Origin of the sequence: Okeania sp. SIO3B5 (assembly GCF_010692555.1) — a bacterium.
In the GTDB taxonomy this organism is placed as follows: Bacteria; Cyanobacteriota; Cyanobacteriia; order Cyanobacteriales; family Microcoleaceae; genus Okeania.
On record NZ_JAAHHG010000039.1, the window covers coordinates 1 to 44033 of the forward strand.

The 44033-nt window shown below is 32.8% G+C and carries 29 protein-coding genes; 11 read left to right on the forward strand and 18 right to left on the reverse strand.

The window, feature by feature from the left end; genetic code table 11:
• Positions 1-568 precede the first annotated feature (568 nt).
• Together F6K54_RS08275 and F6K54_RS08280 are read right to left on the reverse strand one after the other, a co-directional pair.
• Positions 569-1450 (reverse strand): Rpn family recombination-promoting nuclease/putative transposase, encoded by an 882-nt coding sequence (locus F6K54_RS08275; protein WP_293076385.1) that lies wholly within the window; start codon positions 1448-1450, stop codon positions 569-571.
• 705 nt (positions 1451-2155) lie between these two features.
• Positions 2156-2653 (reverse strand): 2TM domain-containing protein, encoded by a 498-nt coding sequence (locus F6K54_RS08280; RefSeq protein ID WP_293076387.1) that lies wholly within the window; start codon positions 2651-2653, stop codon positions 2156-2158.
• 765 nt (positions 2654-3418) lie between these two features.
• On the opposite strand from F6K54_RS08280, the gene F6K54_RS08285 reads away from it, so the two are divergent.
• Positions 3419-4537 (forward strand): DUF262 domain-containing protein, encoded by a 1119-nt coding sequence (locus F6K54_RS08285; protein WP_293076389.1) that lies wholly within the window; start codon positions 3419-3421, stop codon positions 4535-4537.
• Positions 4537-5259 carry an MAE_28990/MAE_18760 family HEPN-like nuclease gene (locus F6K54_RS08290; protein WP_293076391.1) on the forward strand — a complete coding sequence of 241 codons (723 nt, stop codon included), beginning with the start codon at positions 4537-4539 and terminating at the stop codon, positions 5257-5259. Before F6K54_RS08285 ends, F6K54_RS08290 begins: the two co-directional genes overlap by 1 nt.
• A gap of 155 nt (positions 5260-5414) precedes the next feature.
• Here F6K54_RS08290 and F6K54_RS08295 read toward each other — a convergent pair whose 3' ends face one another.
• The gene (locus F6K54_RS08295; protein WP_293076393.1) at positions 5415-7070 is read right to left on the reverse strand and encodes an AarF/ABC1/UbiB kinase family protein; all 1656 of its coding nucleotides are present in this window, start codon (positions 7068-7070) and stop codon (positions 5415-5417) included.
• Between the two features lie 382 nt (positions 7071-7452).
• On the opposite strand from F6K54_RS08295, the gene F6K54_RS08300 reads away from it, so the two are divergent.
• The 6 genes from F6K54_RS08300 (at position 7453) to F6K54_RS08325 (ending at position 15081) form a co-directional block, all read left to right on the forward strand.
• Positions 7453-7575 carry a hypothetical protein gene (locus F6K54_RS08300; protein ID WP_293076395.1) on the forward strand — a complete coding sequence of 41 codons (123 nt, stop codon included), beginning with the start codon at positions 7453-7455 and terminating at the stop codon, positions 7573-7575.
• Positions 7576-9064: 1489 nt separating this feature from the next.
• Entirely contained in the window at positions 9065-9331 is a 267-nt protein-coding gene (locus F6K54_RS08305; RefSeq protein ID WP_287275123.1) for a hypothetical protein, read from the forward strand.
• A gap of 859 nt (positions 9332-10190) precedes the next feature.
• Positions 10191-11276: a restriction endonuclease gene (locus F6K54_RS08310; protein ID WP_293076400.1), complete on the forward strand. Its 1086-nt coding sequence runs from the start codon at positions 10191-10193 to the stop codon at positions 11274-11276.
• A 913-nt stretch (positions 11277-12189) separates the two neighbouring features.
• Positions 12190-12315 (forward strand): hypothetical protein, encoded by a 126-nt coding sequence (locus F6K54_RS08315; RefSeq protein ID WP_293076402.1) that lies wholly within the window; start codon positions 12190-12192, stop codon positions 12313-12315.
• Between the two features lie 268 nt (positions 12316-12583).
• Positions 12584-12802, forward strand: coding sequence for a hypothetical protein (locus F6K54_RS08320; protein WP_293076404.1), 219 nt, complete (start codon positions 12584-12586; stop codon positions 12800-12802).
• A 428-nt stretch (positions 12803-13230) separates the two neighbouring features.
• Positions 13231-15081 (forward strand): hypothetical protein, encoded by a 1851-nt coding sequence (locus F6K54_RS08325; RefSeq protein WP_293076406.1) that lies wholly within the window; start codon positions 13231-13233, stop codon positions 15079-15081.
• 176 nt (positions 15082-15257) lie between these two features.
• Here the strand turns inward: F6K54_RS08325 and F6K54_RS08330 are convergent, their stop codons facing one another.
• A complete protein-coding gene (locus F6K54_RS08330; protein WP_293076408.1) occupies positions 15258-15398 on the reverse strand; it encodes a hypothetical protein in 141 nt (46 codons plus the stop codon).
• Between the two features lie 295 nt (positions 15399-15693).
• On the opposite strand from F6K54_RS08330, the gene F6K54_RS08335 reads away from it, so the two are divergent.
• Positions 15694-16170, forward strand: a complete 477-nt coding sequence (locus F6K54_RS08335; RefSeq protein ID WP_293076410.1) for a hypothetical protein — start codon at positions 15694-15696, stop codon at positions 16168-16170.
• A 1432-nt stretch (positions 16171-17602) separates the two neighbouring features.
• On the opposite strand, the gene F6K54_RS08340 is transcribed toward F6K54_RS08335, so the two are convergent.
• From F6K54_RS08340 to F6K54_RS42735, 10 genes are all read right to left on the reverse strand, one after another.
• Positions 17603-19642: a tetratricopeptide repeat protein gene (locus F6K54_RS08340; RefSeq protein ID WP_293076412.1), complete on the reverse strand. Its 2040-nt coding sequence runs from the start codon at positions 19640-19642 to the stop codon at positions 17603-17605.
• 259 nt (positions 19643-19901) lie between these two features.
• Entirely contained in the window at positions 19902-20987 is a 1086-nt protein-coding gene (locus F6K54_RS08345) for a transposase (protein ID WP_293076437.1), read from the reverse strand.
• A complete protein-coding gene (locus tag F6K54_RS08350; protein WP_293076414.1) occupies positions 20878-21162 on the reverse strand; it encodes a helix-turn-helix domain-containing protein in 285 nt (94 codons plus the stop codon). Before F6K54_RS08350 ends, F6K54_RS08345 begins: the two co-directional genes overlap by 110 nt.
• Before the next feature lie 252 nt (positions 21163-21414).
• A complete protein-coding gene (locus F6K54_RS08355; RefSeq protein WP_293076416.1) occupies positions 21415-23661 on the reverse strand; it encodes a tetratricopeptide repeat-containing sulfotransferase family protein in 2247 nt (748 codons plus the stop codon).
• 1201 nt (positions 23662-24862) lie between these two features.
• Positions 24863-27013, reverse strand: a complete 2151-nt coding sequence (locus tag F6K54_RS08360; protein WP_293076418.1) for a tetratricopeptide repeat-containing sulfotransferase family protein — start codon at positions 27011-27013, stop codon at positions 24863-24865.
• 517 nt (positions 27014-27530) lie between these two features.
• A complete protein-coding gene (locus F6K54_RS08365; protein ID WP_293076420.1) occupies positions 27531-29378 on the reverse strand; it encodes a tetratricopeptide repeat protein in 1848 nt (615 codons plus the stop codon).
• A 1382-nt stretch (positions 29379-30760) separates the two neighbouring features.
• Positions 30761-33112 (reverse strand): tetratricopeptide repeat protein, encoded by a 2352-nt coding sequence (locus tag F6K54_RS08370; protein WP_293076421.1) that lies wholly within the window; start codon positions 33110-33112, stop codon positions 30761-30763.
• A gap of 553 nt (positions 33113-33665) precedes the next feature.
• Positions 33666-36434: a tetratricopeptide repeat protein gene (locus F6K54_RS08375; protein ID WP_293076423.1), complete on the reverse strand. Its 2769-nt coding sequence runs from the start codon at positions 36432-36434 to the stop codon at positions 33666-33668.
• Positions 36435-36681: 247 nt separating this feature from the next.
• Positions 36682-37425: a DUF563 domain-containing protein gene (locus F6K54_RS08380; protein WP_293076425.1), complete on the reverse strand. Its 744-nt coding sequence runs from the start codon at positions 37423-37425 to the stop codon at positions 36682-36684.
• Positions 37426-38258: 833 nt separating this feature from the next.
• Positions 38259-38372: a hypothetical protein gene (locus tag F6K54_RS42735; protein ID WP_366558078.1), complete on the reverse strand. Its 114-nt coding sequence runs from the start codon at positions 38370-38372 to the stop codon at positions 38259-38261.
• Between the two features lie 607 nt (positions 38373-38979).
• On the opposite strand from F6K54_RS42735, the gene F6K54_RS08385 reads away from it, so the two are divergent.
• Positions 38980-41898: a glycosyltransferase family 2 protein gene (locus tag F6K54_RS08385; RefSeq protein ID WP_293076427.1), complete on the forward strand. Its 2919-nt coding sequence runs from the start codon at positions 38980-38982 to the stop codon at positions 41896-41898.
• A gap of 172 nt (positions 41899-42070) precedes the next feature.
• Here F6K54_RS08385 and F6K54_RS08390 read toward each other — a convergent pair whose 3' ends face one another.
• Positions 42071-42178: a type II toxin-antitoxin system HicB family antitoxin gene (locus F6K54_RS08390; RefSeq protein WP_293076430.1), complete on the reverse strand. Its 108-nt coding sequence runs from the start codon at positions 42176-42178 to the stop codon at positions 42071-42073.
• Between the two features lie 208 nt (positions 42179-42386).
• Between F6K54_RS08390 and F6K54_RS08395 the strand changes: the two genes are divergently transcribed.
• Positions 42387-43220 carry a DMT family transporter gene (locus F6K54_RS08395; RefSeq protein WP_293076432.1) on the forward strand — a complete coding sequence of 278 codons (834 nt, stop codon included), beginning with the start codon at positions 42387-42389 and terminating at the stop codon, positions 43218-43220.
• A 75-nt stretch (positions 43221-43295) separates the two neighbouring features.
• Here F6K54_RS08395 and F6K54_RS08400 read toward each other — a convergent pair whose 3' ends face one another.
• The 3 genes from F6K54_RS08400 to F6K54_RS42740 form a co-directional block, all read right to left on the reverse strand.
• On the reverse strand, positions 43296-43502 hold the full coding sequence (locus F6K54_RS08400) for a hypothetical protein (RefSeq protein WP_293076434.1): 207 nt from the start codon (positions 43500-43502) through the stop codon (positions 43296-43298).
• A 91-nt stretch (positions 43503-43593) separates the two neighbouring features.
• On the reverse strand, positions 43594-43821 hold the full coding sequence (locus F6K54_RS08405; RefSeq protein ID WP_293076435.1) for a DUF433 domain-containing protein: 228 nt from the start codon (positions 43819-43821) through the stop codon (positions 43594-43596).
• 108 nt (positions 43822-43929) lie between these two features.
• Positions 43930-44033: zinc ribbon domain-containing protein (locus F6K54_RS42740; protein WP_366558079.1), on the reverse strand; the 104-nt coding region annotated here is incomplete at its 5' end.

Consider the following 44033-nt stretch of genomic DNA (forward strand, 5'->3'; position numbering starts at 1 on the left):
ATGTCCGGTTGAACAGTTATAAATAAACACTCAGAATTCAGAATTCAGAATTCAGAATTCAGGAGGGAAGAAAGAAGAAAAGAAGGAGAAAGTTTTTTATCACTAATTATCCGGACATGATATAATACCATTTCTCAACAATTTTTCTACATTTTCTTGAGTAGGGGAGTAGGGGAGTAGGGGAGTAGGGGAGTAGTAAACATAAGAACAATTAAAATTAAATGAGCTGCTAATCAGCAAAAAAGTCATTTAACCTGTTTTAATTACTTAATAACTGAAGTGCTGTATAAGTATAGCATTACTTTTGGGAATTGGTATAAGGAAAAAGGAAGAAGGAAGAAGGAAAAATCTTGTGTTGTTTGAGTTTTATGCTTTTGATATGTCCGTACCTTTTCCTTCAACTGCTATACCCAAAACTTTGTTATACTTACAATTGTTGGTTTTATATATACTGTTAAAATCAGGCTGATTGCGATAGCATAACTTTTTCAAATTGGTATAATATCAATTCTGTTGGTATCATTAGTATAAACGCTTAAGTTTTCTTGTTAATTTTTTTCTTCTGATATTAAAAAGACTTTCTCTCCTCCAACCAAATTAATAAATCCTCCAAATTATTAAAATCTAAAACAGCTTCAGCTAAATTATCTAAGTCAGTAGCAGATAAATAATCAAATTGGCGACTAATCTGATTAGAAATTTCACCAAATCTTTTGTTGAGTTGACGCATTAATATTTCTGATTTAGCAGCAGTTATTCTTCCTCTTTCGTCTTGCAAAGCCATGCCCCGTCGGTCTACTTGGTCTAATTCTTCTAAAGAAAAATTGGCTTGATTAGCAATATTTAAAGCACGTTCTATCTCTGGCACTTCTCCCAATTTTTCTGGAATTGTTTCTAAGTAAGATGTTTCTTTGAGGAAATAAATCCACTTATCTATTAATGTCTGTATCTCTGCTAAACTTTTCTGAAATTTTGGTAATTGTACAAAGATTAATTTTAATACATTAGATTTATATTCAAAAGATTCATCTTCCTCTTTAAAGACAAATTTAGTCACGACTTTCTCAGTTTCTCCGAACATAATAAAATCAGTTATTGTTACAGCAATTACTGGATTTAGTAAATGGTAACGTTCCCCTCTATCTAATTGATTAGCATAAGTTTTAGAGAGATTATAAGCTACTCGTTTATCAAAAGCAGTTGTGGTGGCTATTTGCATTTCAATAATCACAATTGAATTGTCTTGCAAAACTGCTTTAACATCTAAATAAGTTTCTTTTAAAGTGATAATTTGACCAGGGGTGTATGGATTGATAATTGTCAGGGATTTGATGGTATTTTCACCATTATAAATAATCGCATTTAAAAAGCTGATTAGTATATCTTGACTTTGGTCAGAACCGAAGATTCTTTTAAAAGCATAATCAATTTTGGGGTTAATAAATCTCATGGTATTTTTTAATTTATTTAAAGTAAATGTTTTCACACTAATGCCGCTACGCGGAAGTTAAAAGCGAGTGCTAATTGGCGAGGTTTCCTCAGAATGTAAGACGCACTCAAGACAGTCAAAAGTTAAAAGTCAAAAATATTGATTGGTAAGGTTTTTAGGATTTTGTAACTGGTTAGTTATTTCTGCCATCCTGCACTAATAATATCATGTCCGCTGGTATCATTTGTGTAAAAATTATGGTGAATATTTACAGGAAATTTAAGTTTTTTTCAGGCTTTTAAGCCTTCTTCTTTCTTCTTTGCCGGACTTGACATACTTGATATAATAGGCGTTCACTTTTTCATTAATTTAAGCGAGCGATCGCTTATTTGTTAGGTAAGGAATTAGGGGTAATTTTCCATGGTTTTAATTAATCAAACAAACTTTCTCTTTCCTATATATAATTGGGTGCATCTCATATTTGCAAAAATACTTTTTTTACTATATATATATTCCCTGTTCCCTGTTCCCTGTTCCCTGTTCCCTAAAAGCGATAATTTTTTGGCTTTATTCACGCATTGAGATGCACCCATATAATTAGACATCTCCAATAATAAAAAATCAAATCAATTATCGTACATAAATTATCAGTTATTTCTCCCTATTCCCTATTCCCTATTCCCTCTTTTCTGAAGATGTCTATTTAGCAACTTTCTCAATTTCTTTTCAAGACTGTAAATTTTTTAAAATTTTATTTGCTAAAGAGCCAAAAGATTGACCTAATTGTTTTTTCAAACGCCATCTTTGAAAAGCCTTTTCATATTCTTCTCCTTCAATTTGAAAAGTTTTCCAGGCATCTAAAGCTAACCATAATCCCCACAATAATAAAATTGGTAAAGACCAGGAAAGAGTATGAGCAGTTACTAAATTCAGCAACAATAAAAATGAATTTACGATGCCATATTTAATCAAACTTTGCTTTAATTTGTCTCGACGAACTTGATTAAAAAGTTGTTTTTCCTGAAATTCACTCCGGTGGGAAAGCCATTCTTGTTCTGCTGCTGCTAAGTCTTCTGGAGAAATACCCATCTCATGAGCAATTTCTAATACTTGTGCTCTTGTTAGTTCACCTCCTTCAGAGCGACGTGCTAGGGCAATTTGCAGAATTTGTTGGGCATCGTCTTGATCATAAGTTTGGGTAAGTTGGTTTTGTTGGTTTGTCATAACTTTATTGCTTAAATTTTAGAATTATTTCTATAGCAATTCCCATACTGGTGAGGTACAAAATTTGTTTGTTTTAGGGAGTAGGGAGTAGGGAATAGGGAATAGAAAAGAAGAAAAACAACTGTACCTCAGTAATTTGAGAAACGCTATATCATATATTCTAGCTTGCTATGGATATCAAAGAATAACAATAGTAGATTTCTCCCCTGTCAATAGGTGAAATTTCTACTGGATATTATTTGTAATCAACACTACAAAAAATGATAGTTATATCAAAATTTAGCAATCTTATTTGAGTTGTGAGATATTGTAGATTTTAGGGAATAGGGAATAGGGAACAGAGAATGAGAAAAACCGAAGCAATAACAATTATTGCGAATTATTTAGGATTGCTATAGAAAATATTTTATACAGAATATATGTCTTTTTTGTTTTTAATTATCTTAAATATTTACTTGATGAATTGTCTCTGAAGTTATATACCAGAAGAAAGAAGGAAGAAAGTCAGTTTTTAGTTATCTAGGAGAGAAAGAAAGTTTTTAGTTATCTAGGAGAGAAAGAAAGTTTTTAGTTATCTAGGAGAGAAAGAAAGTTTTTAGTTATCTAGGAGAGAAAGAAAGTTTTTAGTTATCTCAGTGTTTAGTTATCTAGGAGAGAAAGAAAAATCTAATTTTGTCTGAGTTTTAATATTTTGATAGGTCTTAACTTTTCCTTCGACTGTTATAATATACTTTTAGGTTTAAAGAAACTACTTAAAACAAAAATATGCCATTAAAGTCGAAAGCTACTAATAATAAACCAAACATAACTAAAGAACAAAAAGAAGCTGCTGAAGCTGAGATTAGGGAAAAGCAAAAGGCTGTTAATTATAGAACAACGGAATATCCAGTAGAAGTTCTGGTTCAAAAGTATATGAAAGGAAAAGAAGACGATACTAATGAGTTATTTATACCTGATTATCAAAGAGAGATGATTTGGGATGAAGAAAGGCAGTCAAAATTTATTGAGTCTGTATTTTTAGGATTACCAATACCTCCGGTATTTGTTGCTGATATTAATGATCAAGAAAATGAAGAAGATGAAGCTCGTTTAGAAATTATTGATGGTACTCAACGTATTCGTACCCTAACTAGATTTATTAAAAATGAACTCAAACTATGTGAATTGAAAAAGTTAAGTCAACTCAATAATTTTAGATTTGAAGACTTACTTCTTTCTCGTCAGAGACGCTTCAACAGGGCTACTGTTCGGATAATTCAACTAACAGAAAAAGCAGATGAAGAAACGCGACGAGATATTTTTGAAAGAATTAATACAGGTAGTATTCAGTTAAATGAAATGGAAAAACGTAGAGGTATATTACCAGGAAAAGTTACTGATTTAATTGAAGAATTATCAAAATCACCAAAATTTAGGAATCTTTGTTCTTTTTCTTCAGCAGCTATTAAGCGACAAGATCCTCAAGAATTTGTACTACGTTTTTTTGCTTTCTTGGATAGGTATGAAAATTTTGATAGTAAGTTAGGAATAATTAATTTTCTTGATGAGTATTTGAAAAATGCTAATGATGATAAAAATATAGACTTAGAGAAAATGCAGCATGAATTTGAAACAATGATAGAATTTGTAGAAGAAAATTTTCCCAATGGTTTTTGTTCAGGTAAAAAATTAAATCAAACAACTACTAGGATTAAATTTGAATCTCTTTCTGTAGGTGTTGCTCTTGCTTTGAGAGAAAAAAATAATTTTCACTATCAAGGAGATGATTTGCTTAATTCTCCTAAGAGTAATTTTCAAAATTACACGAAAGGTGATGCAAGTAGTTCCAATAAAAAGGTAATTCGACGCATTGAATATGTTAGAGATCGACTGTTAGATAAATAATGACAAGCATATCATTTGTATTTGAAGATTTTAATGAACGCTCTAAAGAAGTCAGTGAATATTTGACTTTTATCAATGATTTACAGAAAGAAAAAATGAAATTAATTACAGAAAGTCAAGAAAATAGTAGACCTAAAAAAATAGACAAGGGGTTAGAAGATACCTTGAAAGCAAGTGCTTATTTATTGCTTTACAATTTAATAGAATCGACAATGAGAAATGCTATTGAAGCCATATTTGATGAACTAAAAAATCAAGGTGTTTCATTTGACCAAATTAGACCGGAGTTAAAAAAAATTGTACTTGATAATCTTAAGCAGAGAAATTCCGATAAAATTACTGAGAAAATCAAAAATATATCTCTTGATATTATTACTATAGTATTTGATAAATCGGTATTTGAAGAAGGAGAACTATTGTTTGGAAATGAAAAGCTATTTTCTGGTAATTTTGATGCTAGAAAGATTAAAACAGTAGCTAAAGAGTATGGATTTTCTTCGCAAACAAAAACTGATAGTAGGGATTTATTAATAGTTAAAACTAAAAGAAAAGATTTAGCACATGGCATTAAATCTTTTGCAGAAGTAGGAAGGGAGAAAAGTGTTGATGAACTAATAAAAATTCAAGATAAGGTAGTAGAATATTTGAGACAAATTCTGGAGAATATTGAAACGTATTTAGACAATCAAGACTATTTAGACTCATCTACAAATACTCTCTAATATTATGTTCAGATTATAAAATATAATTCAATACTGAAATTTTCTTCACATAAAATGGCCGAAACCGTTGCTTTTTTCCCCCCATCTCCGCGTCCCCGTGTCTCCGCGTCCCCGTGTCCTACCCTCCACCAACCAATTTGTTCAGCAGACCCTATTTACTCTCTCCAACGACCAGAACGAAGAATACTAATAATTAACCACAACCCAAGAAAACTAGCTACTGCAAATAAAGCTTCACTTAACACAGATAACTGACTACTTTGAGAACCCGCAGTTACAATAGCAGCACCAATAATTAACGAACCTACAACCACACTAAAAGATAGTCTATTAGCTGACTTATCTACACTAATAGCCAAAGGTTCAATATCTTTTAAAGTCAAATTCCACTTCAATGTTTCAGAAGTAACTCTATCTAAAAGTAAGTCTAATTGACGAGGTGACTCCAAAGACAAATTCTTCACATCAATAGCTGTTCTTAATAATGTTTGAACTGGATCTTCCCCTAATAACTGTCGCCGAAATAGATCCGTCATTAATGGCTTAATCTCATCCAAAAGATTAAGTTGAGGATAGAAACTACGAGCGACACCTTCCAAATTTGCTAAAGTTTTGGAATACAAACCCAAATTACTAGGCAACTTAATTCTGTTATTACGACATAATTGTAATATGTCATAAAAAACTTCAGAAAAATTGATTTCAGCCAAGCTCAGATTATAATATTTCCGCAGCATTTTGCTATACTCATTTTCCACCTTAGCTAAATTTGGTGGTTGAGCGACTTCTGCCATTTGTAGAGTTAACTGAGTACATCTTTGAGCATCTAGATCGACGATCGCTAATAATAATTCCGTTAAATTCTCCTGACTACGAGGATCGAGGCGACCTACCATTCCACAGTCTAACAAAGCAATGCGCCCATCTTCCAGATAAAATATGTTCCCAGGATGAGGATCAGCGTGAAAAAAACCAGTGATATAAAACTGTTGAAAGAAAGCACGACATAATAATGTGGAGAGTGCTTGCTTTTCTGCATCTACATCCCCATTATTGTTAATGCCTTTGACCTTCGCTGATAAGATAGGTTTACCATTTAGCCATTCGAGAACTAATATTTTCGGAGTTGTTAGTTCCCAATATACTTTCGGAAGCATTATTTGCTTGGGATAAAACCACTTACTGGTAGATAAGTCTCGACGTAGTTCATCGGTATAACCAGCTTCCTTGGTGAAATCAAGTTCAGCTTTCAGAGCAACACTAAATTCTTCCGCAAGAGAAACTATATCGTAGTCATTGCCAAAATCTGTGAATGAAACCAATTCAGCTAAACTTTTTAACAGGGATGTATCTTTGTCAATTATTCTGTCAATACCAGGACGTTGAACTTTTAGAGCTACTTCCGTACCATCTTTTAAGGTCGCTTTATAAGTTTGAGCGATGGAACCCGCTGCTACACACTCAGTATTAATATCGCTAAATATTTCTTCTAGAGGTTGGGATAATTGTTGACGAATTAGAATTTCCACTTCTGACCAAGGTACTGCTGGTACATTAGCTTGCAAACTTGACAAGGTGTCAATATAGTCTGCTGGTAATAAGTCTGGACGGGTACTAAGTAGCTGGCCGAGCTTTACATATACTGGGCCTAAATCTACCAGAATATTGCGTAGAACTTCTGGTGTTGGTATATCTGGTTCCCCAGTTTTGCCCCCTGTCAGAAGGGTTTTCATATAGCCCCAACCGTTACGGAAGACAATTTCGACTATTTCAGCTCGGCGAGAATTAGTTGCTGTCAGGCTAGATAACACGGGGCCTCCCAATGAGTGACGTTCTTCTACATCAAATCAAAGATTATGATGTAGGCTTCCCAACCTCACGGATAGGGATTTCTGTTTCAAAGGGAGTGCAACCACTTAACCCTCCGCAGACAGAGACGATGAGACCCACCGCCTTTTTGTACTGAACAATTGTGTACTCCGATACGTTCCCTCAAGAGTTTTACCTTTTCACGGGCTGACTAGAACTTCTGAATTGAACCCCATACTCTATATCGTTTTCATGGTTATCTCAGGTGCGTATTACCGCTACTCCTGATATAATCACCAATAACACAAAAAAGTACACAATGCAAGAAATTAAGTGGACGCTACGCGGTTTATTGTTGGTCGGCAATTCCCCTCCCGTTAACTTATGTATAACGGGAGACCCCTTGCCAACATCAAAGTTGGATTGATATTTGCTTTATGGCAGAAGGCAGAAGGCAGAAGGAAAAATCTGGCGTTATCTGAGCTTTCTGCTCTCGATCTTTCCTGACCTTTGTTTCGACTGCTTTACCTATAGAACCCCTAACCGTATCTTGATAAATACCAAGTTTTTTTATCTAGGAGTCAGGAGACAGCTATACTGGAGACAGGAGTCAAGAGGGAAAAGGGAAGAGGGAAGAAGGAAGAGGGAAGATGTGGGCAGAGATAATACAAAAAATTCAACTCCTTGAGATGATTTTTCCTCAAAATTGATGCGCGAAAAGACTTGACTACCATAATTAGGGCTTGCTGAAAAAGTCTTATGGGTGAGGGTAGGAGACAGCTATACTGGAGACAGGAGGAATGGGGAATTTAGAGGAGGTAGGAGCTAAGTTTTATCCCTTAATTTTTCTGCCCAACTCTTACACAAATACTAACTTTTTGAGCTTTCTTAGCCGAAAATATGGTACTTTTTTTCAACTTATATCATGTTCGGTTGAATACTTATAATATCTGTTGATCGAAGGCAGGAGGCAGAGGGCAGAAGGCAGAAGGGAAAGAGCAAGGTTAGAAGGCAGAAGGTTTTTTATAACTGATTATCCGAACATAATATTAATAAGGCTGAAACTTTTATCTGTAAATACTTTTAGATTTAATCAGCAAACCCTAATTATATAGATCTCAAATGGGTTCTATAAGAACAATCTGATATAAAGCAAGGAAAGAGTTGGTTAGGACAGAGATTGATGATGAACCTGAGATAGAGAAAAGCTTTTACCACTGTTCCCTGTTCCCAACTCCGGTGTTCCCAGCTCCGGTGTTCCCTGTTCCCTGCTATATCTAAAATATTAGGATAGCGCCGATCGTAAACTGGTGCATTGTGAGTAACTTTCATTTCAGCTATAGACTTTTTTTTCTTTATCTATACTGACTTTTAAACATTTTATCCGAAATAAAATGTATCAGTTATCAGTAAAACAAAAACTTTTGACTTTTTATTTTTGACTTTTGCTTTAATGAAAAGTATCTATTTTGACAGCAAGAAAACTATAAATTACACAAATTTCTGCTTTACATTATTCCCAAAGTTCTTTATATTTATTTTATAATCAATAAAGATATGTAGTCAGGAATCCCAGGACTAAAGTTCAAGGGGTTGGACAGACGGCTCGAAGTCTTTGCCAGCCAACACCTGACTAGCCTTATACCTTTGCAGTCTAAGTTACAGGTCAGTGTTAAAGTTCCTATCTTGAGATGCTCTGCCAGTCCCATGCTCTAGAACTCAATGGTTAAACAGGCATAGTTGGTTAAGCCAGTACCTTTGACATAGTACCGACCTATAGCATTGTCATTTCGGCTGCCGATCTTTATTTATCCCCTAGCTAAAGCTAAGGGTAGTCTTCAAATATAAGATAAGAAATTCCCAGGGGCATTTACTGCCGAGGGAATAGTGAGCTGTGCCGTACAGCCAGTATTGGTTAATCCAATATCAAGATAAAAGCTGTTTCATTTTTCTACAGTTTTTTTCGTACGGTTTACAAATTACTGAAGTATTTTAGATGAATAATATAGAATCTGTCGCAATTGAACGGTTTCAGACTCAGAGTCCTATAGATTTAGACAGTTGTCAGTTAAACCGCGAGTTAGTTGGGTCTAGGGTAGTAATGGTGATTGACTGCCCGTCTACAGAAAAGTGCCATCAGCTTTGGCGCGATCGCTACCTATTAATGCGTCGGTGTTTAGATTTATGGTTAGCTCATCAAATCGTAATTAGTTATAAGGGACATCCTTATGGTCGTACTCCAATGCGTCAATCTTTAGCCTGATTATTTTTTGAGTTAGATTATATTTATAGCAATTTTCATACTGATGAGGCGCTATATAAATCATACCTGGCGGTGCGCAGTGACGCACCGTTATTATTTTTTGTAAATTTTTAGTTACAGGACTTACGGAAAAGCACTAATTATAGTGGTTGCATTGGCAACAATGAACAATTTATACACTAGATGTAGCGGTGCTGCGTAAGTCCTGAGTTAGAAATAATTTTGTTAAAAATTTGAAACTATTACTCCTATTGTCTATTGCTTTAATATTTTCTATACAACAGGAAATAGGGAATAGGAAATAGGGAATAAAATATACTTTTGTATTTGAGCAGTCAATCTAAAAATAATTTTTCCTACTATTTAAACTGACTATCAAATATACAATTAATTTTGCTTGACTACTTAGTAAAAATATATAAAGGAAAGTTGAAATAAGTAAATTTTGGATGTACTTTCTCAGACTAACGCTTATTAAAAACTTATTTCTGGCTACTATATCGCGATGATTCTTACTATAAATCAGGAATCTAGTTGTGAGAATTGAGATGTTCCTTAAAAGTATAGAATATAGCAATTATGATATTCATATAATCTGTTTTTTTTCTTCTTCTCTGTTCCCTGTTCCCTGTTCCCTAAAAGTTAGCAATATCTCACAACTCAAGTCATATTCCTATATATAATTATTCAAAGTTTATTCTAAATAATAAATACTCAAAAAGAGAGAAGTGTTAAATAATTTGTCAAAAATTCAAGCATATAGATAAAAAGTATGAAATTGTTACTGATAACTGATAACTGATAACTGATAACTGAGATGACCCATTTTTCCTGATTTCAAGATATTTCAAGATATTTTATGCACAACGAAAATATAACTGCTAAACCTATTCAGAAAATTCTATTTGGCAGTCCAGGTACAGGCAAAAGTTATAAAGTGCGAGAGATAGCAACTAATTCGTTGGGAATTAAATGGCATGAACAAACAAAATCATTAGAAAACACAATTAAAACAGTTTTTCATCCTGAATATACTTATGCTGATTTTGTCGGAAAATTATTGCCACAGACTATCGGTAGTTCGGTTATATATAAATTTTATCAAGGTCATTTTTTACGAGCATTAGGATTAGCTTACAAAAATTTAATTAATAATAGTAATGAGAATGTGCTGTTAGTAATTGACGAATTAAACCGAGGTAATGCTGCTGCTATATTCGGTCCTATTTTTCAATTATTAGATAGAGAAACAGATGATTGGTCAACTTATGATGTTAATTTATCAGAGTTAGAAATAGTGGCTTTGTTAGGATCTATGGGGTATGATGCTCAAACAACTGATAAAAATATACAAGTGGATGGAAGTAATTTTGATGTTTTTTGTAAGATGACAAAGATGAATTTAGAGATGAGTGATAATCAGGATGGTTTAAGGGTATTAGAAAATTTGACAAGTCAGAGAATTTCTATTCCTAGAAATTTATCAATTATTGCGACGATTAATACTTCGGATGAGTCGATTTATTATCTGGATAGTGCCTTCAAGCGGAGATGGGATTGGGAATATGTGGATGTGCCTGGTTATGGAATAGAAAAAATTAAAGATGTAGCGATCGAGGGTAGGGATGAGAAATGGGTTTCTTTTGTGAATAAGTTGAATGATTTTATTAAGGTCAATCATCATCTAATTCGTCGCATTGAAGATAAACAAATTGGGGTTTGGTTTTTGAAGTCTGAAGATAATCAAGTTACTAAAGAATCTATAGAGAATAAGTTAATGTTTTATCTGTGGGATAGTGTATTTCCTAGAGATAGAAGACCTTTGGAAGATTTATTATCAAAAGGGGATAAACAAAGTATTAAATTAATTACATATTCTGATTTTATTGCTTTATCTGATGATTTTATTGATGCGATTATTTCTTGTGAATGGTTGACTTTTTAACTGATTTTATTTTTGGCTGTTTATAGAGGATATTTAATACAGAAAAAGGTAGAGGATAGAAGGAAAGAGTTCAATAATTTAGAATTAATAATTTAGAATTACCTCTCCTTTTCAAGGAGAGGATTGGGTTAAAAGGAATTTTTTTCTTCTCTTGGTCGATTGGATATGGCGAGGAGACTCACTCTTATCAGAGCCGCTCCGCTTTATATGTTGCGGAGCAAAACGCCATCCCTCGACCGCTTTTTTCTCCATTAATGGAGAGGCTTTATACCTTAATTTTTCGGTAGGATTTTCAACCAGATTTAGTATTATAAAAATTGTTACTTAATTTGCTCGTAATTTCTTTAACAATTTCTCGATCGCTTGAGTTTTTTTTACAACTGATAACTGATAACTGAAATGACCTGTTTTAGCAGATTTGGTGGTAACAATTACCCAATTATTAGAAACCAGTAATTAAAGGTATAGTTGGCAGTAGTTTTACCGATAAATTGTGGTTTAAAGCCTCCCCTTTTAAGAGGAAAAAGAAAAAAAAATTCCTTTGAGTCAATCCTCTTATTTTCAAGGAGAGGTAATTAGGGCTTGCTGATTAAATCTAAAAGCATTAATATATAAATACTTTAGCCTTTTTGGGGTAGAAAAAAGTGCCTTGTATCACGTCTAAAACGCTCAAAAAGTTAGTATTTTAGGCACATAGTTGGGCAGAAAAGTCAAGGGACAATTCTTACTCCTATCTCCTCGCTTATTCCCATTTATTCTGTCTCCTGTCTCGAGTATAGCTGTCTCCTACCCAAGCAAAAAGACTTTTTTCAGCAAACCCTAATTATTGATTATTAATTATTAATTGTTTAAACTCCTCTGAATTGAATTTAAAGGTAGTTGAAATGTTGTCAAATTTCTTCAATAAATTAAAGTGAAAATGATTTGCTCTGATGGGGATAATCATGGCGCTCTACTACTACCAGGTGCAATAATTCTTATATTTTTTGTTGATACTAACTCTTGCCGTTGTTCGTGTAGTTTTATTGCTTGTATCTAATAATTTTTCTCTTTATTCATACTTAATTCTCAGTAAATGTTGCGATCGAATTGAGGATGACTGTGGATATGTTCTAATATACTACTGATAATTTCTAGACCAAAATAAGATTTTTGATTGTTAGATCGGGATTTATTTTTAGGAGACATCTAGTAGCTTTGTTGCGTATGTCGCAATAGGAGTTTTTGCTTAGTTTGATATTTTTTTGGTAGTCGGTGGTTTTGTTGCGTATGTCGCAATAGGAGTTTTTGCTTAGTTTGATATTTTTTTGGCAGTCAGTGGTTTTGTTGCGTATGTCGCAATAGGAGTTTTTGCTCAGTCTGATATTTTTTTGGCAGTCGGTGGTTTTGTTGCGTATGTCGCAATAGGAGTTTTTGCTCAGTCTGATATTTTGGTAGTCGGTGGTTTTGTTGCGTATGTCGCAATAGGAGTTTTTGCTCAGTCTGATATTTTGGTAGTCGGTGGTTTTGTTGTGGATAAGAAGTGAAGAAGAAATTCATATTTTGGTTTTATAATTACCGATTATCTGAGCTTAATATTAGTCTCTAAATTTATTGCCCTGGTTTATTTCAATCACTAACTATCTGGACTTAACATTAGTCCCTAAATTTATTTATCTGCTTTAATTCTTCCTTCTTCTCTCTCTTCTAGATAATTATTGCTCTGCTGATTAATTCTAAAAGTATTGACTGATATTGGTTTTAGCGTTTTAGACTTGAAAAAAGTACCAGCTTTTCGGTAGAAAAAACTCAAAAAGCTAGTATCTTAGGATGATTATTGCAGGAAAATAGAGAGACAATTCTTAACTCCTACCTCTTCTAAATTCCCATTTCCCCTGTCTCCTGTCTCCTACCCCAGCAAAAAGACTTTCCATAAGCAAACCCTAATTAAACACTTTCTTCCTTCCTCATAAAAATGATAAATTTTGCCGAATTAAAACCTAGAGTTAATACTAAATATTCTTTTGTCGGCATTGAAAAAAAGGGAGGTAAGTTGATTTTTCATTTACCTAAAGGATTTACTCAGGATGACCCGAATATTAATAAATTTGACTTTAAATGTGAATTATTTTTCAAGCTCTATAAAGTTATGAAAATTGTGCAAAATATTTATCAAGAAAAAGGATATTTGCAGAAAAATATCAAAATTAATGATCGCGATGGTGTATTAAAACAGGAAGCAGGAAAAGAAGTTATTATAAACGATAATCAAGAAAGCATTTTTTATAGCAAACTTGATGCCTTAGATAATATTTTAGATGTCTACGATGAATTGAAAATATTAGCACTTGTCTCTCGTCTTAGTAAATCTGAAACTATAGACTATAGTAAAATTCATCGTTATCTTCACAAATCTACTTTCCTGAATAATGGTGCTATTTTTATTGACTCTATTGATATACCTCGCCAACAAATATCTTATGAAGCTTCTGATATTGTGGCTATGTATTGTTATATATTTACTGAGATTAAACAAAAATTAGGCGAAAATGTTAATCCAGAAATTGCTGCTCTATCTGCTAGGTTTCGGCAAAAGTATATTGGGTATGAATATAGTCTGTTTAGCGAAAACCATTATTCCTTAATCATCAATACTTTGACAGATGCTTTAGAAGCAATTGATAACTATACGGCGTTAAAAGACATAGATTATTGGGATTTTTATGATGCGGTTGAGAAATTTTTATTTGGGGAATTGGATGATGTAGAAGATGGCAAAATATGGGGATTCAATAATTTTCATAGTGTTTGGGAGGGAATGTGTTTAACTTATCTGCTCAGATACACAAATCCATGTTTTGTCTGTTATCTGAATAGCCGATATATTGCTTCTGAAATAATTGCTCATTTGAATTACAAAAATAGAATTATTGATTTGAGTAAGATTTTTCATGTCAACGGTAAGGATATTTTTCCCGATGCTGTAATTATTTCATTTCAGACTAAAAATAATCGCTCAAACTCCACACTCCCAGATTTAATCAGACCTACAACTTCATATAAAATTGAAAAAATCAAAAATTGGAATGACTTACAGTACTACACCACCTTTAAATGCAATAAATATCAATTAAAAATTGCCCTTCTTAATCAAAACCCAGAACTAGAAAACCATACTTTTAACGAGTTAGCTAAATTCTGCAAACTTGAGGGAGATACACTGATAGTTAACTCCTTGCCAAATCAGTTTTATTCTTATTGGGAAATTTTGGATGACTTTAATCTCGAACAACTACAAATGATGGAAAACTTGAATCACATATTTTATCTAGCTCTTAAATTTGGCATCTTATCTCCCGATAGATTTTTTCAACGGTTTATTGATTATGTTTTGGGGTCTGAATATCTCCTTAAAGACAACATATTTTATCTGTCTCTCTTTCGGGATAAGGATAGACTCCGCTCTCTCAAAGAAATCAATCAAAGTTTTAGTAATTTCCTAAATAAAATTATGAATAAAATCTCTATTCAGGTGATTGATATTAAATATGCCAATTTTGATTATTATCTGAATCTAGGAAACCGAGAGGAAATTAAAAGTCGAAGTATTAGAAAACAATTTGTCTATGAGTATTTGATTCAAAATTATCTGGAAAATTATCAAAGTACTGTTAAAAATTGGAGTATTAATAGTGAATTTTGGCTACCTACTTACAGAAAAAATTTACCAGCGCTTACTCCTGGTACTAAATATATGGATGATTATGTGAAATTAACGGGGGTTAATATTATGAAAGTTATTGATAGTTATATTGAGGGGAAGTAGGGGAGTGGGGGAGTGAGGAGTAGGGGAGAAATAAACATAAGAATAATTAACATTATAAGTGCTTTCAGCATAAAGGATTTAGCGATCGCTTTTTCATATTACTGTTTTGATTGTGAGCTGCTGTTTTTGCATTGAATAAAAAGTCATGCGTAGGGGCGAACGACCCCCAACGGTACTTATACTATCATCATTTTTTTTGACGTGCAATGAGAAATCCAACCTTTTTTCGGTGCTTCGTGCAATGACAGTTGTGGGTTTAAATTTGGGAGCTTGGCAATGACGATTTTGATGAGTGGCGGTCGTCGAATTTTACTCATCTATATTAGCGATCGCTTTTCCATTTTACTGTGTTTATAGTGAGCTGCTGTTTTTGCGTTGAATAAAAAGTCATGCGTAGGGGCGAACAACCCCCAACTATACTTAGACTATCATCATTTTTTTCCACGTGCAATGAGAAATCCAACCTTTTTTCGGTGCTTCGTGCAATGACAGTTGTGGGTTCAAACTTGGGTGTCTAGAAATAACGAAATGAGTAGCGAGGGTGGAATTTTGGTAATTATATTTAGCGATCGCTTTTCCATTTTACTGTGTTTATAGTGAGCTGCTGATTTTATGATTGATAAAGAATTATATGACTCTGATTTTATGATTGATAAAGAATTATATGATTTGCTAAGTTATGAGAATGTTTTGTATTTTTACCCCCATACTATGCTGGAAAATAAAATTGATAGTATTATGGAGAATAAAATTGAACTAGAATTTAAACGAGAATTACAAAAACTAAAATCTGAACTGCCACAGTCTAATCAACCAAAGGAAAATTTTCGGGCATCATGGAGAAGGAAACGTCCAGTTTGGAGTGATAAATTAAGAAATTTAATAATTAAATATCGCAATATTTGTCACGATTGGCAGTTGAATAATTATGATTTCTTAGTCTTAAAAGAGTATTATCATGCCAATGTTTTACTTCTAAATTGCCTCAACAGCGATTGCTATGTCAGTCGAGAAGTTCGACAAGAAATAGAAGACACTTTATTATTACCAACTACTGAAATACAAAAACGCAAAACAGCAAGTCTCTAGTGATAAACATTCTCTAATTCCAGCAAAATCTCAATCAAAATCCAACTCCAAAATTGGCAATGTTTTGTTCAACTAAGGATTCATATATAGCAATCAGGAATCAGATGTGAGAATTGAAGTTTTCCTTTAAAGCATAGAATATAGCAGTTTTCTTATTCTTATATTTTCGTTTTTTCCCTCCATACCTATTCCCTCCATACCTAAAACAAAAGTCTCCAATATCTCACAACTAAAATCATATTACTATAGAGAGAATGTGGGAGACATAAGGTGACAGTTCCCGTCGCTAAATCGGAGATTATAGCGCGGGCTTCTCGTTGACTCCCGGCAACCCGGCGGACATTTCACGTTCGCGCAGCGGCTCCGCAGGAGCAACTTTGGTTTTACTTCCCCGTGCTGCCCCACCGGAGAAGGAGTAGAAAAAATCTCGCTCTACCTATTTTCCTTGAAAGTTTTACATACAAGCGGCTGCTGCAATTTCTGCACAATTCCTTGTAAAACCCCATACTTTCAGTAAATCTTTCTCCATAGACTTTTCCCGATTTACTCAAAACAGAAAAATCCAGAAATAGAGCGATCGCTCCAAGGAATTATAGTATGACAAAGCAATTAAAAAATTATTACTACTTACAATTCTACTTTTTCAGAGTATTGCAAAGTAAGTTTCAAAAATAGAACTAAATCGCGATCGCTCAATATAGCTTTTACTAATCAAATACAGCTTTTAATATTATTTATCTAAATCAAAGTAGCCTAATTTTCCCCAAATTATTACAAAATATTTCACGAGCTTGCGTTGTTTCAGCGATTTGGTACATAGTTTGTACATCAGATATTGTGCCAATGTTGTGTCTAAACCTAAGAAAAGACTCTTCAATACAAGGCTATAACCTAGTATTTTCGTTAATAGCACCTCAAATCTGCCAATTTTCAGCCGAGAGGTATAGCCTCAAAAAAACAAATTTTGAATAAGTACAAAAGTACCTCTGCAATAAGGAGGCTTAAAATATGGAACATTCTCTTTTTTTTATCTCCTTAAAAGGGAAGGCTTTAGACCATAAATTTTCGATAAGAAGAGGGAGTTTATAAGATATTAAGGAGGAGAAAGTTTTTTGGTCACTAATTATCCGGAATGATACAAGGATAAAAAAGAAATAAATCCTTATGAGTCAATCCTATCTCTTCTAAAGAGAGACAATTGTTAATTGTTGAAGCAACACCTAAAACCCAGGTTCATTTCATTCTAGATTTTGGTAATAAATTTATTGATTTTCAGACAGCGAAAGATAAATTTCCTCAAGCTTGAAATAAGGAAGTTTCCTCAATACATAAAATGGCACAGTTTAGAATAAAACCGCTCTGCCTAAAACCTCAAACCTTCTTCTACCTCTCAAGGCAATGAATTAATAGCTGATAGCTGACTGCTTACCTTCTACCAATTAAATTTGATACCCAAATATGCTTCTAAACGCTGATTATGAGGTTGAAAATAATCATTTAATTTTTGTCGAAGTGACTCACTAATAGAAGAATAAGAACCAGCATTTAATTTTGGATAGTCTGGTATTTGATAATCTGGCAAGCCTAGAAAGTCGAAAACTTGCTTCATGGTAGTTGCCGAGTCACGATAAAAGTCTTCACTTTTCAAAATTAGTAATTGTTCTCTAGGAAAAATAGCTAACCATTTCTTGAGGAATTCTACATATACGCCAGAAGCAATATAATCTCCTGCAAAATTCCAATAATTAGGATGAGAAATTTTGCTGAGTTTTTCAAGTTGAGAATTAATAGCTACTTCACAAGAACGAAATTCTTTATTTAAACGTACTTGATGATAGTAATGAGAAATTGCTCGATCGACAGGATTTCTCATAATGAGAATTAGTTTGGTTTTGGGAAAAAAATGAAAGATTCTACAGGGAGCATATTGAGCATCAAAATAGGTAATGCTTGCTTCTCCAGTTAAAAATTTTTTTGACTCTGAAATGGGAGGGAAATGTGCCCGATACCAATCTATACCTCTATGGAAATTGAAAGACCAAAAATGTATTTCTTTTTTGATGGCAGGTAAGACTTGGGGATGTTTAGTTATATAGCTATAAAGAGAGGTGGTTCCTCCTTTGCCTACTCCAATAATTAGAAAGTTGGCTTCTGATAATTGTTCTGAATTCCAGTGTTGGTTAACAAAGGTGGGATGGGTTTTATAAATATAATTTTTAGAGGCTGTTTGATAATATTTTATCGCTTCATTAATTCTGTCTACTTGAGTTAAAGCTTCTGCTAAGTTTAGGTAAGTGGAAACTGAATTATTTTGATTTTCAATAAGTTTCTGAAATAAATTTACTGTCTCCTCAAGTTTGCCTAATTTTTCAAAGGTTTCCCAGAGACGAGTATCAGACCACCAAGCAAAATCAGGATTAATTTCTATGGCACGATGGTAGGCAATAGAAGCTTCTAACCATTTTTGTTGTTGGGTTAAAGCTAATCCTAGATAATAGTAAGATTGACTATCTTGATTAGTTTCCACAGCAACATAATATGAGGTTAAATCTTGTTCTAGTTGAATTTTTTGCCGTAATATTTTCTCTAATTCCCGAAGGATATCTATTTGATATTTACTAGGGAATATTTCTCGCAACATATAATAGATAATGATGGCTCCAGAAATCTGATTTGCTTGTGCTAAAGCTGTGCCTAATTTTAGATATAGTTCTGGATTTTCTCTGATGAGATATAGTGCTGTTTGATAAATAGGATATTGGTCTGGATTTTTAATAGCTTGACAATAATAATTGATAGTTTCATCTAAATTTGATTGAGAAAGTTGGGCAAAAGCATCTCCTAACTGTAAGTGCATCCAAGGTAAATCTGGTCTAACTTGAGCAACCTCCAAATAAGTAGCGATCGCTTCATCTAATTTTTTTTGTTTAAGTAAAACATCTCCCAGACATTGGCGATACCAAACTACTTCTGGATTTAGTTTTATTGCTTGACGATATGCTATTTCTGCTGCTTCTAGTTTGCCAATTTGAAAAAGAATATCTGCTAATTTTTGATGAGTACCTTTAAGTTCTGGTTTGAGTTGAATTGCTGTTTGATAAGAAACAATGGCTTGCTCAAATTCCCCGACATTAACCAGTGCTTCTCCTAATTTATTGTAATCCCAATAACTATCAGGATTAATTTTAATAATTTGACGGTAAGCAACGACAGCTTCTGAGTATTTTTCTAGTTTAATTAGGGCATTTCCTAAGTTATGGTAAGACCAAGGAAAGTCAGGGTTTAGTTTGATGGCTTGACGGTAAGCTGTAATAGCTTCATCCCATTTTTGTAGTTTAGTCAAAGCTTGTCCTAATTTATAGTAAGACCAAGAAAAATTTGGGTTGAGCTTTATTGCTTGATGGTAGGCATTAACAGCTTTATCCCACTGTTGTTGTTCGAGAAATTTTTCTCCTAATTCGTAGTCATCCATCTCAAGTTTTCCAGTTAAGTTTCATCTATAAGCTTGATTCTAATTGAGGAATTTTAGTCATCTATATCTAGTTTCCTAGTTAAATTTCATATATTAAGTCTGATTCTAAGTTGTGAATTTCAGCTTGAGAGAAATATCTCAATTTTTGAGGCAGTAATTTCCTGATAGGTGGATAAAGCCCTCCATTGAATTTCTGGCGATCGGGAATTTGATAGTGTGAAGTTCTCTCTCGTTAAATCAAAGATTATAACGGGAGCTTCTAAAACAGAGATAATTGAATCCAAGTTTCAGAAGTTTCTTGTCTCACAGGCTGACTACCGTCTAAGCCTCCACAAGCAGACAAGATGATACCCACCTCGTTTAATGCCTTATTTAATATGTTAATTGCTGCATTCTCGTCCCGATCTAAAACTACTTTACATTTAGGACAACAGTGAGTTCTAACTGACAAAGTTTTAGGTACTTTGTGGCCACAATTACTACAATTTTGTGATGTATTGTGAGGATTAACTTTAATCATAAGAACACCGCGTTTTACCGCCACTGCATTCAATTTTTCAATAAAAGCTCCCCAGGCTACATCATAAATTGATTTTGATAATTTGCTATTTCTAGCTAAACCTTTAATGTTCAGGTTTTCCACAGCAATTAACTCATATTCTTTAACTAACTTATGAGCTGTTTTATAGTGGAAATCTTCTCTTTGTCTGGCAATATGTTGATGTAATTTAGCTATTTTATTTTGTGCTTTTTTCCAGTTGTTTGACCCAATTTTTTTTCTAGATACTTTTTTTTGCTTTCTTGCTAAATTAGATTGAGATTTTCTATAGAATTTAGGTACAGGAACAGTCTCTCCAGTATTAGTAGTCAAAAATTCTTTTAAGCCGACATCAATACCTACAGCAGTTTTAATATTTTCTGTAGGAATTAGACTAGGAATCGACTTATCTTCTAAACTGAAACTTACATAATAACCATCAGCTTTTTTAGTTATAGTTGCAGTTTTTATCGTCATACCGTCTGGAATAGCTCTATGAACTATGACTCTCATAGCACCAAACCTCGTAGTAATTATTTGTTTACCATCAAATTTAATTACTGCTTTAGGATGATTGACTCTACTGAAACAAAATGACCTTAACTTTCCTAATTTTTTAAATCTTGGTCGTCCTCCACGCTTACCAGTTTGATCGGGTATTAACCAACGTTTCCAGGCTTTATCTAGTCTTTGTAAATTAATTTGCTGAACTTCGTATGGAGATTTCTTTGTAGTCAGGAAATAACTGTTTTGTCTGTTTAAGTGCTGATTGTTGAAAATAATAATCTGGCTTGCCAGAAATCTCACCAATAGGACATGATACTATTGAGCATCGGTCTACTTGACATCTGGTTCTGTTTAACCAGTCCAAGCGTTGACCGAGGGCATAATTCCAATGCCTCCTTAGCAGCTCTAGCCAATAATCAATTTTGGCTGACTGTCCAAGAGTAGGCTTGATTTTGTAGCAATGAGTAATTATCATAATTCTTATACTACTCTTTACTGCTATATTTGAAAATCAATCGACACCTCCACAAAGCAAGCTGTCGGCAATTCCCCTCCCGTTAAATCAGAGATTATAATGGGAGACCCCGAGACCGTATCTAGTTGGAAATTTGCTAAACTATCAAATTCAGAAAATCAAAGACTCGTTTCATTATAGTTGTGGGAGAAACTAATAACTTCACCCTACTGTTTTTATCGAAATTTTTCTCCTAACTTTTAATCATCCACCTCAAATTTTCCAATTAAATTTTATACCTAAATATTCCTCTAATTTTTGATTATGAGGTCGAAAGAAATTGCTCAATTTTTGATGCAGTGATTTATTGATAGGGGGATAGGAACCTAAATTTAATTTCTTGTAGTCAGGAATTTTATAATTTGGCAAATTCAGAAAATTAAAGACTCGTTTCATCATGCTTGTTGGAGTTCGATAAAATTCTTCTGTGGGTAAAATTAGAAATTGTTCTTGAGGAAATATTCTCATCCAATTATGGATAAAATCTATGTATATGCCAGTGCCTAAATAATATAATTCATGATGCCAATAACTACTGTCTAAGGGGGAATTTTTATAAATCATTTGCCAATTTTCTAATTCTTGATTTAATGCTGTTTCTAAAGGGCGATTTTCTCTATTTATCCTTCGCCAATGATAGTAGTGAGAAATAGCTCTATCTACAGGGTTTCTCAACATAATTATTAATTTGATTTTGGGAAAGTAATTGAATATTCTGTCTGGTGCTTCCCAATTTCCTAAGTAACTAGGACTTGCTTCTCCAGTGATTAAATTTTGATGGTTTGGAATGGCAGGAAAATGAGAGAGATACCAATTTATTCCTTTGTCAAAGTTCATCGACCAAAAATTTATTTCTTTGACAACAGGGGATAAAATTTGAGGATGTTGGATGAGATAACTAAATAAGGAGGTAGTTCCTCCTTTTCCTACTCCAATAATTAGAAAGTTAGGATTTTGAATGTCTGTCAAATTCCACTGTTTTTGGTAAAGGGAGGGGTAAGATTTTAAAGTTTGTTGGTAACAAGCAGTTTGGTAATAAATAATTGCTTCATCTATTTGATTCTGTTTTGTCAGAATTTCTCCGAGATTTATATAGGACAAATATGAATCTGGATTTTGTTGAATAAACTGCCGATATAAATTGACTACTTCATCTAATTTTCCGCAGCTTTCTAAAGTGTTCCATAAATTATAATTTGACCAGGATAATTCAGGGTTAAGTTCTACAGCGCGCAGATAAACAATAGCAGCTTCATCCCACTTTTGTTGTTGAATAAAAGCATCCCCTAAAAATTGATAAATTTCAGAAATATTAGGTTGAATAGAAAGAGCTTTTTGATAAGAGGCGATCGCTTCATCTAATCTTTGTTGTTTTACTAGAGTATTTCCTAGATAATTCCATAGCCAATAGTTATGAGGATTTTTTTCAATTTCTTGGCGGTAGATTTTTTCTGCTTTTTCCCATTTATCTTGTTTGAGAAACAAATTCCATAAACATAAATGAGGTCTATCTATTTCTGGATTAAGTTCTATTGCTTTTAAGTAACTGGTAATTGCTTGGTCTGATTTTCCTGTAGTTTCTAGAACATCTCCTAATGAATTATAAGACCAATAATAGTTAGGATTAATTTCTATGGCACGACGGTATGTTGTTATGGCTTCTTCCCAATTTTCTAATTTTAGCAAAGTATCTCCTAATGAGTTATGAGACCAATAAGAATTTGGATTAATTTTGATGGCTTGATGATATTTGACAATGGCTTCTGTTTCTCTTTGTTGTTTGAATAAAACTTCTCCTAAATTATGGTGAGCAAAGTAGATTTTTGGATTAATTTCAATTGCTTTTTGCAGAGTTGTCTCAGCTTGGTCTAATTTACTTAATGTAATTAAAGTTTCTCCTAATTTATTGTGAGACCAGTAGGAATTAGGATTAATTTTTATAGCTTTTTGGTAGGCAGTTACTGCTTCATGTAAATTATCTTGTTGAGTCAGTGCTTCTCCTAATTTTTCGTAAGATAAATAAAAATCCGGATTCAATTTAATCCCCTGTCTAAATGCTGTAGTTGCCAAATCCCATTTTGATAGTTGAATAAAGCTCTCTCCCAGTTTCTGATATGACCAAGAAAAATCAGGGTTAAGTTCTATAGCACGTTGATATGCGGTGACAGCTTTTTCCCACTGTTGAAGTTGCATTAAAGCTTCTCCTAATTTGTGATAAAACCAGGAAAAATTAGGATTAAGTTGAATGGCATTTTGGTAAATAGTAATAGCCTGTGAAAAATTTTCTTCTTGGAGGTAAATATCTCCCAATTTTTGGTAAATTCCCCAATGTTCAGGTTGAAGTTCTATAATTTTTTCATAAGAAGCGATCGCTGATTCTATTTTGCCTTGGGATAAATAATTTTCTGCCTGTTTTTGGTATTGCAATGCGATAGTTTGTAAGTCTGTGCTTGAAGACATATTTGATTTATAGAGTAGTCAGAAGTTTGACATAATTGTAATATAGTAGTCCTATTTTAGGGTTTGCTGAAAAAGTCTTTTTTTAGGAGTAGGGGAGTGGGGGAGTGGGGGAGTAGGGGAGTAGGGGAGTGGGGGAGTAGGGGAGTAGGGGAGTGGGGGAGTAGAGAGTAGTTAGGAGGAAGAGAGAATAGAATTTATAGAGGAGGTAGTCGGATAGATTTGTTCCTTGGTTTTTATGCAATTATTCTGCCTTTTATGCTAGCTTTTTGAGTGTTTTGGGCTAAAAATATGGCAATTTTTTCAACCCAAAAAAAGCTTTAACCAATATCAGTAAATGCTTTTATATTTAATCGGCAAGACCTATTTTATAGCGGTTTTAATTAACATATAATCCAACTATTTCTATAACTTCTACTACCTTTAGAAATATCTATAATTTTTACTCTAGTCAATATGAGTGAAAACCTTTAGAATTGCGAACAAAATTCTAGTGTCGCTATGCGGAAGTTAAAAGTCAAAAGTTAAAAGTTAAAAGTATTGATTTGTAATTGTTTTAGGATTTTGTAACTGGCCATTTCAGTTATCAGTTAGCCTCCTCCGGAGGAACTGCGTTAACAGTTATCAGTACCTCTGCAATAAGGAGGCTTGAAATATAGAATATCCTCTTTTTTATCCCCTTAAAAGGGGAGGCTTTAGAGCAAATTTTTTCAGTAATAATTAATTAGGATTTGCTGAATAAAGTATGATACCAATTTGAAAAAAGAATACTACAAAAAGGTAGACCTTACTCGAAGATTATTAAAAATAGCTATTCCAGTTAATTTTAGATAGTTGTTTATATTGTTTTTCCCTTTTTTTCAATATTTATCCCTTTTTCCTTTTTTTCTCTTCCTTCTTTCTTTCTTCTACCATTTGTAACAAACATTTATCAAATTGGTATGAGTGCTAGGGGTAGGAGTCAGGAGTCAGGAGAAATGGGGAATTTAGAGAAGGTATAAGTAAGAATTGTCCCTCAATTTTTCTGTTCTTGATTTGCCCAAAATGCTAACTTTTTGAACGTTTTAGACCAAAACAAGCGCACTTTTTTGGAATCTCAGAAGGCTAAAGCATTTATCTGTCAATGCTTTGATAATTAATCAGCAAACCCTAATTATTAATTATTAATTATTAATTATTAATTGTTTAAAGCCTACTCCCTTCTTTAATTCCAGTTAAATTTTATGCCAAGATACTCTTCTAATTTTTGGTTATGAGGTTGAAAGAATTCAGAAAGTTGATGACGCAGACTAGCATTTATTGGAGGATAAGAACCAGGATAATAATTTTTATATTCTAAGAGTTGATAATTTGGTAAACCTAGAAAATCAAAAACTTGTTTGGTTGTTGCTTCAGGATTTTCATACATATCCTCGCTTTTCAATATTAAAAGTTGTTCTCTAGGAAATATATTCATCCATTCTTGAATAAAAGATAGATATAAACCTAAACCTAGATACCTCGTTTTTTTTCCTTGCAAAAGATTAGCATTGCCTTGAGATTGATTAATCATTTTTTGTAATATTTTTGTTTCGGCAGCAATTACTTCTGCAAAACTTCTTTGTTCTTGTCCTAGTCGTTTATCCATATAGTAGTGAGAAACAGCTCGCTCTATAGGATTTCTTAATATAGCGATTAACTTAATTTTGGGAAAATAACTAAATAGTTTATTTGCTGCTTCTACAGAATACATATAGTTAGGAGTTGCTTCTCCTGTAACAAAATTTTGTTGTTCTGGAATTGCCGGAAACTGAGATAAATACCAATCAATTCCCTTGTGAAAGTTAGCATCAAAAAAGTGCATCTCTTTTTCTACGGCGGGTAAAATTGATGGATGTTTAGTCAGATAAAAATAAAGAGATGAAGTACCCCCTTTAATTGTGCCAATAATGATAAAATTTGGTTTTCCTAATTCTGTAAAATTACCATATTTACTGATAAATTCTGGATGAGTTTTGGAGATTTTTATAGATAAAACTTTTTGATAATAACTGCTAGCTTCTTGAGCTTTACCTTGTTTGGTCAGAATATTAGCTAAATTCAAATAATGCCCATCAAATTCTGGCTTAATCTTCATAGCTTCTTGGTAACAGTTAATCAAATTATCTAATTGCTTTTGATTTAATTTAACTAGCTGATAACTGTGAATAGATCTGAGTTTATTATAAGCAAGGAAAAAATCAGGTTGCAATTCAATAGCTTTAATATAATAAGCGATCGCTTCCTCTGAATTCCCTTTTTCTAAAAGAGCATCTCCTAAATCTTTATTAACCCAAGGTAAATCTGATTTAAAATCTCTGGCTTTTTGATAATAAGTAATCGCTTCATCTATGAATCCTTGTTTGTGCATTACATAACCTAACTGATAATAATACCAGTAAGCATTAGCATTTATTTCCAGGGCACTTTTATAAACTATCGCCACTTCATCCCATTTTTTTATTTTGAGTAATACTTCCCATAAATTATGATAGTACCAATAATTATCAGGGTTAATATCTATAGATTTTTGATAGGCAACAATAGCCTCATCCCATCTTTTTAATTTAGTTAAAGCTTTCCCTAAATTTTGATGATAATTTGATACTTTGTGGTTGAGTTTAATCGCATTTTCGTAAGCAATTACAGCTTTATCCCATTGTTTTAGTTCTAGTAAAGCATTACCTAAATTGTTATATAAATCGCTAGAGTTAGGATTATTTTCAATGGCACGTTGATAAGTATGTACGGCTTCATTCCACTGTTTGAGTTGCATCAATGCTTCTGCAAGTTTGTGATATGACCAAGGAAAATCTGGTTTTAATTCTATGAATTTATGATAACTATGTACAGCTTCATTCCACTGTTTGAGTTGCATCAAAGCTTCTGCAAGTTTGTGATAAGACCAAGGAAAATCTGGTTTTAATTCTACGACTTTACGGAAAGCATTAGTAGCTTCATCCCACTGTTTGAGCTGCATCAATGCCGTACCTAATTTTTGGTAAGACCAGGGAAAATCTGGATGAAATTTTATAGCGTTGCGGTAACTTACTATTGCTAAATTCCACTGTTTTTTTTGAGAATATAGATTGCCTAAATTTAAATGAGCTTGACTAAAATTGGGATTAATTACAATGGCTTTTTGATAATATTCTTGAGCTAACTCCTGGTTGTCCATTGCTTCGACTATTCTGCCTTTTGTGTTACAAACTAAGGCTAAATCTTCTAGTTTTTTGAGGGCTTCATTACAGATTTTATCGGCCTGATTTAATTTTCCTTGAGCTAAGTAGGATTCTGCTTTTTGGTTTAAATCTACTACTGATATTTTTTGGTTCACTGTTTTTTGATTGAATTAGGGTTTGCGTATGGAAAGTATTTTTGCTGGGGTAGAAGACAGGAAACAGGAGAAATGAGAATGAGCTAGGAGGTAAAGAATGCTATGTCTGATTGGGTGAGGACCCACCCCTAACCCCTCCCAGGAGGGGAAGTGTGGGAAGTTTGGGAGCTGTGGGGAGAGTAAAAGTAGGAAAAATCTGTACTAACCAACTAATAATTGTCAAAAACAAACTTTTAATCTTGTTAAATATTTGACTGTTTAAGTATAGGAGAGTTGCTCAAAATTCCCGTTACAAAAATAACTTCTGACTTCTGACTTCTTACTTCGTTAACCCCTACTCCAGCGCAGCAAAGGAATTTTGTACCTCACGCTTTTTGGGAATTGCTATACTTCTAATAATGGGTGCATTTCATATTTATAAAAATACTTTTTTCCTATATATTCCCTGTTGCCTTTCGGAGCTATTGCCTAAAAGCGATAAATTTTTGGCTTTATTCAAAATAGAGATGCACCTCTTCTAATTAATAATTTCTGAAATAGTTTTAAAAGTATAACCCTGAGCGGTCAATTTTTGCAGAATAATTTCTGTCGCTTCTACTGTTTTAACACTAATATCGTGCATCAATACAATGAAACCTGGTTTGACATTTTCTATAACATGATTAGCAATTGTTTCTGAGTCTTTTTCTTTCACATAATCCTTTGAGTCAATATCCCACAAAATCAATTGTTTTTGCATCTCTGATAGCAAATCCATTAGATATAAATTACCCAGACCAAAAGGAGGTCTAAATTTGATTTTACCAGTTATACCTAACTGATATAAAAGCTCATCAGTCTTACTAATTTCTATTCTAATTAATTCTGGATCTTCCTGAGATAAATCTGGATGAGAAAATGAATGATTACCTAATTCATTTCCTTTAGCTAGTATCAATTTTGCTAGTTTTTGATACTTTTGAATCTTTTTGCCCAGAGTAAAAAATGTAGCCCGAGCTTGGTAAAAATCTAATATCTTGAGAATTTGATTAGTATAAGGAGGATTCGGTCCATCATCATAAGTTAAAGCGATCGCTTTTTCTTTTATCTTTACCTGTTTTATCCCAAAATAGTTATATTTTGGTTTGATTTGTAAGGCTTTTTGCATATATTTTTGTGCCTCAGACCACTTTTTTTGTTGTAAGTAAATATTTACTAATTTTTCGTAATCCCAAAAAGAGCCTGAACTAATTTCTAAAGCTTTTTGATAATGGGATATTGCCTCTTCTTGCTGACCTAATTGTTGTAAAACATCTCCTAATTTTTTGTAAAGTTCGGGTGTGGGTTTATGAGTAATAGCTTGTTTATATATTGATACTGCGTCAGACCATTTTTCTAACTTTGTTAAAGCTTCTCCTAATTTACGATAAGACCAATTAGATTCAGGGTTAATTTCAATAGCACGATAGAAGTTAACTATGGCTTCATTCCACATTTTTAACTCAAAAAAAGTATTTCCTAAATTATGATAAGCAAAATATAAGTCTGGTTCTATTTTAATTGCACGTTCATAAGCTGCTATGGCTTCTTCATACCTATAAATTTTCAAGAGGCAGCATCCTAGAGAATATTGATTCCAGTAAAAATTGGGTCGTATTTCTATTAATATTTGGTAAATTTCTACTGCTGCTGACCACTTTTCAAGCTGCATTAAAGCATTACCTAAATTTTTGTAAGCTAAATAAAAATCTGGTTTAAGTGTGATGAAGCAACGGTAAGTAACAACTACTTTTTCCCACTGTTTTAGTTCTATTAAAGCTTCCCCTAATTTATGGTAAGACCAGGGAAAATTTGGATTTAGTTCGATGGCTTTTTGATAGGCAATAATAGCTTCATCCCACTTTTTTAATTCCAGGAATGCTTCTCCTAATTTATGGTAAGACCAGGGAAAATTTGGATTTAGTTCGATGGCTTTTTGATATGTAATGACAGCTTCATCCCATTTTTTTAATTGCAAGAATGCCTCTCCTAATTTGTGATAAATTCCTGCTTGATTTGGGTTTAACTGAATTGCTTGATCGTAACTATCAATTGCAGCTTGCCATTGTTGTTGTTGGAGAAATAAATTACCTAAATTAATATGAGCTTCTAATAGGTTTAAATTTATAGCGATCGCTTGTTGATAATTTTCTTTTGCTAATTCTAATTTACCCATTGCCTGTAATACTTTTCCTTGGGTATTATGAGCTGGGAAAAAGTTAGGTGATTCTGTTAAAATTCTTTGACAAATTGCATAAGCTGCTTCGAATTTTCCCTGAGATAAGTAATTTTCTGCTTGCTGTTGTTGTTGGAATGCTACAGCTTGAATATTTTTGTTTAAAGACATATCTAATACCAATTTGATAAATGTTTGCTACAAATAATTTTCTAGGTGTTAGGTTTTAGGTTTTAGGTGGTAGGTTTTAGGTTTTAGGTGTTAGGTTTTAGGTGGTAGGTGCTAGGTTTTAGGTGGATTATTGGTAAAAATCCTCTTATGAGCAAGGAGAAACAAGAAAAAATTTTCATCCTTTGTCAATCCTATCCGTTTTCTTTCCAGAGGTAGTTATTAATTATTAATTATTAATTATTAATTTTTGAATAGCCAGTTTATTTGTAACATTCTTTTTTCAAAATGGTATTATACCAATTCCCAAAAGCAATATCTATGCTTCAGTCATACTTCAACAGTCAAATATTTACCAAGATTCAAAGTCTTCTTTTGACAATTATTAGTCGGTTAGTATAGATTTTTCCTACTTTTAACCCCTCCCCACACTTCCCATACTTCCCACACCAATCATACATAGCATTCTTTTTGAGAAATGGTATTATACCAAATTGATAAATAGTTGCTACAAATATCTAGGGTATTTCTTAGGAGTCAGGAGTCAGGAGTCGTATGGGAATGTCTTTAATGCCATTTTTTAGGGTTTAAACTACCTTTTTAGTCAAAAGGACATTTTCTATAAAGTCTTTTTATCGCTCTTACTATTCGTAACATTCTTTTTTCAAATTGGTATTATAGAGGAGGTAGTCGTAAAAATTGTCCCTTGATTTTTCAACCATAATCGTTCCAAAATATAGCAATCCTAAATAGGTTGCGGGTAATCAAAAAGTAAATAAAAAAACTGAAACTCTTACCTGTTCCCAGATCCGGTGTTCCCAGATCCGGTGTTCCCTAAAAAGCAGTAAGATTTTTGACACGAATAAAATAGGATTTCTATACTAGCTTTTTGAGCTTTTTGAGCCAAAAAGCTGGCATTTTTTTAAACCAAAAAATGCTAAAACCTTAGAGAATAAAGATGTAAATAACTGATTTTATACCAAATTTAAAAAAGGTAGTTACATCTTATACCAAGCGTGATAAATGTTTGTTACAAATGGTAGAAGTAAGAAAGAAGGAAGAGGAAAGAAGGAAGAAGGGATAAATATTGAAAAAAAGGGAAAAACAATATAAATAACTATCTAAAATGAACTAGAATAGCTATTTTTAAGCATATTCGAGCAAACTCTACCTTTTTGTAGCATTCTTTTTTATAATTGGTATTAGTTGATGATTTCTTCCTACAATAAAAAAATATAAATTCCATAAATTCTAACAATTCAACCTTTTTTCCTCTTTAATATTTCTGTTTTTCTTTCCCTATTCCCTATTCCCTATTCCCTATTCCCTGTGCCATGACTGTAGCAATATTTTATGAAATTGCTATTAGAAGGAGTTACAACAAATTATTCCCAGTTAAACTTCATACTTAAATATGCTTCAAGCTTTTGATTATAGGGCTGAAATAATTCAGAAAGTTGACGACGTAAGCTACCATCAATTGGAGGATAAGAACCAGGGAAATACTTTTTATATTCTAATAGTTGATAATTTGGTAGACCTAAAAAATTAAAAACTTGCTTGGTTGTCGCTGCAGGATTTTCATACATATCCTCACTTTTCAATATTAAAAGCTGTTCTCTAGGGAAAATATTTATCCATTTTTTCAGAAAATGTATGTATAAGCTTCCCCTGAAATAGACTGACATTTTGTTGATTAGTCTTTGATAATTTTGAGGGTTGTCGTTTAGTTCTGTAAGAATTTTCATTTCTTGGGGTACAAATTCTGTAAATTCCTTTGACTCTTTTCCCAATTTTTTAGCCATATAAAAGTGAGAGATTGTTCGATCTACTGGGTTTCTTAAAATAGCAATTATCTTAATTTTGGGAAAGTTATCCAATAACTTTTTTCCTACTTCATCAGAATATATATAGTTAGGACTAGCTTCTCCAGTTATAAATTTTCCCTGCTGAGGTAGTTGGGGAAAATGTGCCAAATACCAATCTATTCCTTTGTGAAGTTTCTTAGTAAAAAAATTGATTTCTTTTTGTAGAGCAGGAATTACATTGGGATGGTGGCATAGATAATTGTAAAGCGATGATGTTCCCCCTTTAGGTGTGCCAATAATGATAAAGCTTGGTTGGCCAGGTTGTTGAGAATTCCAATGATTTTTTACAAATTCTGGATGAGATATTAAAAGTTTGTTATAGGTAGCTTTTTGATAATAATTAATTGCTGTATCAAGTTCGCCCTTTTCTGTAAGAATGTCTGCCAAATTTATATATGCTTCTGGAAAGTTTGGTTGTCGTTGAATTACTGTTTGATAACATTGAATTAATTGTTCTAATTGAGTAGGTGTGATTTGAGCTATTTTATAAATATAAATACCTCTTAATTTTTCATAAACTTCAATAGCATCTGGCTGTAGTTTAATTGCGTTTAGATAACAAGCGATCGCCTCCTCTGACTGACCTGCTTCCAGTAAAGCATGTCCTAATAAATGATAAAACTGATGCCAGTCTGATTTTATTTCTATTGCTTTTCGGTAACAAGCGATCGCTGATTCTATTTTCCCTTGTTTTCTTAGTGCAGTTCCTAAATGTTGATAATACCAAGGATAATTAGGGTCATTTTCAATTGCATAGCGGTAAGTTTCTATAGCTTTATCCCATTGCTTTAATCCCATAAAAATTTCTCCTAAGTTGTGATGAGACCAATAAAAATCTGGTTTGATTTTAATGGCCTGACTGTAGGCAACTATAGCTTGATTCCATTTTTTTAACTTTACTAAAACTATCCCTAAATTTTGGTAAGTAAAATATAAGTTAGGGTCAATTTCAATTGCTCGTTGATAAGCTGCTATAGCTTCTTCATATCTATAAAGTTTAAATAGAGCTTTTCCTAAATTATTATGATACCAGTAATTATTGGGATGAATTGCAATAGCATTTTGATATATTTCTACAGCTTCTGACCACTTTTCTAGTTTGATTAATTTGTCTCCTAACTTAATATATAACTGATAGGAATCAGGATTAATATTCACTGCTTGACGATAAGCTGCTAAAGCTTCCGACCAATTTTCCAGTTCTATTAAGGCATCCCCTAGATTTTTGTAAGACAAATATAAATCTGGTTTAAGTTCGATGAAGTGACGATAAGCAATGACAGCTTCCTGCCAATTTTTCAATTCCATCAAAGCTTTTCCCAATTTATTATAAACCCAGGGAAAATCTGGCTTGAGTTTAATAAAATTACGATAGGCATTAATAGCTTCCTGCCAATTTTTTAGTTCCATCAAAGCATCGCCTAGTTTATTGTAAGACCACGGAAAGTTTGGCTCTTTTTCTATAGCTTTACGATATGCATTAACAGCGTTATCCCACTTTTTTAATTCTAGTAATGCTTCTCCTAATTTATGATGAATTTTTCCTTGGTTTGGGTTTAACTGAATTGCTCGATCATAACTCTCAATTGCAGCTTGCCATTGTTGTTTTTGAGTAAATAAATTACCTAAATTAATATGAGATTCTACTAGGTTTGAATTTATAGCGATCGCTTGTTGATAATTTTCTTTTGCCAATTCTAATTTACCCATTGCTTGTAAAACTTTTCCTAGAGTATTGTAGACAGGAGCAAAGTCCTCTTGTATCTCTATTATTTTTTGACAGATAATTTTTGCTTCATCTAATTTTCCGAGAGTGAAGTAAGATTCTGATTCTTGATGTAAATCTAATACAAATATTTGATGATTCATTTTGATTTAGAGACTTCCAAGTAATACAATATTCTATCTACTCAAAATCAGGGAATAGAGAATAGGGGAAAAAATTGAGGATGTATTTCAATTTTTCTTTAATGTAGGAAAGTATTGATATTTAACTGCTAGTCAATTATCTTTACCTTAATCTCAAATTTAATTTTGGTCAATTTTTCCATCAGTTAACTCATCAGTAATTTTTTTTAACGATTATGGGCATAAAATAAAGATATCTTATTGATAATTTTCTGGCTCCCTACTGTCTAATCTTAAGAAGATAATTTATCAAAATAATATGGGTCTAAAACCCCGCCTTTTAAGGCAAAATATTTTTGGATAGTTGCTCAAATCCCCGTTACAAAAATAACTTTTGACTTCTGACTTCGTTAATCCCGGCAACTTTGTGACTGTTAATATTATCTAAGTGGGTGCATCTCATATTTGCAAAAATACTTTTTTCCTATATATTCCCTATTCCCTATTTCCTATTCCCTATTGCCTGTTGCCTGTTGCCTAAAAGCGGCTTTATTAAAAATTTAGATGCACCCATCTAAGTTAACTCAACTTCTGCTAATTTCAGAATTTTTCGTAGCTTCTTTATATCCACAATAATATCTGGTGTCCATGATGGTTTACCTGAGTTGTCATCCTCAAACTTTTCACCTATTAAATAGTAATGTGAAAGATGGCAGAAACTACTAATCTTCCAATATATAGCATTAATATATTTGGGAGAAAAGATTTCAATTACTTTAGTTCCTAAACTACAAAAAACTAAGTTTGTTAGCCCAGCACCATGAGGTGCTACAATGACTTTAACTTTTGCCATCAATGCAGCTTGCTCTACTACAGAAAATGATTCTAGAGTTAAGCTAGTAAAACCAAACTTTTCCAATAAACTGACTACTTCATCCTCATTCAAAATTCTGCGCCATGAGGCTAATTTTCTACTAATAAATATTCGTTCTGGCGACTCTGATAATTTCCTGATATTCTCCGACTTTAAAAATAGATTCCTGATAAATTCACAACCCCATTTAGAAACTCTGATGCTACCTTGTTTATTTGTGAATGATGGTACTATTAATTTGTTCGCTTTTATATGAGGGATAAATCTACTTTCAATAATTTTTTCTTGAGGAATTTCTAGTGCTTCTAGTGTTTCTTTATGAAATTTTTTATCGCACTTGCTAAATACAAATTTATCTATCTTCGATATCCAGCCACTTCGGCGTAATAAATCCATTCTGACAACTACATCAAACATCCAATGATAATATATATTTCCTCCCCATTTTGCAGATAAAAATGCTACCGTACCATTTATATAATGAATGGCAGGTAATTCGACGGAGGATAAAATTGTCTCTGCACAACCTGTGGAAATATCTCCGACTAACTTATTGTCTGAAGTAATAACTGCACTTGTGCCTAAATCAACACAACCTCTTCCTTCTGGAACTATAGCAACAAATGCTGTACCTGAGTTCACTTTTGTAGCTCGGAAACGGTGATGTACATTTTCATCTATTGTTTGAGTTGGCAATAGATTTACTTCAGTATTTGAATAGATATTTATCCGAGTAATATCTGTTTTTGTCGAGTCTGAATTAACTTCCCAATCTCCTGTTAAATTGAAAAACTTTTTTAGCCAATCTTCTGGTAATTTTTCTTGAGTTATCCACAATTTACCTGCTGCTTGGCGACCTTGTTTTTTGAGGATATATCCTATTTTTTTATGAACATCATAATAATTTGGTCTTATTTTCAAAGCTTTGATTAAACATGGTATGGCTTCAGACCAATTCTGCTGTTGAATATAGGCATTTCCTAATGCTCCATAATGCCAACAAGATTTGGGATTAATTTCGATTGCTTTTTGGTAGGAAGCGATGGCTTCATCTAATAAACCTTTTTGTTGTAAAACATCTCCCAATTTTCTGTGAAATAAATTATTATTTGTTTCTAATTGAATGGCACGATTATAAGCTATTATTGCTTCATCCCATCGTTTAGTTTTTTCTAGTGCTGTACCGCAGCTATAGTTTAACCAAGAAAAGTTTGGATTAATTTCGATTGCTTTTTGGTAAGAAGCGATGGCTTCATTTAATAAACCTTTTTGTTGTAAAACATCTCCCAATTTTCTGTGAAATAAATTATTATCTGGCTCTAGCTCTATGGCACTACGGTAAGTAATAATTGCTTCATCCCACTCTTGAAGTTTTGCTAATATTTCTCCTAACTTGCGGTACCATTTTATTTGTTTTGGTTCTATTTCTATTAACTTCCGATAACAATTGATAGCTTGAGTATCCTGACTTAATTTTTGTAGATTATCTGCTAATTTAGAATAAGACCAAGTTAAATTTGGATTTATTTTTACTATCTGTTGACATAAGTTGATGGCGGTTTTTAATTTTCCTTGTTGTTCTAGAATATTGGTTAATTTGCGGTAGATGTTCCAGGCATCATATTTAAGTTCTATCGCCTTTTGATAATATTTTTCTGCTGCATTTAATTCTCCTTTTTTTTGTATAATATCCCCTAAATTATTATAAGACCAAGGAAAATTTGGATTAATTTCCGTAGTTAGGTGAAAGTTATTAATTGCAGCATCTATATCTCCTATTTCTTGAAAAAATTTCCCTAGTTTATGCCGAACTAAGTACAGTTCTGGTTTCAGTTCAACTGCTTTTTGATAATAATTTATTGCTTCAGTTAACTTTCCTTGTTTAGCAACAGCATCGCCTAATTTTTGATAACCATTTGCCAAAGATGGATTGAATTTTATAGCTTGCTGGAAAGAAGCGATCGCTGATTCTATTTCCCCATTTTCTAGCAAACTTTTCCCCTGTTTTAAATATTCTGATGCTTGAGGATATTCAGCTTCTAAATTTAATGCTTTTTCCTGACAAACTCTTGCTAATTCTATTTTTCCTATTTGTTGCCAGATTTTTCCTAAGTTCCGATAAAAACCTGGTACATTTGGTTTGATTCCGATGGCTTCTTGGTAAGATTTTATTGCTAATTGCCATTGTTGTTTTTGGGCATATAAGCTGCCCAAATTTGCATGAACTTCTGCCCATTCTGGCTGTTGATTTATTGCTTTGAGATACCATTCTTTTGCTTTGTCTATTTCACCCATTTTGTGGAAAATATTTCCCAATGTTTTATAGATAGGTAGAAAATCTGGCATTATTTCTAATGCTTGGTTACAAGCTAATATTGCCTCTTCTAATTTTCCTTGAGTTAAATATAATTCTGCTTTTTGAGATAAATTTGTTAGATTTATTTGTTTGTTCATTTTGAGCTGAGTCATTTCAGTTATCAGTTATCAGTTATCAGTTATCAGTTAACAGTACCTCCTCCAATAGGGAAGCAAGAAAATACTGAATTTTATTTTTGTTTATCCTCTTTAAAGGGGAGACTTGAAACCTAATTTTTTGGTCCTATAGCAAAGAACAAGTTAGTTAGGACTGCTGATGATGAACTTGAGTCAGAGAAATGCTTTTTCTACTGTTCCCTGTTCCCTGTTCCCTGTTCCCTGTTCCCTGTTCCCTGCAATACTAAATTACTTTTGCTAATTCCATGATTTTTAATAGCTGTTTTAAATTGACAATTATATCTGGTGCCCATAACTGTTTTTCTAAATTATCATTATCACAAAAATCCCCTAATAAATAATAATGTGAAAGACTACAAAAATTACTAATCCGCCAATATAAAGAATTAACATACTTGGGAGAAAAAATTTCAATTACTTTAGTTCCTGGACTACAAAATACGATGTTTGTTAATCCAGCTCCATGAGGTGCAATAACAACTTTAGCAGCAGCCATATATGATGCTTGTTCTGCTATTGACATTGATTCTAAGGTTAGACTAACAAAGCCAAATTTCTCTAACAAATTCACAACTTCCTCCTCATTAAGAACTCTACGCCATGATGCTAGCTTTCTACTAAGATATATACGTTTTGGCCGATGAGATACTTCATTAATATTTTGAGGTTTCAAAAATAAATTTCTGAGAAACTCACAACTCCATTTATTCACCCATATTCCTCTTTGTTTAGCCGAACATGAAGGCACTATTAATTGTTTGGCTTTTATGTGAGGATATAATCTACTTTCGATTATTTTATCTTGGGAAATTCCCAATGCTTCTAAACTTTCTTTCTGAATTTTTTTTTCGCAACTACTAAAAATAAACTTATCTATCTTAATATCTGTTCGGCGTAATAAATCTATCCGTGCCACTACATCAAACATCCAGTGAAAATAATTTTTTTCTCCCCACTTTGCTGACAAAAAAGCTACATTTTCATTTATGTAGTAAAAGCGTCTAATTTTTTTTTCTTCTAGAATTTAACCTAGTTTTTTGTAAGGCAAAGGATAATTTGGATTGATTTCTATAGCAAGCTTAAATTCTATAATAAATAGCTGTATCTAACTCTCCTATTTCTTGAAATACTTTTCCTAGTTTACGATGAGCTATAAACAAGTCTGGTTTCTTTTCTATTGCTTGATTTCATTAATGGATAATGGATAATTACCTCTGGTTAAAACCGTTACGGAATTGAATATAAGGAAATATTATTTCTTTTTTCCCCTTAAAAGGGGAGGCTTCAAGGCGCGAATTATTTAATTATTAATTATTAGGTGAGTCTTTTTTTCAACTAAAGCATCCCCTAATTTTTGATAGGTATTTGCCAAAGATGGGTTGAATTTTATGGCTTGATGGAAATGAGTTATCGCTGATTTATTTCCCAATTTTCTAGCAAACTTTTTCCCTGTTTCAAATATTCTGAGGCTTGAGGATATTCAGCTTCTAAACTTAATCCTTATTTGTGACAATCTCTAACTAATTCTATTTTTCCTATTTGTTGCCAGATTTTCCTAAGTGCCGAGAAAAACCTAGTAAATTTGGTTTTATACTGATGGTTCCTTGTTCATTAATTGATAATTTATAATGGATAATGGATAATTACCTCTGGTTAAAACCGTTACGGAATTGAATATAAGGAAATATTATTTCTTTTTTTTTCCTTAAAAGGGTCAGTTTTAAACCAGAATTATTTAATTATTAATTATTAATTATTAATTATTTGGTAAGATTTTATTGCTAATTGTCACTGTTGTTTTTAGGTATATAAGCTGCCCAAATTTGCATGAACTTCTGCCCAGTGTGGCTGTTGATTTATTCCTTTGAAATACCATTCTTTTGCTTTGTCTATTTCACCTATTTTGTGAAAAATATTTCCTAATTTCTAAGCATTTCCTGCGGAATGCTGCTCAAACAGCGGTCAGCGGTCAGCTATCAGCTTTATGACAAAAAAATGAGGTCTAATACCAAATTAATAAATGTTTGCTACAAATAGTTAGGGTATTTATTCTAATTTATAATTTATAATTCAGAATGCAGAATGGATAGATTTAATGCTATTTTTGATGTTTAAAATTACCTTTTTCGTGAAATTTACTTTATATAAAAGTATTTTTATGGTGCTTATTATTCATAACATTCTTTTTTTAAATTGCTCTAAAGCCTCCCCTTTTAAGGAGATGAAAAAATATTTAGTTCAGTATTTCAAGCTTCCAGCTTTAGTCGGAAGTACTGATAACTGATAACTGATAACTGAAATGACCTTTAGTGGACAATTTAAGTTCGTTGTTCTTGTGTTTCAATTTGCTGATAATAGGGATAGGGTGTAAGCTTATTTAGTATCAAATATCTTTAGTAACCGGATTTACTATAAATAGGATTTTAATCACTAAATCCCTAAAAGTGAAAAATATCTTTGCTTTTTCATTTTCTAGGAAATAGCAAAACAAAAGTAGCTAAATTAAAAATATATAACTATCATGTCCCAAGCTTTTCTAACTCCAAAAGTAAGTATAATTATCCCAGTATATAATTGCGAACTTTACATCGCCCAAGCAATAGAAAGTGTATTTAAACAAACCTATACTAACTATGAAATTATTGTTATAGACGACGGTTCCACAGATAATATCCGTCAAGTATTACAACCATACATGACAAAAATTCGCTATTTTTATCAAGAGAATAAAGGATTATCTGCAACTCGTAACCGTGGCATTAAATTGGCAAAAGGAGAATTAATTGCTCTCCTTGATGCTGACGATCTATTTCTCTCTTATAAACTGACAGAACAAGTTGCTATTTTTGATGCTCAATCAAATATTGGTTTAGTACAAAGTGGGTGGCGAGTTGTAAATGAAAAAGGAGAAAAAATTCAAGATATTGAACCTTGGTATAAATCTCCAGAATTAGATTTAGTAAGTTGGTTAAAATGGAAAACTACTAATCCTAGTGGGATGATGTTTCGCAAAGAATGGTTAGAAAAAGTAGGTGGGTTTAATGAAAAATTACGCAGATTAGAAGATTTTGATATTGTCATTCGATTAGCTTTAGCAGGTTGCCAAGCCGCTTGGTTTCCTAAAGTAGCTGTATGTTATCGTCAACATAGCAGTAATATGACGCGCAATTTACTTGCTCAAACAGCAGTAGAAGAAAAAATTTTAGATGAACTTTTTTCTAACCCCAATCTTCCTCCAAAAATTCAACAACTAGAAAAGGAGTTACGCTACGGTTCCCTAATTTGGAATTGTTGGTGTTTATATAAGTCTAGCTACTTTGCTGAAATGGCTGATTATTTATATAAATCTTTAAAATTTTCCTCTTTTTCCGTTCTTAAAACTATCTGTAATTGGCTCTATTATTTTCAATATTATGCTGCTCTAGAAAACTATGATTTTAATTCTGTATTTTTCCATCAATTACCAGAATGGCAAAAATTAATAACTCAAGTAATTCCTAATGGTTTACCACTGGTTAGCATTGTAATTCCTACCTACAATAATGCCAATTATATTCTTACAGCTATTAAAAGTATCCTGGCTCAAACTTATACTATTTATGAAATTATTGTTGTTGATGATGGTTCTACCGATAATACTTATCAAGTTTTGGAACCCTACCTCAATCAAATTAAATATGTATATCAAGAAAATCAAGGACCATCAAAAGCGCGGAATCATGGCATAGAAATAGCTCAGGGAGAATATATTGCCTTTCTGGATGCCGATGACTTTTTTCTACCCGAAAAATTAGCCGAACAAGTAGGATGTTTTGCAGAAGATTCTACTTTAACTATGGTGCAAAGTGGTTGGAGATTTGTTGATGAAAAAGGTCATACTATTAAAGATGTAAAACCTTGGGAAAATGGTGCAGAATTAGACTTAGAAAATTGGTTAATCTGGCAAGCAACTTTGCCCAGTGCAATGATGTTTAGAAGTGAGTGGTTAAAGCTTAATGGTGGGTTTGACCAAAGATATTTTGGTATTGAGGATTTAGAAATAGTTTTGCGCTTAGGTTTATCCGGGAAAAAAGCTACTTGGTTACCGAGAGTTTCTGTCTGTTATCGACAGCGTAATAGTAGTGTTTCTGGATTAGAAAATCGACAAAAAATCACTCAAGAATTGGAAAAATTATTAGATGATTTTTTTAGAAAACCTAATTTACCTGCCTCAATACGTCAAATAGAAAATCAAGTAAAATATCGCTCCTTACTTTGGAATTCTTGGCGCTTATATCAGGCAGGTAACTTTTCCGAAATGGCTGCTTATTTGCAGAAATCTTTAACTTATACTTCCGCTTCTACTACAGAAGCAATTTATACTTGGATAGAATTATTTAGCAAACTTGCTCGTCAAGAAGGAAATCAATTTAATGCCTATAATTTTAGTCAATTACCAGAGTGGAAAAAATTAATTAGTAATATTTTTAATCCCGTAGTACCGAGAGTCAGCGTAATTATTGCCACTTATAATAATGCCCACTATATATTAGAAGCGATCGCCAGCGTTTTTAATCAGACTTATACCTCTTATGAAATAATCGTAATTGATGATGGTTCTACAGATAATACCCGCGAAGTTTTAGAACCTTATTTAGATAAAATTCGCTATATTTATCAAGAAAATAAAGGAGTATCCCACGCCCGAAATTTAGGTTTAGAAATGGCAGGGGGAGAATTTATTGCTTTTCTAGATGCTGATGACTTTTTTCTACCAGATAAACTAGCAAAACAAGTAGCTCTTTTTGATACTCGTCCTTCTCTTGGTATCGTGCATAGTGGTTGGCGTTTAGTTAATGAAAAAGGGGATAAAATTTCTGATATAGAATTATGGCATGGTTCCCTAGAATTAGATTTAGAAACTTGGGTAGTTTGGAAACCTGTAACTATCTCTATGATGTTTCGTAAAAGTTGGATAAAAAGTGCAGGAGGTTTTGATACTCGTTGGCATCATGGAGAAGATATAGATTTAGTATTGCGTTTATCTGTAAATGGTTGTGAGGCAGTTTGGTTGGCAAAAGTTACTTATTGTTATCGTCAACATCATCGGAATGCTACTAGAAAATCTACTCATCAAGCTGTCAGTATGATGTCTGTTTTAGATAACTTTTTTAACAGACCAAATTTATCAACATCTATTCGTAAATTAGAGGGAAAATCTCGTTATTATACTTTGAGTTGGTTAGCATGGCAGGCACATCGAAATGAGGATTTAGTTGAAATGAGTAAATATCTACGACAAGCTGTAAAATATACTCCTTTATCTATGACAGAAACTATTTATCATTGGATTGATAGTTTTAATAGTCTTTATCAACAATATGGTTATGAATTTGATGCTTATGATTTAACAAATTCGGATATTTGGCAACAGTTAATGTCAGATATTTTTGTGAAATAAGAAGGAAGAAGGCTATTTATTAATCCACATTCTGCACCAAAAAATAAAGTAGCGATAGCCTGTTTTATCTATGTCAATATTGACTGTATTTTTGGTGTCGGAATTTATCGTCCTAATTCTTGAGCAGTTTAATACCATTCTTGTATAATTATTTCTACCTGAATTGCAGTGCTTATTGATAGGTTTCTCCATCAGCAATACAACCTGGTAATTCTGGAACTTCTGCTATAAATGCTCTTGTTTCTTGACTCCAGTAGAGGATTATTTGGTAGTGTTGCATTGGCTTAATTTTCTAGATGATATTTGATAATAATTGCACGAATTTGTTGGATTTGATATGCTTTTGCTTGTGAGTCTTAACAAATTCTGGCAATATTGATATGTAATTTGGTAATAATAAAGGTTGTAGGGATGTTCAGTGGAACGTTTCTGTGGAAAAATAATTATTTTGATTCTTTTATATTTGTAAATTAATTAGGAAAAAAGTTATGGCATCTGATTTGAACGATTTAATCATAAATCACAGGGACTTAGAAGAATTAACAGGTATTCAGTACATATATAACTCTGAAGAACTAATGAATTTGGCATATGGGTCATTTATAATTGATAGTTATTCTGTTTCAGAAGAGGTTATTCGGCCATCTTTAGTCCGAGGTGCAAAAGCAAGAGAGAACTTGTACCAAAAAAAATGCAAGAAAATACAGTTTCGTTATGGTTTAATCTTTCTTGCGTGTACGGTGAGTGTCCTCTCATTTTTGGTTTTTTTTGTAGCCCTAACATCCCTTGATTGGGGTCTTGTAGTATCTGCTATATATATTATTCCCATTGTTGGATGTCTAGTTGCGAGTATTGTGTCTCATAAGGTATTACCTTTAACTCGTTGCATAGGTTCTTTATTTACTACTAAATCTGCCAAAAGAAAGTGGAAACAATGGGCTGATTCTTTACAACCAACCCCATTAGGAACATTGATAGATGAAGTCTATAATTACAACAAAATTGTAGAGCAGTTTATCAAAAATGTTCAGGTTATAGACCAACTAAAGGCAGTCGGTAATCCGGTGGAAGTTAAGGATAGAGATCAAGTAATTAAAGCATTTAGAAACATTAAATCAGATTTAGAGAGGGCAATAAAAACAGAAAAAATACTCAGAGAAAACCCCGATTTTAAGCCAGAGGAATTTTCCATAGATTTGACATTTTTAAGAGCTGTAAGGTTTGAAGAAAAAGCTCAAACTTACGCCGAGTTTGTTAACGATGCAATAGAAATTGGTCTGAGAGTACAGGAGGAAATGAAAAATTTGCAGAATTGGAGTTAGAGATATTCTAATGCTGCGCGATTGCCTCCGGCACAGCGAAGCTATCGCTCAACTACTAACCTCTTCCTATCTATGTTATTGAATATAAATAACATTACCCTTGTTCAGACTTTCTAAAGCTTTATTTACTTCAATCATTAAAGATTTCAACGTTGCCAGACGGTTATCTTTAGCAATTAAAACGATTATTATTAAATCAATTTTCTGAAGATTTTGTTGTGAAGTTAAACTTTGATCTATTTTGATAAAAGCATCAAAACTTGATGATGCTAATTTTAACAATTCTCCATTTTTTATTCCTGCCCAACCTTGTTATGGAACTGTTATTACTTGATGATTTATAATTTCTCTTTTGAGCTTTTTAGGTAAGCATTCATCGAGCAATATTTTCATAAGTTTGTTTCAATAATGTCTCTTGAGCTAATTTTAATAGAGAAACTGCTTGTTCTTGAGTCACCGTAGGAAAATCATCAAGAAAATCTGCTATAGTTTCTCCTGCACTTAAATAATCAATAAAGGTTTTAATAGGAACGCGAGTATTTTTAAAGACTGGTGTACCTGATAATATTTCTGGAGATATTTCTATTAAATTATTGTTCATAGTTTTTGCTGCTCTATAAAACTGATACAAAGCGTCACATAACGTGACTACTTGATGTTTACTTCCTGCTTCTTGTGAGGCCGTCGGCGGTTACTCATCCACAGGCATTCATGCACAGGCATTCACGGTCGAGCCGACCGCATTTCTTAAATTTATACTGGCGTTTAAATCTCTATCTATTGACAACCCACAATCAGAGCAATTATAAGTCC

Bases quoted from the DNA above. Each gene is read 5' to 3' on its own strand.
- F6K54_RS08275 (WP_293076385.1), bottom strand. From the start codon at position 1,450: ATGAGATTTATTAACCCCAAAATTGATTATGCTTTTAAAAGAATCTTC.
- F6K54_RS08280 (WP_293076387.1), bottom strand. From the start codon at position 2,653: ATGACAAACCAACAAAACCAACTTACCCAAACTTATGATCAAGACGAT.
- F6K54_RS08285 (WP_293076389.1), top strand. From the start codon at position 3,419: ATGCCATTAAAGTCGAAAGCTACTAATAATAAACCAAACATAACTAAA.
- F6K54_RS08290 (WP_293076391.1), top strand. From the start codon at position 4,537: ATGACAAGCATATCATTTGTATTTGAAGATTTTAATGAACGCTCTAAA.
- F6K54_RS08300 (WP_293076395.1), top strand. From the start codon at position 7,453: ATGTATAACGGGAGACCCCTTGCCAACATCAAAGTTGGATTGATATTT.
- F6K54_RS08305 (WP_287275123.1), top strand. From the start codon at position 9,065: ATGAATAATATAGAATCTGTCGCAATTGAACGGTTTCAGACTCAGAGT.
- F6K54_RS08310 (WP_293076400.1), top strand. From the start codon at position 10,191: ATGCACAACGAAAATATAACTGCTAAACCTATTCAGAAAATTCTATTT.
- F6K54_RS08325 (WP_293076406.1), top strand. From the start codon at position 13,231: ATGATAAATTTTGCCGAATTAAAACCTAGAGTTAATACTAAATATTCT.
- F6K54_RS08330 (WP_293076408.1), bottom strand. From the start codon at position 15,398: ATGAGTAAAATTCGACGACCGCCACTCATCAAAATCGTCATTGCCAAG.
- F6K54_RS08335 (WP_293076410.1), top strand. From the start codon at position 15,694: ATGATTGATAAAGAATTATATGACTCTGATTTTATGATTGATAAAGAA.
- F6K54_RS08340 (WP_293076412.1), bottom strand. From the start codon at position 19,642: ATGGATGACTACGAATTAGGAGAAAAATTTCTCGAACAACAACAGTGG.
- F6K54_RS08350 (WP_293076414.1), bottom strand. From the start codon at position 21,162: ATGATAATTACTCATTGCTACAAAATCAAGCCTACTCTTGGACAGTCA.
- F6K54_RS08355 (WP_293076416.1), bottom strand. From the start codon at position 23,661: ATGTCTTCAAGCACAGACTTACAAACTATCGCATTGCAATACCAAAAA.
- F6K54_RS08365 (WP_293076420.1), bottom strand. From the start codon at position 29,378: ATGTCTTTAAACAAAAATATTCAAGCTGTAGCATTCCAACAACAACAG.
- F6K54_RS08370 (WP_293076421.1), bottom strand. From the start codon at position 33,112: ATGAATCATCAAATATTTGTATTAGATTTACATCAAGAATCAGAATCT.
- F6K54_RS08375 (WP_293076423.1), bottom strand. From the start codon at position 36,434: ATGACTCAGCTCAAAATGAACAAACAAATAAATCTAACAAATTTATCT.
- F6K54_RS08385 (WP_293076427.1), top strand. From the start codon at position 38,980: ATGTCCCAAGCTTTTCTAACTCCAAAAGTAAGTATAATTATCCCAGTA.
- F6K54_RS08390 (WP_293076430.1), bottom strand. From the start codon at position 42,178: ATGCAACACTACCAAATAATCCTCTACTGGAGTCAAGAAACAAGAGCA.
- F6K54_RS08395 (WP_293076432.1), top strand. From the start codon at position 42,387: ATGGCATCTGATTTGAACGATTTAATCATAAATCACAGGGACTTAGAA.
- F6K54_RS08405 (WP_293076435.1), bottom strand. From the start codon at position 43,821: ATGAACAATAATTTAATAGAAATATCTCCAGAAATATTATCAGGTACA.